Below are 54,974 nucleotides of genomic sequence, written 5' to 3'. Positions count from 1 at the left end.
GCGTACCAAACTGGCCACGGGAGAAGATGCCTGACATGATCGGTCGATTTTACTGAAACAAATAATTTCAGTAGTATTTTCCGAGCATCTTAATGAGACTTATGTGGTGGTTAGAAGTAGATAGTCGTAACTATGCGTTTTCCGCATAATCTTTTGTTTTCTTGCAACAGTTCTCAGAGGGCCTGGCGGATCGCATCGCGCGTGGACTGTGCTGCCTGGCCGGCAGCTTGTGCCCATTGCTCGTCGTTGCGTGCATACAAAATGGCGCGCGACGAGTTGATCATCATCCCCGTGCCCTGGGCAGTGCGCCCGGCACGTACGGTGGCCGGAATGTCGCCCCCCTGGGCGCCGATGCCCGGGATCAGCAGCGGCATGTCGCCCACCCGGCGGCGTACCTGGGCGATTTCATCCGGAAACGTGGCGCCCACCACCAGCGCGCATTGGCCCTGGGTGTTCCAGAACCGCGCGACTTGGTCGGCCACGTGCAGATACAGCGGCGTGCCGTTGGACAGGCGCATATCCTGCAAATCGGCCCCGCCCGGGTTGGATGTGCGGCACAAAATGATGACTCCGCGGTCGCCGTAATCAATGTACGGCTGGACGGAGTCGCGTCCCATGTATGGATTGACGGTAACGGCATCGGCCTGATAGCGCTCGAAGGCCTCGCGGGCGTATTGGGTGGCCGTGCTGCCGATATCGCCACGCTTGGCATCCAGCACCAGCACCCGGTCGGGGTACTGCGTGCGGATGTAGTCGCACAGGTCTTGCAACTGGTCTTCGGCCCTTAGGGCTGCAAAATAAGCGATCTGTGGCTTGAAGCCGCACACAAAGGGCGCCGTGGCATCGACAATCCCCTTGCAAAACATCAGCACGCCATCCGGGCGGTTGGCCAGATCGGCGGGAAACCGGCGCAGGTCGGGATCCAGCCCCACCATTAGTTGAGAATCCTGGTAGTGCCAGGCGCGGGCCAGCTTTTCAGTAAAGGGTAGGGTCATGGTTTTGAGAAGTCAGGAAGCTAGGTGGATACCCAGCGTGGGATCAGTACGCAGGCCCAGGTGGCGGCAGTAAGCAGCAGCATCAGCAGTACCGCTGCACTGCCAATGTCTTTGGCGCGGCCAAGCAAGGGATGGTGATCAGTGCTGATGGCATCGGCCAGGGCTTCGATGGCCGAGTTCAGCAGCTCGATGATCAGTACGCCCACTATCATGCCTGTCAGCAGCAGGCGCTCGAGGGGCGTATGGCCCCACCACAGGCCCAGCGGGATCAATATGGCTGCCAGTACGGCTTCCTGCCGAAACGCGGCCTCGTGGCGCCAGGCGGCCCCCAGGCCCTGCATGGAATACCGAAACGCCCGCACAATGCGCTGCAGCCCGCCCGTGCTTTTGTAGGGAGAAGGTGAGGTCATGGTGTGGTGGGTGTGGATGGTGGGTGCATTGTAGAGGATTGCTGGTCGGCGGCGCGATTGCTGTTGACGGGGTCGGGCAGGGTTTGCCGGGTCAGGAGCTCGACAAACCGGTTGGCCAGCATTGAAGGCGCCAGCGCCACCGAGCGCACCAATGTGACATCCACCGGAATGGCGGGGCGCAGTTCTCGCACGGCCAGTTGCCCGGCGAAGGTATTGGCCACAAAGGGGTTCACCACGCCCACCCCTACGCCGGCGGCCACCAGGGCACAGATGGTGAGTGAAGAGTTGGTTTCAACCAAGGTGTCTTCTTGCTGCTTGCCTGTGCGTAGCCGCGCACGCATGGCCACCATGATGTCATCGTTATCGTCCAGCAGCACCAGGCGGTGTGCTTGCAGGTGCTCGAGGCTGAGGCTGCGCTGTTTGGCCAGAGGATGCCCCGAAGGCAGCACGCACACGGCCTGGGTGCTGAGCAGGCGGGTGGAAGATACCTCGGCGTTTTCGATATGCCCGGTAGTGAGCACGAAATCGATCAGGCCCTGGCTGAGGTAGTCGCGCAACTGCGCCGTGCCGAATGTTTGCAGGCTGATGTAGACCTCGGGGTTTTGCCGGGTGAATTCAGCCATGACGTCAGGCAGCAGGCCCGCGGCCAGGGTGGGGGTGCTGCCAATACGCAAGACGCCGGTGCCTGATTTGCGCAGCACGTGTACCGCGGTTTCGATTTTTTCCAGGCCTTCGAAGTGACGCCGGACAGACTCATACAGCTGACGGCTTTCGCGGGTGGGCCGCAGCCGCCCGTTATAGATATCGAACAGCTCCAGGCCGGTGGCCAGGCGCAACTCGGACAGGCGGCGGCTGATGGACGGTTGCGTGGTGTTCAGCACCTGCGCGGCTCGCGTGGTGGTGCCGGTTTCCATCACCGCCTTGAAAGCCTGAATCTGCTGGAAATTCAGAGATCTAGCCATAGGAAAGGACTCGGATTATGTATATCAATATTGAATAGTATAGGCGAAAAATAGAATTATCCCGGATGGATGTCGATCCCTATAATCGTTTGAATCCGTGTTGCTTAAGGCCTCACGCTTCCTCTTTTTCTGACGATCCCGCCGACATGACGTTCCAATCTTCTTCTGCGCACTTCTGCTCTGTTCGCCGCCTTGGCGACGGATCCCTGCATCATTTTTTTGGCTATTACGACAAAACGGTGTGGGATAAGGCGGACCGTCTTGTGTTGGCCAACCAGGTGGAAATGATGACGGCGGATCTCACGCCGGATCTGCAGGCCGAGGTGGGCTATTTTGATACCGCGGATCAGGATCGCTACCATGTCTGTGGCCAGACCACGGCCTGGAACTGGCAGATGGGTTGCCAGCTGCAGTGGCTGGACGGTGCCGATGGCTTGCAGATGATCTACAACGTGCGCCGGGCGTCTGCCCAGGGCCCGTATCCAGGCTTTGGCTCGGCTATCCACCATATTGAAACCGGCTACACCCGTTACCTGGATTGCCCGATTTACGTGGCTGCGCCCAATAGCCGCTATGCGCTGAGTGTGGATTACAGCCGCCTGTATGTCACCCACGAAACTATCGGCTACAGCGAGCCCGCTGGCCGGCGTCAAGATTTGCCGCTGTATCCGGAAGACGACGGTATCCATTCGATTGACCTGGCCAGCGGCGAAACCACCTTGCTGGTCAGTTATGCCGATTTGCGCCGTTTTCATCATCGCCCGTCAATGGACAAAGCCCTGCATTGGGTGAGCCACATCGAGATCAATCCGGCCTCGTCGCGGATTCTCTTTCTGCACCGCTGGACAGAACGTGTCGAGGACGAAACCTGCTTCTTGCACCGCCTGATCACGATGGATCCGGATGGCGGCAATATGCGGTTGCTGGAGTGTTCGGATCATCCCTTGCCGCAACTGGCCGATGATTTTGACCCCAATGCGGTGGGTACCTACGATTACGAAAAGTCGGAATACCAGATCTCGCACCCCTTGTGGCGGGATGACCACCACATCATTGTCTGGGCACCCCACAATGGCAGCATTCATTATCATCTCTACGAGGATGCCGACCAGGGCCGCGTAGAGATCATCGGCAAGGGCATCCTCACCGAAAACGGCCACATGACGTTCTCACCGGTAAACCCCCGCTGGCTGCTGACCGATACCTATCCGGATCCCGACACCAACGAACGTATCCTGATTTTGTACGACTGCGACAAGCAGGTGCGTCATGATTTGGGCAGTTTTTATACAGACCCCGATTTGCGCAAGGAAAACCGCTGCGACCTGCACCCGCGGTGGAGCCGCGACGGGCGGCAGGTTTGTATTGATTCTGTGCATGAACATCAACGCCAGATGTATCTCATCGACGTGAGTGCGCTGCTTGATGCCGATTAATCCCCAACACGCCCAATAACACAACACCAGGAGACACACCATGAAACGCACTTTTTCACTCACGGAAGTTGCCCGCCAGGCGGCGGCTGCCTCGCTGATCGCGGGGTTCTTGCCCGGCTTGGCCCTGGCTGCCGATTTCACCGGCACGCTGGAAAAAATCAAGAACGATGAAACAGTGGTGGTGGGCTTTCGTGAAGCCTCGATCCCGTTCTCTTACTATGACGATGCCAAGCAACCCATCGGTTACTCCATCGACTTCACCAAACATGTGCTGGATAACCTGCGCACAACCCTGAACCTGCCCAACCTTAATGTGCGCTGGTTGCCGATTACCTCGCAAAACCGGATCTCGCTCCTGCAAAACGGCACCATCGATTTTGAGTGCACCACCACCACGCACAATGCCTCGCGCGAGAAGCAGGTGGCTTTCTCCAACAGCCTGTTCATCATCGGTACCCGTCTGCTGGCCAAGAAAGACTCCGGCATCAAAGACTTCAGCGACCTCAAGGGCCAAACCGTGGTGGTGGGCGCTGGCACGACATCCGAAATCATTTTGCGCAAGCTGAATGTGGATGAAAAAATGGACATGCGGATCATCAGTGCCAAAGACCACTCCGAGTCTTTCCTGACGCTGTCCACCGGGCGGGCCAAGGCGATGATGATGGATGATGCGCTGCTGGCCGGAGAACGCGCCAAAACGCGTAACCCGCAAGACTACGTCATCACCGGCACACCGCAGTCTTATGAAGCCTACGGTTGCATGGTTCGCAAGGGTGATACGCAAATGAAGCAGCTGGTGGATCAGACCATTGCCAAGGTTGAAACCTCGGGCCAGGGTGCGGAGATCTATAAAAAGTGGTTCATGACCCCAATCCCGCCCAAGCAGGTCAACCTGGATTTCCCGATGTCGGATGCCATGAAGCGTTTGTTTGCCCAGCCCAACGACAAGATCAACCCTGAGGCGAAATGAATTACCACTGGAACTGGGGTGTCCTGCTTGAGCCGGTAGCCACCGGCGAGGGCGGCACCTACCTGGGCTGGATCCTGCATGGTTTTTTGCTGACAACAGCACTGACCTTCTGTGCGTGGATTCTGGCCCTGGCGCTGGGCACCTTGTTTGGCGTGATGCGCACGCTGCCTGGGCGTACGCCCCGGGTGGCGAGTGTCACGTATGTGTCCATTTTTCGCAATATCCCGCTGATTGTGCAGTTTTTCATCTGGTACTTTGTGGTGCCCGAGCTGCTGCCGGTTTCTTTGGGCGATGCCATCAAAAGTGCGGCGCCCATGACCCAGTTTTTTGTCACGTCCGTGCTGGCACTGGGTGTATATACGGGTTCGCGTATCTGCGAGCAATTGCGGGCTGGGATCCAGGCGCTGGCGGTTGGCCAGGTAAAGGCGGGCCAGGCGATGGGCTTCACTTTGGTGCAAACCTATCGGCATATTATTTTGCCGCAGGTGTTTCGGCGCATCTTGCCGCCGCTTACCTCCGAGTTTCTGATCATCTCCAAAAACTCTGCAGTGGCCTCCACCATCGGGTTGCTCGAGCTCAGCGGCCAGGCGCGGCAACTGGTGGATTACACCGCGCAGCCCTACGAGTCCTTCATCCTCGTGACACTGGCGTATGTCGTCCTTAATTTCCTGATTATTCAGATCATGAGCCTGATCCGCCGCTGGACGGCGCGGCCAGGCCTGATGGGCGAATAGGAGCCAGCCATGCTGTATTTTGACTTTTCTTCATTGCTGGATGCGTGGCCCATTTTGGCGGCGGGTGCCTGGATCACTTTTAAAGTGACGCTGGTGGCCATTGCCTGCGGGATTGCCTTTGGCACCGTGCTGGCCATGGCAACCGTCTCCAAGGTGCGCAGCCTGCATGTCTGTGCGCAAGCCTACATCACCCTGTTTCGCTCGATTCCGCTGGTGATGCTGCTGCTGTGGTTTTTTCTGGTGGTGCCGCAGATCCTCAAGGCAGTGTTTGATCTCTCGCCCAGCATCGATATCCGCCTGGTATCGGCCATGGTGGCGTACTCGATGCTGGAGGCTGCCTTTTTTGCCGAGATCATCCGTGCCGGCATCCTGGGGCTTTCGGCTGGGCAGTTTCAGGCTGCCCGTGCCTTGGGCATGACGGCTTTACAGTCGTTTCGGCACATCATTTTGCCGCAGGCGTTTCGGGCGATGCTGCCCATCATGCTGACGCAATGCATCGTGATTTTCCAGGATACGTCTTTGGTGTATGTGATTGCCTTGGGCGATTTCTTCAGTAACTCGGTCCGTATCGGCGAGCGTGACGGCACAGTGGTGCAGATGCTGCTGTTTGCAGGCTTTGTGTATTGGGCGATCTGCGCCCTCCTTAGCGCACTGGTCAAGCTGGTGCAGCACCGCACGCGTCAGGCATAAGCCTCAAATTTTTGCCCGGAGAATTCCGAGATGATTGAACTCAATAATGTTTCAAAATGGTATGGCAAGTTTCAGGCCCTCAGCAACTGCAGTGTGTCTGTCAATGCTGGCGAAGTCGTCGTTTTTTGCGGGCCGTCGGGCTCTGGCAAATCCACCCTGATCAAACTGATCAATGGCCTGGAGGCGTTTCAGGAGGGGGATATCTTGTACAAGGGCCAGTCGATTCGCTCGGGCGATATCCGCCTGCCCAGCCTGCGCAAGCGTATCGGCATGGTGTTTCAGCACTTCGAGCTCTTTCCCCATCTGTCGGTCTTGCAAAACCTGACAATTGCACAAGAGAAGGTGCTGCGCCGGCCCTCGGCCGAGGCAAAGCGCAAGGCTTTGGCGTTGTTGGAGCGTGTGGGGCTGTCTGCCCAGGCGCAAAAGTATCCCTCCCAGCTCTCGGGTGGGCAGCAGCAACGCGTGGCCATCGCCCGCTCGCTGTGCATGGATCCGGAGGTGATGCTGTTTGACGAGCCCACCTCGGCGCTGGACCCCGAGATGATCAACGAGGTATTGGCGGTGATGGTGGAGTTGGCACAAGAGGGCATGACCATGCTGTGCGTGACGCACGAGATGGGATTTGCCCGCAAGGTGGCTGACAAAATCGTCTTTATGGATGCCGGGACAATCGTCGAAACCGACACGGTTGAGGCGTTTTTCAATGCGCCCCGATCCGATCGTGCCCGGGATTTTCTGGAGAAAATCATCCACTGATTCTTTTGGTGCTGTGGCAAAGCGCTGCGGCACAAGGTTGCGGCACAAAAACAAACCCCGCCGGGCATGCGCCTTGGCGGGGTTTGTTTTTAACCGGTAACAACCGGCACCGAAGTGCCGGCTGTGCAGGACGGGATGGCTTAGAAGCCGCCCATGCCGCCCATGCCACCCATACCGCCCATGTCGGGCATGGCGGGGGCCGGTTTGTCTTCCACGATTTCAGCCACAGCGGCTTCGGTGGTCAACAGCAGGCTGGCCACAGACGCAGCGTTTTGCAGCGCAGTGCGGGTCACCTTGGTGGGGTCGATCACGCCTTGTTCGACGAGGTCGCCGTACTGGCCGGTGGCAGCGTTGTAGCCGTAATTGCCTTCGCCTTGTTCAACGGCGTTGACGATCACGCTGGCTTCGTCGCCAGCGTTGCTGACGATGGTGCGCAGCGGGGCTTCGATGGCACGCAGTACCAGCTTGATGCCTGCTTCCTGGTCGACGTTGTCGCCTTTGACCTTGGCCACAGCAGCCTTGGCACGGATCAGTGCCACGCCGCCGCCCGGGACGATGCCTTCTTCGACGGCAGCGCGCGTGGCGTGCAGCGCGTCTTCGACACGGGCCTTCTTCTCTTTCATTTCGATTTCGGTGGCAGCACCGACACGGATCACGGCAACACCGCCGGCCAGCTTGGCCACGCGTTCTTGCAGTTTTTCACGGTCGTAGTCGGAGGTGGCTTCCTCGATCTGGGCACGGATCTGCTTGACGCGTGCTTCGATGTTGGTGGACTGGCCGGCACCGTCGATGATGGTGGTGTTTTCTTTAGCGACTTCGATGCGCTTGGCTTGGCCCAGCAGCTCGAGGGTGGCTTTTTCGAGGGACAAGCCGGTTTCTTCGGAGATCACCGTGCCGCCCGTGAGGATGGCGATGTCTTCGAGCATGGCTTTGCGACGATCGCCAAAGCCAGGCGCCTTGACGGCGGTGGTTTTGAGGATGCCACGGATGTTGTTGACCACCAGGGTGGCCAGGGCTTCGCCTTCGACGTCTTCAGCCACGATCAGCAGCGGACGGCTGGACTTGGCCACTTGCTCGAGTACCGGCAGCAGATCACGGATGTTGCTGATCTTCTTGTCGAAAATCAGGATGTACGGATCTTCCAGGACGGAAACTTGCTTGTCCGGGTTGTTGATGAAGTAGGGCGACAGGTAACCGCGGTCGAATTGCATGCCTTCGACGACGTCGAGTTCGTTGTCCAGCGACTTGCCGTCTTCGACGGTGATGACGCCTTCTTTACCCACTTTGTCCATCGCGTTGGCGATGATTTCACCCACGGAGGCGTCGCTGTTGGCGGAGATGGAACCCACCTGAGCGATGGCCTTGCTGGTGGTGCAGGGCTTGGACAGAGCATGCAGGCTGTCGACGGCGGCCAGAACGGCCTTGTCGATACCGCGCTTCAGATCCATCGGGCTGATGCCGGCGGCTACGTACTTGAGGCCTTCTTCGACGATGGCCTGGGCCAGCACGGTGGCCGTGGTGGTGCCATCACCGGCGTTGTCGGAGGTCTTGGAAGCAACTTCCTTGACCAATTGTGCGCCGATGTTTTCGAACTTGTCTTTCAGTTCGATTTCTTTGGCAACAGACACACCGTCCTTGGTGACGGTGGGGGCGCCAAACGAGCGATCGAGAACAACGTTGCGGCCTTTGGGGCCCATGGTGGTCTTGACGGCGTTGGCCAGGATGTTGACACCACGCACGATACGTGTGCGGGCATCATCACCGAAATAAACTTGCTTTGCAGCCATGTTGAAATTCCTTGGTATAGATGAGCAGTGTGGAGGCTTACAGGATCACGGCGAGGACTTCTTCCTCGCGGATGACGAGCACTTCTTCGCCATCAACCTTGACGGACTGGCCGGCATATTTGCCAAACAGAACCTTGTCGCCCACTTTCAGGTCGACGGGGATGACTTTTCCATCGTCGGTCTTTTTGCCGGGACCAACTGCCAGGACTTCACCCTGATCGGGTTTTTCAGCGGCGCTTTCAGGGATGACGATACCCGAGGCTGTGGTGCGCTCGTTGTCCAGACGCTTGACGATCACGCGATCGTGCAAAGGACGCAGTGCCATGGAGGAACTCCTGTTTGTAAAGAGAAATTGAAAAATGCGGGAGCTGGTGCATGGTGTTAGCACTCAACCCCATCGAGTGCTAATTATAGGGATGATTTCGGGGATTTCAAGAGGGAGGGGATGGCACGGTTACATTTGGTGAGGGATGTTGATGTCGAACGCTGTCGAACGCCCCTGAGTTTTGAACTTCCTTTACGGGGACTCTGTGATAAAACCTAGTTGTTACGGGAGCCGGTTTCGCTTCGCTCCATGAATAGCGCTTTCAACAAAGAATAGCGGGAGAATCCTCAGGATCAGAGTGATCTTTCGACCGTCTGCTTTGGGTCGAAACTAGCCGTTCATGCTGATCCATTCGGCAAGTTTGAAACTCAACGACCAGGTTGGTCGAGACTCAATGGTGGTTTCTCTGTAACTTGCTGATTTAAAAGAAGTGGTGATTCAGACCTCAGTGGCGTTCGACACCCAAAGGTTGCCGTGACGATCCGCTACGACAAGGCTGTGATCGACGCCTTCAAGGCTGGTGGTCCAGGCTGGTAGGCTCGGATGAATGAGGTTCTGAAGAAAGCTGTGTCCAGGAAGCACGCATAGGCAGCAAAACCAGCCTTATTGCTTGATGGCCTCGATTTGTATTTCCAGCCGGACAGAATCCGGGATGCCGGGTATCCCAAAGTTCATGCCCCACTGGCTGCGCTGGATCGTGGCCTCGAAGTCGCCGCCGCAGACGTCGCGCTGGAGGCGTTTGTTTGCATAGCAGTTGAAGTGGCTGGCTGTCAGTGCCACTGGCTGCTGAACACCCAATAGTGTCAGCGTGCCGCTCAGGCTGGTGACCCGATCTCCTTCAAAGGTGAAGGCAGAGCTTTCGAAACGGGCCGTTGGAAAGGCACTGGTATCGAAGAAGTCCTTGGTGCGCAGGTGCTCGTCGAAGCCGGTTGAGCCGCTGTTGATTGAGTTCATATCGATCACGATGCTGGCCTGCCCCTTTTGGGCGGCCTGATCCAGCTGGATGCTGCCGGTGACTGTATCGAAGCGCCCGCGGGTGGTGGATGTGCCGTTATGCACAACCGCGAAGGTGACAAAGCTGTGATCCGCTTCGACCACGTAGGTGGCATTCTGGGCCTGAACCTGAAAGGCCAATGTCGAGAGCCCCAGTAGGGTCGCAAAGAGACGTGTGCGCATGAGGAATCCCCTCTAAGAAGAACCGAACCGAGATGGCGATTGCTATCGATAAATCCGATTTTGTCAGTGTATAGGAACGTTTCGCTGGTGCCGCATGCTGAAGATGCTTTTGTTGATTGGGATCAAAGAGTTCTCAAATTGACAGGGTGCCGCTTGGCGGGGCCGCACAAAAAGATCCAGCCCACTAATGTTTGGTGTGGATCTGCGCGGGGTGATTGCCAAGGGATTTGGGTGGTAAGCCCGCATCGTGCAGGCAGCTCGCTGCGGCAATCGTCCCGACGAGATCGTCAAGATGGTTTGCCGCCGCGATCAAAGCCCGAAAATCGTTGCATAGCGCTCGGGCTTGAAACCCACTTCAATGCCGTGCGGTGTCGTCAGCACCGGGCGCTTGATCATCGTTGGCTCTGCGACCATCAGGTCGATCGCTCTGGCTTCATCCAGATCGTTGCGTACCGCTTCAGGCAGGGCACGGAACGTCCTGCTCGCCTTGTTCAGCACCTTGTCCAGGCCTGCTTCGGCAACCCATGCCGCGACTTCGGTGCGGGTGATGCCCACGACGCGATAATCGTGGAATTTGAAATCAACGCCCTGCGTATCAAGCCACGTGAAGGCCTTCTTCATCGTGTCGCAGTTCTTGATGCCGTAGATGGTAACTGTCATGTCGGATTGCTCATTCTTGAAGTGTGGATCTTTTCTTGGATGCTCATGGTGTGTGCTGTTGGCTCGGCTGTGGTTGTCAGCCAGGCGCGAGGAGACATCCCCACTTTGGCCGAGAAGGCGCGCGAGAGCGCCGAAGGGTTTGCATACCCGAGTTCTTCCGTCAGGGTCTTGATGGATTGCCCTTCGCGCAATCGATTCTGCGCAAGCGCCATGCGCCAGTCATTCAAGTAATCTGCCGGCGTCTGGCCTACGACTTCACGGAAGGTATTGGCAAAGGCCGTACGTGACATGCAGGCGCATTCGGCCATGCGTTCCACCGGCCACGGCTCGCCAGGTGCGTCGTGCATGGCAACCAGCGCACGCGCCAGACGCGGATCCGACAAGCCGGTAATGAAGCCGGGGCGTACCCCTGCTTCCTGCGGGTGGTCAAGCAGCCAGCGCATCAACTGGATCACAACTACCTCGAAGATCCGGTCGACTAGCAGCCGATGGCCGCAACGCACCCGGTCGGTTTCATCAAACAGCAATTCGAGCGCGAGATCCAGGCCCGACACTCGCGCGAGCGGCAGCGCAATCAAAGAGGGTAGTGCCCGGGCGAGAGGATTGCATGAGCCACCCTCGAAATTCAGTCGTGCGCAGGTGAAATCAGAGCCCTCCGCTGGAGGATTGTGGAAGCAATGGGTGAGGGGCCGTGGATACAGCAACAGGGTCGGCTCATCGAAATCCATCGACGCGGGCACATCTCGCGCGCCGGGATGGCTCACTTTCAGTTGGCCGCGGCGCAACACATGCAGATAACCATATCCATCGCAGGCGTCGAAGTGGTTGAGTCCGCACAATGCGCCGGAGTGGTGCAACTGGGCTTGCACACGGAACCGTTCGAGAATACCCGAGAGGCGGTCGATAGGAGGTAAGTCCTGTATTTGAACCATATGGTATGTTTTGTGAATTTATTGGATCAAATCGTATAGCAAGCCGAGCCATACTGTCCATACAGACCAAACCTTAAAAAGGACAGATCATGAAACTTTTGAATTTATCTCCTCTTCTCGCCGTGTTGTTGGCGGGCTTGGGTGGGCACGCATCGGCCCAAGACGTCGGCCATCCCCACGGCATTACCACCAAGGCGGACGCGGCCGTCGAAGCGTCGTTTGATATCGTCCGCACCAGGATAAGCAGCGAAGGCCGGACCGCTATTTTCCAAATGGCTGTTTCTGGCGAAGCTGGTGCCCTCCGGCCTGCACAATCCGGCAAACTCGCCGGCAGCAGTGTGTTCTCATATGTCTGGCCCACCAGCCTGGATCCTTCCGTGATCGGCTTTGAGGCGAAGGCCGGCATCCTCGCTTTTGCCGTTACCTCCCATCCCGACTTTGACGACACGCCGCTGTTTGACGAGAACGGCGACGGGAAGCTGGACAACGATGGTGATCTTTGGCACTCGCACTGGGTAGTCTTGCAGCCCGACGCGGCCTGCGGCAAAGATGCCCTGAAGGCTGTCGACATTCCCGAGGGCGCCAAGCCTCGTGTACCCAAGACCTGGCCTGGTCTTCCCATCCTGATAGACAGCCCGGGCTGGACGCCGGTTTTCAAGGACAAGACAGTCAACGTGCGGGTTCCGTTCGACGATATAAGCGCTGTTGAAGGAGGCTCTTTCGATGGTGTAACGGCCGCTCTGCGCGTCAATGCCAGCGTACACAGCCCATTGCTATGCGTCGCCAATGTCTTCAAGGTCGCATCGGGAGACTTGTCACTGCCTGGCAAGGTTAACAAGTAGGGCCGGGGCGTGTGAGCTACACAGCCGGCGGGTTTGCAGCTAAATTATTGTAAGTTGGAAGCTGCAGCCTTAAGCCATGAACATGACCAATGGCGTCGCTAAGACGCCATCAATACGAGGAGCGCCATGGATTTGAAGACAAAAAAGCCGCCAGTGCCGGCTGATACCCATGATGAGGTCGATCGCTGGATTGCAGGTGTCATGCCGGCCATGAATTCCGTCGTGTCAGCGCTGGATCATTTGATTCGGGATCATCTGAAGGATGCCCGATTCGCGATCAAATGGGGCAAGGCTTATTACGGCTGTCCGCAGTTTGGCTGGTGTATCGAACTTGCCGCGTATCACGTGTCGGTCAACGTCGTGTTTCTGAATGGCGACAAGCTGCACAAGCCGCCGGTGCTTGGAGACGCATCGCGGTATGTGAAGATCAAATCCCTGGAGGAGCTAGAATCCGCCCAGCTGCTTGCCTGGATCAAAGAATCATGTGGCATGCCGGGCTGGCGCGCTGATTGAGTGCTCATCGGGAAACGGCCATAAAGCCGTGCCCAATGAGGATTTACTATGCATGCAGTGGCAAACCGTTTGTTGTGCCGGCTTATCCGCCACCCATACTGGGCAGCAGCAGCGCGATCTGCGGGAAAATCACCACCAGCGCCAGCCCCACCAACCCCAAGCCGGCGTATGGCAAGGATCCAATCAGCACATCGCGGATGGTGTAATCCGGGCGCAGGGCCTTGACGACAAACAGGTTCATCCCCACCGGTGGGGTAACGGCGCCGATCTCCATGTTGATGACCAGAATCACGCCAAACCAGACCAGATCAATTTGCATCGCCACCAGGCCGGGCAGCAGGATGGGTACGGTAACCAGGATGGCGGCCGAGGCATCCATGAACATACCCAAAACCAGGTAAAGCAGGTTGATGGCAATCAGAAACTGCCAGGGTGCCAGCTGCAGGCCTTCCAGCCAGGTGGCAAAGTCTTGTGGTACGCGCAAGAGCGACAGCGTATTGCCAAACACGCCTGCGCCAGCAATCAGCATCAGGATCATGCAACTGGTGACAACGCTGTCGCGCACGGCGTCGATAAAGCGCTGCCAGGTCAGTGTGCGCTTGAAGAATGTCGTCAGGATGAAGGCGTAGATGACGCCCACGCCGGCGGCTTCGGTGGGTGTAAACCAGCCGGTGTAGATGCCGCCCAGGATCAGGGGGATCATGAACAGGCTGCCCCACATGCCCCAGGTAAAGGGCACGTGTTCGCGAGAAATCGAGACCTTGCCGCCGCTGCGCTGGTTTCTGCGCCAGGCCCAGTAAATGGAGTAGAGGCAAAACATGGCAGCCAGCATGATGCCGGGAAGCACACCGGCCATGAACAGCTTGCCAACGGAAGCGTTGGTGACCAGTGAATAAAGAATGAACGAGATGCTGGGCGGGATCAAAATCCCCAGGGTGCCGGCAACGGCCACGACACCGGCTGCCATGCGCTTGTCATAGCCACGGTCGCACATCTCGGGGACGCTGATTGAACCGATGGTGGCGGCGGTGGCGGTGGATGAGCCGGAGATTGCCGCAAAGATGGCGCTGGCCACGGTGGCGGCCACAGCCAGCCCGCCAGGCAGGCGGCCAACGATCCGCTGTGCAAAATCAAACAGATCGCGCCCGGATTCTCCTTTGAGCATGATCTGCCCCATCAGGATATAGAGCGGGATGGCGATGATGACAAAGGAGTTGAGGTCGGTATAGGCCAGTTGCGCCAGGGCAGTCATTCCGGGATCAAAGCCGATGGTCATCATGTAGCCCACCGTGCCGCTGATCAGCAGTGATACGGCAATGGGAACCCCGAGAATGAGCAATACGCCCAGCGAAACCAATGTGAGTGTAAAGACCATGTCAGCTCCGGGGGGTGGTCAGGCGGCGTACAAACAGGTGGGCTTCGAAGATCAGCCACAGCAGGGTGCCCACCGGTAAGGCCAGGTGTGGAATCCAGACAGGCCAGCTCATGACGTCCAGCGTGGTTTCGTGGGCCAGGAGGCTGTCGCTGAACTGTGTGTAGCCCGAAATGGTAAACACCACGAGGAATCCGGCGATGATGATGAAACGCAGGATGTGCATGATCCGGGCGCTGCGCGGATACATGTTTTCCAGCGCGATGCCCGAAGTAACGTGCTCTTCGCGCAGTGCGGTATATGACGCCCCCACGAAAGCCAGCCAGGACAGAGCAAACAGATCCACATCATATGTCCAGGAGTTATCGATGTGGGTGGTGCGCATCACGATGCCTAAAATGATGGATGCCGCCATCACGATCATGAAGACGGCTGAGAGATAGCCGACAGTGGTCCCCAGCTTTGTGACGGCGTGTTGTGCCGCTTGCACGCAGCGCCCCCCGCTGGGGGACCTTGCAGATGATTCAGTCATTATTGCCCCCTTGCTGTCCGGCTGTGGTTAGCCGGACAGTACAGTGGATGATTACGAGCAGTGTGCCCGGATCACTTCTTGTTGTTGAGTGCGGCGTCCACGTCGTCCAGTATCTGCTGGCCGCTGGCGCCTGTTTCCGCCACATAGTCCTTGCGTGCCTGCACGCCGGCGGTGGCCTTCCATTCTTTCAGCTCAGCATCCGTTGGCCGATAGACGTCGTTGCCATTCTTTTTTGCAATGGCGATATCGTCGTTGAATTCTTTCTCGATGTCGGCGACGGCCAGTTTCTCGGTACTGACGGCAGCTTTGCTGATGATGTCACGCTGCTCTTGCGTCAGGCCTTTCCACCACTTGGCGTTGACCTGGATGGGGTACACCAGCGGGACGTAATGGATAGCGGTGATGTAGTGGCCAACTTCGTACCACTTGCGCGAGATGATGCTCGACAATCCCGAGACGGCTGCGTCCAGGCTGCCGCTTTGCAAGGCCGTGTACACCTCGCTGGAATCCACGGCCACCGGCGTGGCCCCCTGGGCGGCCAGAAACTTGGCCGAGAGCTTGCCTTCAGAGCGGATTTTCAGGCCCTTGATGTCGGCAGGCGTCTTGATGACGTGCTTGGTATTGATATAGCTTTCTGCGTAGCCGTAAAAGCCCCAGCCAATCACTTCTACATTGTGTTTGTTCAGGCTGGCATTAACATCTTGGCCCAGCTTGCCGTGCAGGGTCTGGAGCAGCAAGCTGGCATCATCCACCAAAAAGGGGATGGTGTCCCATTCCAGCGATGGTTCGTACTTGGACCACCAGTGCATGCCAAAAATGGCCATATTGGTGGTGTTGTTGCTGAGCCCCTGCGCAATATTGGATTCCTTCAGCAGGGAGCCCGATGGGTAGGTTTCAACCTTGATGGATCCTTTGCTCAGATCCGTGATGGCCTTGGCAAAATTTTCTCCTTGATCGGCCGTCGCAGTATGCGGTGGCATGTACCAGGCCAGGCGTACGGTCAGGTCTGCCGCCTGCGTGGCTGACATCCCCAGCAGGCAGGCTGCGCCGATACTGGAGATGGCAAATAGCTTACGGATAGGGTGATTCATGGTGTGCTCCTTTGATAATGGAAGCGCTGGTCACCCGTGCCCGTTTGCTGTGGGTCTGATTACCCGGATGGCTGCGCACAACGGCCGCTTCTCTCGGTCTGAAAATAGCGGTTTCAGTCTACTGCGCGAAACCTGACAAGCAACTAAACCCCCTTATTGCACAGCTTTTGCGTAGCGTGCAGCGCCTTCGCCGGCAAGCTTGCCAAACACAGAACCGGACATCAGGCCGGTGCCGCCTGGGTAGTTTTCGTAGAACAGCCCGCCCACCAGCTCGCCGGCTGCAAACAGGCCGGGGATGGATCGGCCCATCGTGCCTTGAACCTCGGCATGGGCATTGATCTGCAGGCCGCCGAAGGTAAAGGTGATGCCGGTGGTTGTCACAAAGGCCACGTAAGGCGGTTTGTCCAGCGGCAGGGCCCAGTTGGACTTGGGCGGAGTGATGCCGGTGGTGCCTTTGCCGTCGAGTACGGCCGGGTTATAGGGTTGATCGCCGCATGCTGCGTTGTATTCGTTGACGGTCTGCTCCAGCGCGTCCGGATCCAGCCCAAGCTGATCGGCCAGCCCACGGATGGTGGGTGCTTCGGCCTTGGTAACCTGCTTGATGCGGTATTCGTCGCGCAGCATGCCCACGGTTTTCTGGTCGAATATCTGTGTGGCGGTGCGCTTGGGCTGCTTCATGATCTCGCGCCCAAATTTGGCGTAGGTCATGTTGCGGAAATCTTCGCCTTCGTCCACAAAGCGCTTGCACTCATTGTTGACGATGATGCCCAGTTGGTAAGAGTGCTTCTGGAAGTTGTCCAGTACCCAGCGGTCGCCATAGGGCGGTGCCGAGATGTCCCACTCGCAGGCGTGACAGCTGGACCAGTTGCCAAACGGGTTGGCGCCGGCTTTCAGCGCCATCTTGATGCCTTCGCCCAGGTTGTGGCGTGTCCCACGGACATGGCATAAATCCCAGCCTGGGCCCAGGTAGCGGGCACGCATTTCCGGGTTGGATTCGAAGCCGCCGCTTGCCAGGATAACGGCACGTGCCGTAATGGATTGGTAGCCGGCCGGTGTTTGTACCCGTACCCCGTGGATGGCGCCGCGATCGTCTTGCAGTAGATCGACGGCTGCCGTCTCGTAGCGGATCTCCGCGCCCAGTTTCTCTGCCAGAGCAATTTCCGATTCCACCAGGCCGGCGCCGCCGCCCACGGCTTCTATCGCCAGCCCGCCAAAGAAGTGCTGCTTGCCTTCCACCAGGAACGATTGGCGTCCGTACATGGGCAGAAAGCGCACCCCGTGGCTGCGCATCCAGGCCATCACGGGACGCGATTGGTCGATCAGGATCCAGGCCAGCTCTTCATTGGCCCGCCCGCCGGTGACATCCATAAGGAGGTCAAAAAACGTCTGGCGATCATGGGGCGGCAACACGATGTTGTCGCGTTCCTCCGGGGTCAGATCCACCAGAATGTCCTGGGCGATATCCTCCAGGCCGTTGTGCGCGAACCGGAATCCACCGGCCGTGAAGTAAGAATTGCCGCCGCGCTCTGACTCTGGTGCTCTTTCGAGCACCAGGGTTTTCATACCTTGTTCTCGTGCTGCGAGTGCAGCACACAGGGCGGCGTTTCCGGCGCCCACGACGATCACGTCGTATTGGTCATTGCTCATGTCATGTGTCTCCGTTGTCCGGCCGGGCCGCTGGCCAGGAGAAAAAAATAGGCTCATCTGCCTGTCTGCTTTTCACGATATGCCTGTGGAGTCGTGGTCGCTAGAGGGCATGCGCTCAATAGGTATTCACGAATCGTGAACTTTCGTGAGGGTGCGAGATAGAATCTCAGGGTGACGGCGTGTGTGTCGCCGCTGGATGCAGGATTTTTGGAGCCTTCCATTTGGAAATCCGTCAGTTCAGATATTTCGTTTGCGTTGTCCGGCAGGGCAGCCTGGGCAAGGCCGCCCGCGAGCTGGGCGTGGTGTCCTCGACGCTAAGCCAGCAGATCAGCCGGCTGGAGTCAGAGCTCTCCACCCGCCTGCTGCAACGCACCCATCAGGGCGTCATCCCCACCGATGCGGGCATTGCGTTCTTTCGCCAGGCGCAACTGGCCTTGCGTCATGTGGACGAAGCCGTGCGCTCGGCGCAAAGTGCGCGCCTGGCGGGCCACGTCAGTGTCGGGCTGGCGCCCACCACGGCATCGGTGGTGGCCTTGCCGTTGCTCATCGCGATGCGGCAGCAGTATCCAGATGTCCGGTTTCACCTGGTCGAGTCGCTTTCCGGGCACTTGGCGGCGATGCTGAAATCACGCCAGCTGGATTTGGCCATCCTGTTTGGCGATGAGCCTAACTGGGGCTGCTCGGTGATGCCGCTGTTTGAAGAATCGCTTTATGTCATGGCCAAGGTGGGATTTGCCGGGTTTCCTGAGGGCGACAGCGTGCCGCTTGCGCGCCTGGGTGATCTGCCCCTGGCCATGCCCACGCATATGCATGGGCTGCGCAGCGTGTTGTCCACAGCGGCCGACCGTCACGCGCTGGGCCTGAATATCGTCATGGAGATTGATTCGCTGGCCGTCCTGATGGACGCGGTGGCGGCAGGGCTTGTGGCCACCATTCAGCCCGACGCTGCCATCAGCCGCGCGGGGCGCACGCAGCTGCAAGCCGCCAGGATTTCCGACCAGTGGCTCAGCCGCCGCGGGTACCTGGTCAGCCTCTCGGATGATGAGCTCTCACCGGCGGCCCTGGCTGCGCGCGTAGTCATGCGCAACGTGGCTCGTGGGCTTGTCGCCCAAGGCGATTGGGTGGGCGTGAGTGATTTTTCGCGTACTGCCGAACCGTCTGCTGATGCGGAGGGGCTTTAGTGAAATCGTATGGCTTCGACCGCCTGAACCGACTCACGCAACCGGCTGTGTGATGGACGATGCGACCGAAAGCCTATGCTTTAACGAGCGCTGCAACCGCCGCTTGATACGCCGTGCGCGCTTGCAGAAACAGATCAAATGGAAAACGGATGGGCACACCTTCGAGCGCGGCCAGCAGCATCTCAAGATGGCCCTCGAAGCCTGCGCAGGCCTTGGCGATGTCTTCTTGTATGGGCACCTGCACGACAAGGGTAAGCACAGTGCCTTCGTCCACGGCTTCCAGCGACCATGACAGGGGCCGCTGAGGCTCGCTGCCGCTACTCCACGAATAGGCGAGCTGCCGCTCGAGTTCGAATGCCAGCACGGTGCTTTCTATCAAGGTGCCGCTGTCAGCGAAATTGATGTGTACGGCGCCACCCTTGCACAACTGGATGGAGCCGGGCGCCAGCCACTGCGCCAGACGATCCGGGGCAGTCAGCATCTGCCACACTTCAGCCGGGCGATGATCGATGCTGCGTTGTAGTCGCCCCTCGTAGACATCACCGAGACGGCGGATGACGCCAGGCTGAAATTCAAACTCACTCATGAAAAACTCCTCTAAGCACGACAGAAGAGTAGGACGAAACCCTCCGGGTTGTCACCATCAGCGGGTGCTGAAATATGGCATATGTCAATTGTTTGCGTGGAGCCAGTCAGCAGTCGATTACCTTATGCGCTTTAATCCAGCGCCATAGCGTGGTGCGGCTCACGCCCAATTGTTCTGCGGCCTTGTGGCGGTTGCCGTGGGCCAGGGCCAGGGCCGCTTTTACTGATCTGATATCCAGGCTGTTTGCGTGGCTGGTCGCCGGGCTGGCACCGGATGAAAATATCTCCGGCAGGTTTTGGCGGATCAAGCCGTAATCCAGATCTGCCGGGGTGGTGCATGCCACTGCAAAGCTGGCCAGGCGCTCTGCCACGTTTTCCAGCTCGCGTACATTGCCGGGCCAATCGTAGGCGATAAGTCTTGGCATCAGCGGTGCCAGGATCAGTTGGGCGCCAAGCGAGATTTGGGCCCGATTCAGAAACGATTGCAGCAGCCGGATGGCAAGCAGGGCGATGTCATCGTGCCGGTCTCTCAGGCTGGGCAAATGCAGGTGCAAAATGTTCAGGCGATAAAACAAGTCGCTGCGGAAAAGCCCTTGCTGGATCCGATCTTGCAGGATGTGGTGGGTGGCTGCAATGATGCGCACATCCACCGGGATGGGCTGAGCCCCACCCAGGCGAATAACTTCTTTTTCTTGCAGGATACGCAGCAGCCGCGTTTGCAAGGAAACCGGCATGTCACCGATTTCATCCAGAAACACGGTGCCCGTGTGTGCAACCTCTAGAAGGCCGGGCTTGCCGCCTTTGCGCGAGCCCGTGAAGGCCCCTTCTTCGTAGCCGAACAGCTCGCTTTCCAGCAATTGCTCTGGAAATGCTGCGCAATTGAGTGCAATAAAGGGGTTGCGGCTGCGGGCGCTGGCGTTATGGATGGCCTGTGCAAAAAGTTCTTTACCGGTACCGCTTTCACCGGTGATCAGCACCGTGGAGCTTGTGCGGGCATAACGTTTGGCGGTATTGCATGCCTGTACAAAGGGCTTGCTGCTGCCGGCGATTTGTTCAAAATGGTATTTCGCAACCGGGTGCCCCGGGCGCTTCTCGGTGCGCAGGTTGGTGTCTGCGTGCTGGATCGCACTGGCTGGCATCAGCGTCATCACCGCGCCTGCGATTACTCCCTGGGAATGAATAGGTACCTTGTTGGCAATATAGGTTTGATGGCCGATGTTCGTGACTGCCGCGTGCTCGCTGAAATCCTGGTCGATGGTGGACTTTAACGAGGCTTGCGCAGACAGGGCGCCCAGCTTGTGGCCAATAGCTTCCCGCCGAGTGACGCCCAGCACATGTTCCATGGCGGGATTGATTGCGGTGACCTGCTCGTGTTCATCCACAGCCACCACCGCTTCACTCAGGTGGCGCAGCACGCTATCGAGCTGCTCAAATTTGATGGCCTCCAGGCGGGCAGCGTAGGCCAGTTCGATGGCGTCTTCGATGGCCTGCCGCACCGCGCCGCGACTATATGCCAGGATGCCGCGTACGCCGTGTTGCTCGGCAAGATCCACCACAACGCTCGAGCCCACAATCACCGAAAACCCGGCAGAAATCAGGCTCATGCAGCAGTCTTTGGCTTCGTCCGCGCTGCGGTAGGCTCTTTGGTCGATTTTCAGTTTCAGCAAGGCCTTGATCGAATCCAGCTGTGCGTCTGTTTCGCCATAGGTGATCAGCCCGACGCGATCGGAGATATCGCCGGCTTTAAGCAAGGCAAGCAGGATGTCGTAGCCACTGACCTTGATTCTGGCCACCGGGCTGCTCAGGGTTGCCCGCAGGATGGAGGCATTGGCGCCGCCACTGATGAAGGCGTCGGCAAGTTTCTCTTGTTCGCGATAGCGGGCAGCCTTGAGCGCAGCATCAAAGACTTCATCGATCACTTCAATGTCTGCGCGAGTGCTGTACTCGTCGATGACGGAGTGCACCAGGTGGCTGAGTCGCTTGTAGCCGATGATGCAGATTCTGGGACGAGAAGGTGTAACCCGTGTGGCGCTTTTCATCAGCAACCCTATCAAAAAAGAACTGGTCTGTGATGTGTCTGACTCTATCACCAATCCGGGCGTGGATGAAACGCATGAAACGTATGAAACGTTTTCTGGAACATTTTTGGATGGCTGAAGATCAGCGTTTACCCGCGAGTTTTGCAGCTTAGGTAATCCCTTATGTTTTTAAATTCCTTATATATCAATTCATTAAATTGATTTTTTAGTAACTGGCATGGGTATTGCTGATAGATGATCAGACACCACTTTAAGACGAACAGTTATGAAACCTCTCGAAGGGATCACCATCATCGACCTGACCCATATGCTCTCGGGCCCCTATGGCACCATGCTTCTGGCCGATCTGGGCGCGCGCACCATCAAGGTTGAGCCGATCGGACATGGTGAAAATACCCGGGCATTGCTGGCTAACAGCGCAGACTATTCGCGTCAGGGCATGGGGGCGTATTTTCTGACCCTCAACCGGGGCAAGGAAAGTGTCTGCATTGATCTGAAATCACCAGAAGGTCTGGCGGTTTTTTACGATCTGGTCAAAGAGGCCGATGTGGTCTTCGACAACTTCAGCGCCGGTGTCACCCGTCGGTTGAAGATCGATCATGACACGCTGTCGTCGATCAACCCCCGCATCGTGACGTGCTCCGTCACCGGGTTTGGAGAAACAGGGCCGGCGCGTGATCGCCCGGCCTTTGATCAGGTGGTGCAGGGCATGGGCGGTGGCATGTCCATCACCGGGTTCAAGGATGGGCCGCCCGTCAGGGCGGGCATCCCGATCGGAGACCTGGGGGGGGGCGTGTTTGGCGCCATTGGTGTGCTCAGCAGTCTCGTCAAGCGGTCGGCCTCCGGCAAGGGCGAGCACGTGGATGTCTCCATGCTGGATGCGCAGGTGTCGATGCTCAACTACATGGCAACCATGTATCTGATGTCCGGCAATGTGCCGGGCCGCCTTGGAAACGGTCATTTCGTGCACGTGCCCTACAACACGTTCAAGACAACAGACGGCTACATCATCATTGCGTGTATCGGCGATACGTTTTTTCAGCGTTTGCTGGAAGTCATGCCCTTGCCCGGCTTGTGCAAACCAGAGTACCAGGAGCAACCCGGGCGCTTCGCCCACGAAGCAGAGATCAACCAGTTGATCCAGGCGCATACCGAGACAGCGTCCACGGCGCACTGGCTGGCGCTGTTGTCTGGGGCCCGAATTCCTTGCGCGCCTGTCAATGATTTCGAGCAGGCGCTGTCCGATCCGCAGATCCTGGCGCGGGACATGGTGGTGGATGTCACGCTGCAATCCGGTGAGACACTGAAGATGCCGGGAAACCCCGTCAAGGTGGGCAATACGGACGGCACCACTTTTACGCCGCCGCCGCTGCTGGGTCAAGACACAGACGAGGTGCTTTCTTCCGTACTGGGATATTCGGCGGAAGCCATCAGCGCATTACGGCGCAAGGAGATCATTCAATGATGCCGGATATTCTCATCAACGAGGTTGGGCCACGCGATGGTTTGCAAAGCCAACATGCCGCCATCAGCCTGGACGGCAAACTGACCCTGATCCGCGCCCTGATAGAGGCAGGGATCCGCTCGGTGGAAGCCGGCAGTTTTGTGTCTCCCAAAGCGGTTCCCCAGATGGCGGATGCCGATCAGCTGTACCCACGGCTGCCGGATGTGGGTCGTGTGCAGTATTCGGCCCTGGTACCCAATCTCAGGGGGCTCGAAAGAGCTCAGGCGGCCCACGTCCAGGAGATTGCGGTGGTGCTGTCGGCAACCAACACAATGAATAAACGCAATATCAATCTGGATCTCGCGCAGACGGTTGCCTCGTGTACGGCAACCGTCAAAGCGGCACGGCAGCTTTCGATGCGCGCCAAGGCGTATGTCGCGGTGGCTTTCGAGTGTCCCTACGAAGGGCGGGTATCCCCGGATACAGTTTTAATGCTTGCTGAACTCATGATGGACGCTGGCGCGCAGGAGGTCGTGATTGCCGACACCATTGGTGCAGCCAATCCGGCGCAGGTGGGGCCGTTGCTGGGTACCTGCATCAAACGCTATGGCGCAGATCGCGTCAGCGCACATTTTCATGACACCCGCGGATTTGCTTTGGCCAATGTCTGGGCATCCATAGAAGCCGGTGTACGGAAATTTGACACCAGCGTGGGTGGTTTGGGCGGGTGTCCTTTTGCTCCCGGTGCCGCCGGAAACGTGGCCACCGAGGATGTTGTGCTGATGGCAGAGCAGTGTGGCTTTCGTACTGGCGTTGATATTGCGCGCCTGCGCGAAGCAATCAAATCTGCCGAGTTGCTGGTTGGTTATTCACTAGGAGGGCGCACCACGCGTTGGCTCAACACACAGTTCCCGGCTGCCGGGGCCTGACGTTGTACTTGCTGCATATCAATAAGGAGACAATTCTCATGAAACCATTACCTATTTTGCGTTACCTGGCGGGCGGGGTGCTAGTGGCTGCGGGTACGCTTGCCCACGCTGAAACCCTGACGGTTACCCACTGGGGCAGCGGCATGTATGGCGCGCCCTTTGCCGTCGCCCTCGAAAAAGGATATTTCAAGGACGAGGGTCTCGATATCACGGGCTTTATTACCTCCAAGGGGGGTGGCACCACGGTGCGCAACGCCATGGCCTCAGAGATTCCTTATGGCGAGGTGGCCCTGTCTGCCGCCGTTGCGGCGGCCAAGTCGGGGGTAAAGCTCACCATCGTTCATGGCGGTGTGATCAGCCTGGCAGATCTCATCTGGGTGGCCAATAAAGGGTCGGCCATCAGCAAGATCGAAGACATGAAGGGCAAGAAGCTGGGGTACAGCAGCCCGAAGTCCGTTACCGATATGGTGTCGACCATTGCACTGAACAAAGCCGGGATTCTCGATTCGGTAGACCGCAAGGCGGTGGGTGGCTTGGGCTCTGCATTAACCGCCCTGCGCGAAAACGCGGTGGATGTGATCTACATGCTCGAGCCTGTCATGAGCAAAGAGGCCGATACGCTGAAGGTGGCGTTTACTTCCAGCGCCAGCATTCCGCACATGACGCAAACCGTCGGCATTGTGCAGACAGACTATCTGAAAGAACATCCTGACGTGATCAAGAAGATCATCGAGGCGCGGCGCAAGGGGGTTGAATTCATCGAGAAACACCCGGACGAAGCCGGTGATTTGCTGGCCAAGCAATACAGCCTGACGCCTGCGATTGCGCGCTCGGCCATCCATTCCATCATGAAAAGCGGCAGCCCCTACTGGAGCCAGGGTGCGCTTGATTACCAGGGGATGGATGTGATGCTGGACGGCCTGCGTCTGGTCAAAGCGCTGGATAACGAGGCCTTCAACTGGAGCACGCTGGTGGACGAAAGCCTTTTGCCCAAAGACTTGCGCAGCAAGTAATGGCAAGGGTGTTCCGGAGGCAGGGTTATGGTGGATAGCAGTATGACGCAGCAGGGGCATGTCGTTCTGGATGGCGTGACACGCGTGTATCCGGCGCGGGCAGCCCAGGCTGCTACCGCGGCATTGGGGCCGGTCAGCTTCGATCTCAGGCCAGGAGAGTTCTTTTCTGTGGTTGGCCCATCCGGGTGTGGCAAATCGACACTCCTGGATGTGATCGCGGGCTTGAGCGCCCCCACGGAAGGCAGCATTCACTTCGAGGGGCAACTGGTCTCGGGCTCGGTGCCCGACGGTGTGGCCGTTGTGTTTCAAGAGGATGCCTGCTTTCCGTGGATGACGGTTTTTGATAATGCCGCCTTTGGCGCAAAGCAGGCCGGCCTGCCTCAAAAGGAGATCCGGGATCGGGTGCAATACGCCCTGTCGTTTATGGGGCTGGCGGGGTTTGCCCATGCATACCCTTCCCAGTTGTCGGGCGGCATGCGTCAACGTGTCTGTATTGCCCGGGCCATGGTGATGCGCCCGCGCCTGATGTTGCTCGACGAGCCATTTGGCGCGCTCGATCAGCAGACACGGCTTCTCATGGGAGAAGAAATGCTCAAGCTTTGGCGTGAAACCAATTGCACGGTCATGCTGATTACCCACTCCATCGACGAAGCCGTGCTCTTGTCCGACCGCATCGGGGTGATGTCCACCCGGCCCGGCCGGTTTATCGAAATCGTCGAGACCGGCTGGGGGCGGGGGCGCGACAGCGAAACCGCCATGGATCCCCGGTTTGGGGCACTGCAATCCCGCATCTGGGGCGTGTTGCGCGAAGAGTCCATCAAAGCGTTGGGGGCTGCATAGTGTCCCGGCCGGCCCGCCTGCGCACCCTGCTGATCATTGCGGCCATTGCCTTGCTCGAACTCGCAAGCCGCCTGGCATGGATCAACCCGGTGTCCTTTATTCCGCCGTCTCAAATGGCGCTGGGCGCATGGGATATCTTGGCGTCGGGCGAATACCTGAAAGACATTGTCCTGACATTGATGTCGGCCGGTACAGCGGTACTGCTGTCGGTGTCGGTGGGTTTTCTGGGCGGCATCCTGCTTTTCCGCTACCCCCGGCTGCGGCGGGTAATCGATCCGCTGCTGTTGTCCTGGTATGCGGTTCCGATCTTCATTTTTTATCCGATGCTGATTGTGCTGTTTGGCCTGAATCGCTGGCCTCTGATCATGATCGGGTTTCTGTTCGCGTTGGCAGCCATGGTGGTTAACACCTTGAATGGTCTCGAGCGGGTGCCGGCCGTATTGCTTAAAACAGCCCGTACGCTGCGCATGAGCCGTTTTGATGAAGTACGCCTGATCGTCTTGCCGGCCAGCCTGCCATTTGTCTTTACCGGCATCAAGTTGTCGGTGGTCTATTCTTTTCTTGCGGTGATCGCCGGAGAATTTATCTTGTCGGGCGCAGGTTTTGGCTATCAGATTGCCTATGCCTATAACAACTTCGACAACCCTACGATGTATGGCTTGATGCTTCTTTTGCTGGTGTTTGTCGGGTTTATCAACCTGATGCTGCACGTGGCCGAGCAGCATCTGTACCAGCGCCGTGTACCAAGGGACGCCTGATGGCTGCGATGACACACCGATCTCCATCTCCCGCCTTGCAGGCCCGGCAAGGGCCCACCGATGCGGCCATTCTGGTGCTGGGCATGCTGCTGTGCTGGGTTGCCGGCAGCTGGCTGTTGGGTGACGCGGTATTGCCCACCCCCTGGCATACCTGGGCACAGCTGCAGGTAGAGGTGCACGCCCCGGATTTCACCAACCATCTGATGGCCACCCTTAAAGCCTTTGGGGTGGCCATGCTGATCGCAACAGTGTGCGGGATCCTGATTGGTTTGATCCTGGGCTCCCGCCGGCTGGCGGGGGATGTCATGGAGCCCGTATTGATCACGCTGTACTCGATTCCCAAGATTGCGCTGTATCCAATTATCCTGTTGATGTTTGGGCTGGATATCTCCGCCCGGATCGCCTTTGGCGTCATTCACGGCATTATCCCCATCATCATCTTCACCATGACGGCACTGCGTAACATCCCGGCGGTCTATGGCCGTACGGCGCGCGCCTACCGTTTGTCACCGCAACAAACCTCCTGGCACGTGCTGATTCCCGCCGCCATGCCGGAAATCGTCGCAGGCCTGCGCATTGGGTTCTCTTTGACTTTACTGGGTACCTTGCTGGGCGAGATGTTTGCGTCGCAATATGGGCTGGGGCATTTATTGATGCGCAGCATGGAGCGCAACGAAACCGCCAGCATCATGGCGCTTGCGCTGATGCTGTTTGTGTTTGCTACGGTGGCCAGCTATTTAATGCTGCAGCTGGATCGTTACCTGCGCCACTAAGGGTTGCAGATCCTGCGTGTTTTGCGGCTTAAGGATTGCGGGCAGTCATCCCGGCTTTCAGGTTGTACCAACCGCGTGCCAGGGTGTCCTTCAGGCTATCGGCTTCGCGCCGCAGGCGGTCGGGCAATGTGCGCCGCGTGCCTGCATCTGCCACATTGATGGAGGATTCGAAATCGTCGTCCTGCTGGATGCACGCTGGATCCAGGCCAGTGGCTGCAATACTGTGCTCAAAAAAGCGATCCATGGTGTTATCCACGGGATAAAGCCACTCGGCGGAGTAAGCCAACAGGGTCTTTGCCGCCAAGGGTGTCAGCAGATAGCCGGTTGTTCCTGAAAAGCCCTTTGTGTATTGGCGGATTGTAAAGGGGCCCAGGTTGCCGATTTTTCTGCCCGAGTGCTGGTCCTGCTTGCGGCTGGGCTGCAGCCAGATCAAACCATACTGTGTTGCCAGCTGCTCTGCGGCTTGATAGAAATCAGTAAAGGTAGGCTGGAGGATGGCGTCGTCTTCCAGCACGATGATCGCTTGCTCGTTCTCCAGGCAGCGCTGCCACAACAGATAATGGCTGGCAAAGCAGCCCAGTTGAGACAGCCGCAACGAAGACCCCGCCCCGCGGCGGCGCAGGCGCTTCTTGTCGTTGTACTTGCCAAATAGCGCGTGGTCTGGCGTGGTGGCGCCATGCACGCCATCCACAATGGTGTAAGGCAGGGCCAGCGCATCCAGCTGCTGGCGCATAAAAACCCGCCGCTCGTGTGCGGTGGCCAGGCTGATCACGTAGATGTGTGGCGGCATTAGGTGGATAACAAGAAATGTCTGATGCCTGATTTTAATGGAATCAGCTTAGCCGTGGCTGTGCCGGTGTATGGGGCAAGACAGCTGTGGTATACGTCTTTCTCAGCCGAAATAAATAGGGCGGAAAATGAGGAAGAGAGTGATGTTTCAGTGTGGGTGGCGTGTGACTGTTCAGTTGCCTTTATATGACTGAAAGGCAGTTGGCTTTTCTGCTGCGGGCGTTGGCACTGCTCATGGTGTTTGTCATGTCGCCAGCGGCGAATGCGCTTACGCTGCGGGTTGGTGTACCTGATTTCAGGCCGGATATCTATCTGCAGTCGGATGGCCGTCCAGGCGGGGTTCTCGGCGATGTGTTAAGTGAGATTGCCGCTGCCGAAAACTGGACACTCGACGCAAGAGACTGCTATTGGGATGACTGTCTGGCGCAGCTTAAGGCGGGTGCCATTGATCTGTTGCCTAATGTTCAATACACCCCGCAGCGTGCAAAGATATTCGGATTTCCAAGTGTGCCTGTGTTGTTGAGATCCTCACGACTCTATGCCCTGGATACGATGGGGCTGGACACATTAGAACAATTGGATGGCAAGCGGATTGCCGTGCTGGCGGGCTCTGCGCAGTTGGATACCTTGCAGTCGATGCTTGCGCAGATGCAGGTAGCTGCCACGCTGGTCTCCGTCGAGGATCTGGGCAGCGCTTTTGATCTGGTTAGCCGTCACGAGGCTGACGCCGCTATTGCTGACAGTGTGTTTGGTGCGCTGGCCGCGCCGCGCCACCATCTGAAGGCAACCCCTATCAAGTTCCCGGCCGATGAGGTCTTCTATGCCGCTCGCGCAGATATCCAACCGGCGGTGCTTACCGCGATTGATCGTCATCTGGATGCGTGGAAGGCAGATCCGAACTCGGTTTATTACAAAGTTCTTGATCGCTGGGGACAGACGATCCCGGAGCACCGACATCCCTGGGATTTGCATTGGGCGGTGCTGGTTCTTCTGGTGATTTTGTTGCTTGCGGTGGTGGGCTACGGCCTATATCACAAAAGACGAAAACCGGTGCCTTCCACGGTTGTGCGGCTGGACACTAAGGATGATCGTAACCTGGCGCGTGATCTTGCGGATGCGGTCAAAAACGAGCGCTTAACGCTCTACATACAACCGCAGTTTGCTGCGGATGGCCAGGCTGTGGGTGCAGAGCTGTTGGCCAGGTGGCAGCATCCGGTGCATGGCCCGATATCACCGGCAGAGTTTATTCCGATCGCCGAAGCGGCAGGGATGTTGACGTCTTTAACCTGCCAGTTCTTGATAAGTACTTGTAAAACGATACTGTCTCTACAGACACTCGGACATCAGTACCCTCTATCTCTAAACATTTCACCAAAAACGCTTCTGGATCCCGATTTCGTTCGGGTGGTTCGGGACACACTGGCGCAAACAGCGGCGCCGGCCGATTGCCTGATCCTGGAGATTACCGAGGAGATTGCGATTGAGAACCTGGCACTCGCCTTGCAACATATGTCCGAACTGACAGCGTGCGGTGTCCGTTTTTCCATTGATGATTTCGGGACGGGCTACGCGAATCTGGAAAATCTGACAAAACTTCCTCTTTACGAGCTGAAAATAGACAGGAGCCTGATCAGTGGTATTCCAGAAAGTGGAAGGAGCCAGATTGTCGTAGACATGATTTTATCTATGGCGGATCGGCTGGGGCTACAAACAATCGCCGAAGGTGTCGAGACGCGCTCACAGCTGGATTACCTATTGCTGCGGGGTTGCTTTGCTGTTCAGGGATACCTGTTGGCTCGGCCAATGCCAATCGACGATTGGCTGGCACAAGTAAAGAATAATACCTCTTGGTATAGCGCCTAGGCGTCAGCCGCTGCTGCCTTGTAGCCTCGGCACCTCGTTCGAGATTTCCATAAATTCAGATAGCTGGCTGCCGCAGTGAAGCTACCTCTTTCAGCGATGTATGCAAAGAGGATCAAATCATGGGCATAGAGATTTGGGACGTTCGTAAATACAGCGGCTGGCGATGCATTGTTCCAATTATGAAAATACCGTGTTTCATGACGTCTATTTATCGTCATGCTTTGGATCAATAGAATGAGCACATTGTCCGCTTGCCGGGTTGTTCTGGCAGGGCGGTTCTCAATTTCACTCTCATTCGTTCAGGAGTTCAGCATGGGTGTCAGGCTTGCCGTTATTTACTATTCCACCTACGGAACAAATCATCAGATGGCTACCGTAGCCACAGAGGCTGCGCGCGCCGCAGGAGCAGAAGTGCGCTTGCGCAAGGTGGCAGAAACCGCGTCTGATGAGGTGGTGGCCGGCGTTGAAGGCTGGAAAGCCCAGGCCGACCGCACGGCTGATGTGGCAGTCGCTACGGTGGATGACATGGAATGGGCAAATGCCTATCTGTTTGTTGCGCCCACGCGATTTGGTGTGATGGCCAGCCAGATGCGTGCGTTCATCGACACGCTGGGCGGGTTCTGGGCCAAGGGCGGGTTTGCCAACAAGGCAGTGTCGGCCATGTCTTCGGCGCAAAATACCCATGGTGGCCAGGAAGCCACGATCCTGTCCTTTTACACCTCGGTCATGCACTGGGGCGGCATCATCGTGGCCCCAGGCTACACAGATCAGTCGATTTTCAAATCAGGCGGCAATCCCTACGGCTACTCGCATACATACGGAACCGAATTCACCGAAGATCAACTCGATGCAATTCGTCATCAGGCCCGTCGGCTGGTAACGGTTAGCGGGAAACTCATCTGATTGATGTTTGCCGCGATAAAAGCGTCTGATATAAAACCCAGACCGGTGTTTATTCGCCAGTCTGGGTTTTAGCCAGAACTTACGTCATGCTCTCGTAAATTCCGGCTGGGTGTTGCCTGCAGTGATGGCACGGTGGCCTACTTGGTGGCACCGCCTGGGGCCGGGGCGGCCGGTGCGCCCAACGGAGAAGAAGGCGGCTGGGTTTGTTGTTGCTTCATCTTGGCGTTTTGCTGTGTCTGCTCGGTTTTCGCCTGCTTTTCCTCAAGGGTTACGTAGGCAGGGGCCTTTTCCAGAGCTTCCTTGCTCATGGCAACCACTGCGGTCTTGGTGCTGGGATTAAATTTCACTTCGTTTAAAGGTACACCTACTTCTTTGGTGCCGATCCCCAGAAAGCCACCTACACCAACCAATACGTTAACGGTTTTCTGTTCGCGGTTTAAAACCAGATCAGTAATCTTGCCAATATCCTGGGCATCATCGCCGGTGCCATTTTTAACTGGCATGCCTATGATATTGCTGGCCAGCATTTGTGTGGATTTCTGCTGATCTGCGGAGGTATCCGCAGATGCGCTGCTTGCTGCCGAAGTGGACGCCGAATCCGCCGGCGCTTGAGAATCTGATGTTTGTGCAAAAGCGGTACCAGCCATGCTCATGGTTATAACGGCTAATGCTGCAATAGTTTTCTGTGCACGCATGAGATTATCCTCCATGATTAATAAAATAAAACCTCGTAATAATCACGCTACGCTGTTGTCTTAATCAGGGTCAATAACCATTTGGCTGAAAGTGTTAAAAATTATGCATATCCAAATATGAGCCACTAGGGTAAAAATCCTCTCAAGACTGCCAGCCTGCTGGTGTGTGGAATGCGCGGATGCAAAAAAACACGGGTTTTTATTTTTGTCCGTATTAAGATCAGGCTACGATTCCGGCCACTCTGTTACAAGCCAGGCCAGAAGACGCATTGGGCCGACTACCCAGCGCTGTCGATAGTCTAAGACAATCGACACTATAAAAACTATCAATTTTACTTATCAATAGGGATTGCCTACACTGGGTCTGTCGCCAATCAGGCAATTCACCAAACCAAGGAGCCCTCTATGTCCCTGATCAACACAAAGATCAAACCGTTTAAAGCCACCGCCTATCACAACGGCAAGTTTGTTGATGTCAGCGAGCAATCCGTCGCGGGCAAGTGGTCTGTGTTTGTGTTTTATCCCGCCGACTTCACTTTTGTGTGCCCCACAGAACTCGAAGACCTGGCCGATCATTACGCCGAGTTCCAAAAACTGGGTGTTGAAGTCTACTCGGTGTCTACTGATACCCACTTTGCCCACAAAGCCTGGCACGACACGTCTGACGCCATCAGCAAGGTCACCTATCCCATGATCGGCGATCCCACCCATGTGCTGGCCAATAACTTCGAAGTCCTGATCCAGGAAGAAGGCGTGGCCCTGCGTGGCACGTTTGTGGTCAACCCCGAGGGCGAGATCAAGGTGCTTGAGATCCACGACAATGGAATTGGCCGTGACGCCTCCGAGCTGCTGCGCAAAGTAAAGGCTGCCCTGTATATCGCTGCTCACCCCGGTGAAGTCTGCCCCGCCAAGTGGGAAGAAGGCGCCAAGACCCTTACCCCGTCGCTCGACCTCGTGGGCAAGATCTAAGTCTTATCTGCGACACAAAAGGCCGTCGGTCGTCTTTGCCGGCCTTCTGATTTCACCGCTGCCTGTCTACGGGCAGGCAGCGGGTTTCTTTCATGTTCTGCACCCTGTCGGGGCACGCCCAATTGGCGTACTCTGGGGGCAGATTTTTTCCAAAAAGGTGTCAATATGCTGGATGCAAACCTCAAAGGACAATTAGGAACCTACCTCGAGCGGGTCAGTCAGCCCGTCGAGTTGCGGGCCGCCCTGGATGGCAGCGCCCAAGCCCAAGAACTGCGCGCCTTTCTGGAAGAAATCGGCAGCCTGTCCGATCTCATCACCGTGGTCGACGCCCCGGCGGGCGATCAACGTGTGCCCTCATTTGAGATCGCCCGTACGGGCACTGATATTGGCGTGCGCTTTGCCGGTATTCCGCTGGGGCACGAATTTACCTCGCTGGTGTTGGCGCTGTTGCAGGTCGGGGGCCATCCGCCCAAGCTGGATGATGCCGTCATCGAGCAGATCCGCGCCTTGCCGGGCGACTACCACTTCGAAACCTATTTCTCCCTGTCGTGCCAAAACTGCCCGGATGTCGTGCAGGCACTCAATGTGATGTCGGTCATCAACCCGCGCATCCATCACGTGGCTATCGATGGCGCCTTGTTCCAGGACGAAGTCCAGCGCCGCGAGATCCTCTCGGTGCCAGCGGTGTTCCTTAATGGCGAGCTCTTCCATCAGGGGCGTGCCGGGGTTGAAGAACTCCTGGCCATGCTGGATGTGGGCGACGATCAGGCCAAGGTAGATGCCTTGAACGCCCGTGGCGAATTCGATGTACTGGTGGTGGGCGGTGGCCCAGCCGGAGCAGCCGCGGCCGTGTATGCGGCACGCAAGGGTATTGCCACGGGTGTGGTGGCCGAGCGCTTCGGCGGCCAGGTGCTGGATACCATGGCCATCGAAAACTACCTCTCGGTACTGGAAACCGAAGGCCCCAAGTTCGGTGTCGCACTCGAGCAGCACGTCAAGGCCTACGAAGTAGACATCATGAACCTGCAGCGGGCCACCCGACTGGTGCCGGGCAAGTCGATTCAGGTCGAGCTGGCCAATGGTGCGGTGCTGAAGGCCAAGAATGTGATTCTCTCCACCGGCGCCCGCTGGCGGCATATCAACGTGCCCGGCGAAGACGAATACCGCAACCGCGGTGTGGCGTACTGCCCGCACTGTGATGGTCCGTTATTCAAGGGCAAGCGTGTGTCCGTCATCGGTGGCGGCAACTCGGGCGTAGAAGCTGCCATTGATCTCGCCGGCATTGTGGGTCATGTCACCCTGATCGAATACGGCGACGTCCTGCGGGCCGACGAAGTGCTGCAACGCAAGTTGCGCAGCATGGCCAACGTACGGGTTATCACGTCCGCACAAACCACCGAGATTCACGGTGACGGCAAGCGTGTCACAGGCTTGAGCTACAAAGACCGTAGCAGCGGTGAGCTGCATAAGGTCGAACTCGAAGGTGTATTTATCCAGATTGGTCTGGTGCCCAACACCGAATGGCTCAAGGGCGTGGTCGAACTCACCGCGCATGGCGAGATTGTGGTGGATGCCCGTAGCCAGACGTCTGTGCCCGGGGTATTTGCTGCCGGAGACGCCACCACGGTGCCGTACAAGCAGATCATCATCGCGGCAGGGGATGGTGCCAAGGCAGCGCTTTCGGCCTTCGATCACCTGATCCGCTCGTCGGTCGAGCCTGAGGCCGCTGTGGCCTGATCACCAGAGCCCCGCCATGCTGTCGCAATACGGTGTTCTGGACGTCTGGACATATATCGCCGGCACAATCTTTATTGTGCTGCTGCCCGGCCCCAACTCTTTGTTTGTCCTGGTTACCGGGGCAGGGCGGGGCGTGCGGGCGGGCTACCAGGCAGCGTTTGGGGTGTTTCTGGGTGATGCCATCCTGATGACGCTCACCGCAGCAGGCGCTGCTTCGGTGTTGCGTCTTTTGCCCGTGGTGTTTCTGGCACTCAAGGCCGTGGGCGCAATTTACCTTGCCTATCTGGGTGCACGCCTGCTGTGGTCGGCGTGGCACCCTGGGCAACCGTCTGCCACCACCACCGTGTCCAGTGCCGGTGGGCGCCCGTTCCAAAAGGCTTTGTTGCTCAGTTTGCTGAATCCCAAGGCCATTTTGTTTTTGCTGTCCTTCTTTGTGCAGTTTGTCGATCCGGCTTACGCACACCCCGCATTGTCGTTTCTGATCCTTGCCGCCATTTTGCAGCTGTGCAGCGTGCTGTATTTGTCGGCGCTGATCTTCGGCGGGGCGCGGCTGGCGGCTGCCTTTCGTCGCCGGCCGGGGGTGGCACGCACGGGCAGTGCGCTGGTGGGGGCCCTGTTTTTATGGTTTGCCGGGCGCATGGCACTGGACGCCGGGTGACATCATTCATCACGCTGCGTTAATATCCAACATTCACTCATCGTGATGAGTCAGCCGATATTGCCGGACAGGCCCGCGAGATGCGCCTGACACGCTCTTTGGTGCAGGCAATCTGGGTGTCCCTAGGGGTTTATCCCCTTTAGGCCCTTATAGGCATCCTGAGTAGAATTTTTCGAATCCCGGCTGTTTCACCTTGATTCGAACAGGACACTGCATGCCCCCGCGTCTGGCCTTGCGCCACATCACCAAGTCTTACCCAGCCGTACTGGCCAACGACAACATCGATCTCACCGTCGAACCCGGTCAGATCCACGCGGTGTTGGGTGAAAACGGTGCCGGCAAATCCACGCTGATGAAAATCATCTACGGGGTGGTACGCCCGGATGCCGGCACGGTGCAATGGGATGGCGACACCGTACAAATCGCCAGCCCCGCCGAGGCCCGCGCACTGGGCCTGGGGATGGTGTTTCAGCACTTCTCGCTGTTTGATACCTTAACCGTCACCGAAAACATTGCCTTGGGCCTGGCCCCGGACACCCCTTTGCAGGCATTGGCCCAGCGCATCTCCGAGACCGCCAGCCAGTATGGCCTGGATGTGCAGCCGCATCGCCATGTACACACCCTGTCGGTGGGCGAGCGCCAACGCGTCGAAATCGTGCGCGCTTTGCTGGGCAAACCCCGCTTGCTGATTCTCGACGAACCCACCTCCGTGCTCACGCCCCAGGCTGTGCTGCGGCTCTTCGAGGTATTGCGTCAACTGGCGGCCGAGGGCTGCAGCATTTTGTACATCAGCCACAAGCTCGACGAAATCCGCAGCCTGTGTCATTGCTGTACGGTCATGCGCGCCGGCCGGGTTACCGGCGTGTGTGATCCCCGCGAAGAAACCGAAGCTAGTCTGTCGCGCCTGATGATTGGCGCCGATCTGCCGGTACAGCACCGCCAGGCCCGCGAGCCCGGCCCCGTGGTGCTGCAGGTGCAGCAGCTCGATCTCCCGCAAGCACATCCGTTTGCCACACCCTTGTCGCAAGTGTCCTTCGATGTGCATGCCGGCGAGATCCTGGGTATTGCGGGGGTGTCGGGCAACGGGCAGCAAGAGCTCATGGGTGTGCTCTCGGGCGAAGACCGTCGCAGCAGCGCTGCCTCCATCCAGATGGATGGCGCGCCCATCGGCCATCAGCCCACGGCTTGGCGGCGTGCACAGGGTCTGGCCTTTGTGCCCGAAGAGCGCCTCGGGCGCGGTGCGGTGCCCGAAATCTCCCTCGCGCGCAACTTGCTGCTTTCGCACCAGGGGCCGCAAACCCTCAGCCACGGCTGGATCCGTACCGGGGTCGTGCAACGCATCACCACCGAGATCCTGCAGCGCTTCCGGGTAAAGGCTGCCGGCCCGCATGCACTGGCAGGCAGTCTGTCGGGCGGTAACCTGCAAAAATATATCGTGGGGCGCGAGGTCGTACGCAACCCGCGTCTGCTCATCATCGCCCAGCCCACGTGGGGGGTTGATGTCGGTGCTGCCGCGCAAATCCACGCCGAGCTCCTCGCCTTGCGCGATGCCGGCTGTGCCATTTTGCTTATTTCCGAAGAGCTCGACGAGCTCCTTGAGCTTTCGGATCGTGTGGTGGTGATGGCCAAGGGCCGGGTATCACCCGCCTTGGCCCGCGATCACGCCGATCGCGAACAGATCGGCCAGTGGATGAGCGGCCTTTGGCCGGGCGCCCAGTCAGATAACACCCCGGAGCCCGCTCATGCTTGAACTCGTTGCCCGTGCCGAACCCTCCCGCCGGATGGCATGGCTGTCGCCACTGCTGGCACTAGGCCTTACCGCTCTTTGCGGCGTGCTTATGTTTCTGGCGGTGGGCAAGTCGCCCCTGCAGGGCCTGGGGGTGTTCTTCATCGAGCCACTCAGCAGCTTGCGTGGCTGGTCCGAGATCGGCGTCAAGGTGGCCCCGCTTCTGCTGTGCGCGGTGGGCCTGGCGCTGTGTTTTCGCGCCAATATTTTCAATATCGGGGCCGAAGGCCAGCTGGTGCTGGGTGCCATTACCTCCGGCGCGTTCATTTTGCAGTTCGACGATGGCTCGGGTACGGGGGGCGGCCCCCTGATGATCACCTTGGCTTTGGTGGCCGGTGCCTTGGGCGGAGCATTCTGGGCTGGGCTGGTGGCCTGGCTCAAAGACCGCTATCACGCCAACGAGATCCTCGTGTCCCTGATGCTCGTTTATGTGGCGCAATTGCTGCTCAGCTATCTGGTGCATGGCGTCATGCGTGATCCCGACGGCTTTGGTTTCCCGCAGTCGCGTCTGTTTGATTTTGGTTTTTTGTTGCCGGTGTGGCCGGGCACCCGCCTGCATTTGGGGATTGTCCTGGCGTTGGTGGCAGCGTTGCTGGCATGGCTGCTGTTGGCACGCCTGTTTGCCGGCTATCGTCTAACCGTCGGCGGCCTGGCCCCTCTGGCTGCGCGTTATGCCGGGTTTTCGTCCCGGCGGGCGTTATGGGGCTGCATGCTGGGCTCGGGGGCGCTGGCTGGCGTGGCGGGCGCCTGCGAAATCATGGGGCCTATCGGCCAGCTCACGCCGTCGGTGTCGCCTGGCTATGGGTTTGCAGCCATCATTGTGGCGTTTGTCGGCCGGCTGCATCCCATCGGGGTGGTCTTTGCCAGTTTCATCATGGCCTTGTTCTACATCGGTGGCGAGCTCTCCCAAACACGTCTGGGCATGCCCAGCGCCATCACCGGCATTTTTCAGGGGATCTTGCTGTTCTCCCTGCTGGCCTGTGATGTTCTGATCTATCAACGTTTGCGCTGGAGGTCCTGATCATGGATGCCTTGGCCCCACTGATCGCCGCCGCCATGAACGCGGGCACGCCCCTGATGCTCGCGGCGCTGGGCTTATTGATCAACGAAAAATCCGGTGTCATCAATCTGGGCTCCGAAGGCATGATGCTGGTGGCTGCCGCCCTGGGGTTTGCGCTGGCCGTACAAACCGGTAGCCCAGCCGTGGGTTTTATCGGGGGTGCACTGGTTGGTGCCCTGATGGCCGGGCTTTTTGCCTGGCTGGTGGTGTGGCTGGGGGCCAATCAGGTGGCCTGCGGTCTGGCTCTGTCGCTTTTCGGGGTAGGGGTGTCGGCGTCCATCGGCTTGCCGTATGTGGGCGCCACCATCCAGATCTCTACCTGGTCGGTTCCGCTGCTGGGTGATATTCCCTTTGTGGGTCCGGCGCTGTTTCAGCATCATCCCATGGTATATGGCGCCCTGGCCATGGCCGTGTTGTTGTCGTGGTTCTTGTATCGCACCCGTGCCGGCCTGGTGTTGCGGGCTGTCGGTGAATCCCCCGAATCCGCCCACTCACTGGGGTACTCGGTGCGCCGCATCCGCCTGGCGGCCCTGCTGTTTGGCGGGGCGTGCTGTGGCCTGGCTGGGGCGTTCATGTCTTTGGTGTATACCCCGATGTGGGTCGAGAACATGGTGGCCGGGCGCGGCTGGATCGCTCTGGCGCTTACCCCCTTTGCCACCTGGCGGCCTTTGCGGGTGCTGATAGGGGCTTATCTGTTTGGTGGCATCACCATCCTTACGTTCCACATGCAGGCGTTGGGCGTGCCTATTGCCTCGCAGTTGCTGTCCATGCTGCCATACCTGGCCACCATCCTGGTGCTAGTGCTGATTTCCCGCAACGTCAACTGGATACGCATCAATATGCCAGCTTCGCTGGGGCGGGCCTTTAACCCCAACCATTAACCCCAAGGCTGTTGCGCTGCGGCGCCAGCTCCTGCTTAACCGGTAAGATTTCATTCACCGACTCGAACCACGGAGATTTCCGCCATGAATACAGCTTCGATTCTTAAAACCCTGGGGGTGGCCACCGCGGCCGCCTGCCTGTGGGCAGCAGGTCCGGCCTCGGCCCAAGAGCCCCTCAAAATCGGCTTTGTCTATGTCAGTCCAGTGGGCGAAGCCGGCTGGACGTGGCAGCAGGATCTGGGCCGCAAGTACATGGAAGAACAGCTAGGCGACAAAATCAAGACGCAAATTGTCGAAAACGTACCCGAGGGCGCTGATGCCGATCGTGTTATCCGCGATCTGGCCCAGCAAGGCAACAAGCTCATCTTCACCACGTCGTTTGGCTTCATGAACCCCACCATCAAGGTGGCGCGCCAGTTCCCGGACGTCAAGTTTGTGCACTCCACGGGCTACAAAACGGCGCCCAACGTGGCCACCACCAACGCCCGCTTTTACCAGGCCCGCTATGTGGCAGGTGTGCTGGCCGGCCATAAAACACAAACCGGTGTCGTCGGCTATGTGGGTGCGTATCCCATCCCCGAGGTTCTGCAGGGTATCAACGCCTTTACGCGCGGCTTGCGTAGCGTCAAACCCGATGCCACAGTGCGGGTGATCATGGTCAACAGTTGGTTTGATCCGGGTAAAGAGCGTGATGCTGCTTTGGCCTTGCTGGATCAGGGTGCTGATATTGTCACTCATCACACCGACTCCACTGCCACTGTGCAAGCGGCCGAAGAACGCGGCAAATTTGCCATTGCCTATCACTCCGACATGCTTAAGTTTGGCCCGCATGCCCAGCTGGCTGCCGTCACCCATCACTGGGGCCCGTACTTTACCCGTGAGGCCAAGGCTGTACTGGATGGCACCTGGAAACCCGACCAAGTCTGGGGTGGCTTCAAAGAGCATATGGTTGATCTCGAGGGCTTTGGCCCCGCTGTCGACGACGCCCTGAAGGCCGAGCTTAAAGTCAAAGAAGACGCCATTGCTGATGGCAGCCTCAATGTCTTTGCCGCACCGATCAAAACCAATCAGGGCAAGGTGGTGCTGGCCGAAGGTGCCCTGGATGATGCCGGGCTGAATGCCATGGATTATTACGTCGAAGGCGTTGTGGGCGAGCTCAGCAAAAACTAGCCTGCCTTGCGGGGTACCGACCACGTGCTCATAACCTGAGCCACGGGGTCGCCCCCGCTTTCGGGTAGCAGCAGTACCTCACCGGCCGTCATGCGGCCGGTTTTTAATATCCTGGCCTGTGCGATGATGCCGCCCGCGGGTGCTCCGCGCAAAAAGTGGATAGTGAGGCTGGCCGTAACGGCCTCTGGTACGCCAGTGGCGCTGACCACCGCCGCATACAGGGCCAGATCCGCCAGGCCCATCAGCATGGGGCCCGCCACAATGCCGCCCAAACGCTGATTGGATGGGTTGGGTGGCAGCCGTAATGTGGCCTGGCCATGGCGGATATCCTTGATCTCGATACCCAGTACGGCCGCAAAGGGGTGCAGACGTGCCAGCAGATCTTCAAACTCTTTGATGGTGATGCACGATGGCGGCAAGGTATCCGCCAGGGAAGAAACGCTTGTCATGGCGCAAAGGTCAAGGGAAAAGGCCATAGTACACTGGCAAGAACCTGTGCAGCATTACGCCACGGTGGCCCGCTGCACCTTCACTGATACAGGCCAGTCCATGAAACGCGTGTGTGCTTCTCTCGGGATGTTTTCTTTAAGTTTTTTCGCAGTTGCCAGTGTCTGGGCAGCGGCGCCAGCAGCCACTACCTCTGCGGCCCCAGCCGAGGTCACGGCCGCCAATTGCTGGATTCGTCAGTTGCCGTCTCCGGCCCCTTCAGGCGGGTTCTTGGTGTTTCATAATGCCGGCCAGCAGGCCCGTCAGCTCACGTCTGCCAGTTCACCCGATTACGGCCAGGTGATGATGCATCAAACCACCCAGGAAAGCGGCATGAGCAAAATGTCGATGGTGCATCAGGTGGCGGTGCCTGCCGGTGGCAGCCTGGCATTCAAGCCGGGCAGCTATCACCTGATGCTCGAGCAGCCCCGTGATGGCTTGAAGGTGGGCGATCACGTACAAGTCGAGTTTGTTCTTGATAACCAGCAGCAAGTGTCTGTGTCGTGCGAAGTCAAGGCGCCTAACGCCATGCCTGGCATGGGCAAGCACGGCATGAAGCATATGGCGCATTAAGCGCCTGGTGTGGGGCTGGTGCCTTACGTCACAAAATCCATCAGCGCCTTGTTAAACGCCCTGGGGTTGGCCAGGTTCATGCCGTGGGCAGCCAGGGCAATACGTACGCGCTGGGCGGCAGGCAGCCACTGTTGCAGGCGATCCTGACGGTTGCCATACTTGGCCGGGCTGTTGCTGCCACCCACCAGCAATATCGGGCAGTGCAATGCCGAGACATCAGCCACCCGCACGGCGCGGTTGGCTTCCTGTATCTGGGATATCAGCGTCAGCGCGTTATCGCGCGCCATCTCTTTGAACCATGCCACCATTCGGCGCCAGGTATCGAGGCCATTGACGGTATCGATAAAGGCCTGCAAGGCAGTATCGATGGCGCCCGCCTGCAGCTGCTGCACCGTGTCTGCATAAAACGGAGGAGTTTCGGGTTCGTCGTCAAACCGAAACGCTGGGTCGGCCAGGGTCAGCGACAGGCACAAATCAGGCGCCTGGCGGGCAAATTCAAATGCCACCTGCGCGCCACGCGAGTGCCCCAGTACATGAACACCGGCTTGCAAACCCAACTGGCGCACCAGGTGAACAAGATCGCCTGCGTGACGATCGGTGCGGTAAGCCGCCATCGGGTGCGGGCGGGTATCGGGCCAGCAGCCGCGCAAACTGGGCGCAATCACTTGGTGGGATTGGCTCAGGGCTTCAAATTGCCAGCGCCAGTAGCGATAGTCGCATAAAGAGCCATGGACCAGCAAAATAGGGCTGCCCTGCCGGCCCATGCGTGTGTAGTGCAGCACGTCGCTATCGGGCAGTGCCAGCGTGTGTGGCGGTAAAACAGGGGCAGCCGGCATTACAGCAGTTTCAGTTGGCTTTTGGCGGTTTCGGCTGCGTTGCTGCTGGGGTAGTCTTTGATGATGCGTTGCAAGGTGGCCTTGGCGCCTTTCATGTCGTTTAACTCGATCTGGTCGGTGGCCACTACCAGCAAGGCCTCTGGGGCGCGTGCATCATCGGCGTGTGCTTTTACCAGGGCTTGCATCGTCTGGATCGAGCCCTTGAAATCTTTGGCTGCGTATTGGCTGCTGCCTTGATAAAACTGCGCGTCGGCATTTAGGGTGCTGTCGGGATACGATTGCACAAACGTGGCAAAGCTGGTGGCGGCCTCTTTGTAGCGGCCATTGCGGTACTGATCTGCCGCTGCCTCGTAGGCGGCCCGTTGCTGGGGGTCATCCTGGGCCTGTGTGCCGGCACTGGGTGCATTGGTCGGGCCCTCAGGCGCCTGGGCTTGCCGGTTGAGTTGTCCGAGCTCTTCAAGACGGCCACGCATCAGGGCCATTTCCTGGTGCAGTTTGTCGATCTGATCGGCGAGTTGCAGGCGGGCCTGCTGATTTTGGTCTTTGATTTGCTGCAGCTGCGTGCGCAGATCCAGGATCGCACGACGCGCTTCGTCATCCGTAAAAGCATGTGCGGGTGCTGCTGCCAGCGTCAGGGCCATCAAGGTGGCCACAGAAAGCGTGTTTAGACGATGGGTCAGGGCGTGCATGGCATGTTTCCTTTGGGTCGAGAGGTCTGCATCAGAATAAAAAACGCCGTAGCGTCACCGCTACGGCGCTGCCTGCGTCAGGCGACGATCAATGTTGGTAATTGATGTCTGCGCGACGGTTCTCGGCGTAGTCGGCTTCGGTATTGCCTTGAGCTTTGGGACGCTCTTTACCGTAGCTGATGGCTTCGATCTGGTTGGCGTTTACACCCAGTAGTTTCATCATGCGTGCCACGGCATCCGAACGGCGCTGGCCCAAGGCCAGATTATATTCGGAGCTGCCACGGGCGTCGGTGTTGCCTTCGACGCGCACTTTCTGGCCCTGATGGCTGGTCAGATAGTTGGAGTGCATTTCGACAACGCTGCGGTATTGTTCAGGCACCGTGTAGCTGTCGAAGTCGAAGTAGACCGAGCGCTGTTGCGCCAGAGGGCTTTGCGGGTTGAATGGATCCATGATCTGCCCGGCCGACGCCGAATCCGAGCCGGCGCCGCCGGCACCGTTTTCGTCGAGCGGTACGGAGCTGCAAGCTGCCAGAGAGGCAGCGAACGCGGCAATGGTTAGGGTCCTGGTGATGCGCGAGCTCATTGAATGTCCTTTAGAAGAAAGAGTCACACGAAAAAATCAATTCGTGAAAGGGCCCCAGGCTGGTTCGCGAACCTTGCCATTGAGTACCGACAACGTCTGGCGGACACGCCCGTCGATCGAAGTTACTGCCAGTACGCTGCGCCCATTTTGGATGGAACTGTAAAGCACTTGCATGCCATTGGGCGCGTAGCTGGGCGATTGATCGTCCGGACCGTCTGTCAGAAGCTGCTCAGAACCCGAATTCAAGGCTTGGCTAGCTATCCTGAAAGCACCGTTTCTACGTGTAACGTACACCAGTTGCTGTCCATCCGGCGATACCCTAGGTGAGATATTGTAACTGCCGGAGAAGGTGACTCGTTGGGCGTCACCACCCGCCACGGGCACCTTGTAAATTTGAGGGCTTCCTCCCCGATCACTGGTGAAAATCAGGGATTGGCCATCGGGGGTGTAGTCGGGTTCGGTGTCGATCAGCGGAGAGCGCATGACGCGTCGCAAATTGGATCCATCCGCATTGATGGTGTATATCTGCGAGATGCCGTCCATAGACAGCACGATCGCCATGTGCGAGCCATCCGGAGACCACGACGGTGCGCTGTTATTACCCTTGTAATTGGACACCGGCTGGCGCTGTGCAGTGGCCAAGGTCTGGACGTAAATCACCGACTTTCCTGACTCGAAACTGACGTATGCCAGCTTGCTGCCGTCGGGAGACCACGTGGGTGAAATAATCGACTGCTTTGAACGCAACATTACCTGTGGATTTTGGCCGTCCGCGTCAGCAATTTGTAACTCATATCCGTTGCTTGTTTGCAACACATAAGCGATTCGAGTCGAGAAGACGCCGCGTACGCCAGTGATCTTTTCGTAGATTCGATCGGCAATCCGGTGCGCGATCCGACGCATTTCGGATTCGTTTCCGGTGAACACAGCGGAGTCGAGTTCGCTCTTGCGGACGTTGTCGACCAAGCGGTAGCTGACGGTGTATTGGCCACCGTTTTGCTCGACGCTGCCCAGCGCCAGGTAATCAGCACCGCGGGCTTGCCAGGTACCGTAATCCACCGTGCTTTTAAGCGGCAGACTGGCACCGCCGGCACTGATCAGTCGAAATTGACCCGAGCGGGTGAGGTCGGCCCGGATGACTTCCGGGGTGGAGGTGGTGCCGCTGCTGGCACCAGAGAAATCGGCAATGGCGATGGGATACTGGGTGGCGCCCACCCCTGAGATATCCACACGCAGTTGGGCATGGGCAGGGCCAGTGGCCAGGGCAGCCAGTGCCAGGCCCACGCCAGCGGCCGCCGTGCGCCGCCACAGGCGCCCGATAAAGCCGGTAGCTGTAAATACGGTCATGGTTACGATCTCCTTAGTCGTACATGCGGTAATCCACATCAATATACGATGGATACCGCCCGCTAGGCGGTTTGGGGAAGGGAGAGCACGCCAGGATACCTTTGCGTACGGCATCATCAAAACGTGTGTCTCCAGAGGAATGGGTGAGGTCAACACTTTCTACCCGGCCCGAAGAGGCCAACCGGGTACGGAAGCTGGCAGTTGGGTTGCGTGAGCCGCTTTGTGGCGGCACGTTATAGATCACGCCCGGCTGAACGCAGGCGCGCACCTTGGCGGCATAGCCATCGTTACCACCACCGCCCCGCTGATTACGGTCGGCGTTGCCACTGGGGATACCGGCTGCCTCCATGGCCGCGCCTCGCAATGCCGCCTTCAGGGCGTCGCGCTTGGCAGCGGCTTCTTTGGCAGCCTTTTCTTTAGCGGCTTTTTCAGCAGCCGCCTTGTCGGCGGCCTCTTTGGCAGCTTTGTCCTTGGCAGCCTTATCAGCAGCAGCTTTCTCTTTGGCTATTTTCTCGGCAGCCGCTTTTTCTGCAGTGGCCTTATCGGCAGCTGCTTTCTCGGCGGCGGCCTTATCGGCAGCAGCCTTATCAGCAGCAGCTTTCTCGGCGGCTTCCTTGGCAGCCTTTTCCTTGGCAGCCTTATCGGCAGCAGCCTTCTGCGCTGCCGCTTTTTCTGCAGCCGCTTTTTCCTGGGCTAGTTTCTCAGCTGCAGCCTTTGCGTCGGCTTCTTTTTTGGCTTGTTCTTCTGCCAGTCGCTTGGCTTCTTCTTGCGCCTGACGTTCTTTTTCCAAAGCAATCTCGGCTTCAGCCTGGGCCTTGGCAGCCGCGGCCGCGCGGGCCTGGGCTTCCGCTTGTTGCGCCGCTTCGGCTTCACGGGCAGCTTGTGCTTCGGCAGCTGCCTTGGCCTGTGCCGCCGCCTCGGCTTCAGCGGCTTTCTGGACGCTGTCGTCTGGTTTGGGAGGTTCTGGTTTGGGTTCGGGGGTGGGCGGGACGTCAGGCTTCTCAGGGGGCGGAGCGGCCTCTTCAGTGGGTTCCGGCGGAGCGGCCTCGGCCACCGTGCCTTGCGACCAGAGCTCTACCTGCACAGGGCCGGCGTTATCCGGGGCAGAGGAGAAACCCACCACCATCAGCAATACGAGCAGCCCGTGCGCAGCCAGTGATGCGGCCAGGCCAATACGGTCGTCGCGTTTGTCAGAGGACGTATCAGTGTGAAGGAGTCGATCCAGCCAAGTCATGAAACCTTAACCTTGCTTGCGTGAACGGTCACTGATGGCTGCCGGCAGCATTCTGGTTGACGATCAGCCCCAGCTTGGAGACACCGCCGCTGCGTAGCTGGTCCATGACCTGCATGACGGTTTCGTAGGGCACCTTGCCATCGGCCGAGATCACCACCGGGGTATCCGGTGTGGCGGCGGCGCTTACCTCGGCCAGCAGATTGGCCTTGTCGACAGGCCGAAAAGACGCGCCACCCTCGCGCAGTCGCATGGAGAGTTCGCCTTTTTCGTCGATCTGTACTTCGATGGGTTGCAGCGGAACCTCGGAGGCCGTGCCAACAGAAGGCAGCTCGATCTGGCCTGGGGTAATCATGGGCGCCGTCACCATGAAGATCACCAGCAGTACCAGCATCACGTCGATGTAGGGGACGACGTTGATGTCGTTTTTCATCCGGCGGGTGCGGCGGTTGCCAAGTGAGGTCATCTCAGTGCACCTGACGTTGGAGAATATTGAGGAATTCGTCGATAAAGCTTTCGAAACGAATCGACAGACGATCGATTTCGTTGGTGTAGCGGTTGTACGCCAGCACCGCCGGGATCGCCGCAAACAGGCCGATGGCCGTGGCGATCAGCGCCTCGGCAATACCGGGGGCCACTGCCGCCAGCGTGGCCTGCTGCATGGTGGATAGCCCCATGAATGCGTGCATGATGCCCCAGACGGTACCCAGGAGACCAATATAGGGGCTGACAGAGCCAGTGGAGGCGAGGAAGTTGAGGTGGGATTCCAGGCTGTCCATCTCGCGCTGAAAAGCCGCCTTCATGGCGCGCCGAGGGGCGTCCAGCATGGTATCGCCGCGCGTGGACGAGCGTCGTGCCTTGATGAATTCGGTCATGCCGGCATCAAAGATGCGGGCCAGGGCACCGTGCTCGTTGCGACGGCTGGCCACTGCCTGCTGCAGCACGGTCAGATCGCCGCCCGCCCAAAAATCGTCTTCGAAACGGCGGGTTTGCTCGTCTGTGCGCTTCAGGGCGGCGCGTTTGCTGAAAATGTATGTCCAGGACAGCACGGATGCGCCCAGCAGAATCAGCATGACGATCTGTACGGGGATGCTGGCATTGCCAATCAGGGAGAGCAGCGACAAATCGCTCGAGGCTTGCATGGTTAGTGAAGGGCCTTGTTCAAGAGATCCCGAAGGGAAGTAGATAAACGGATAGGTTTGAAGCTGACGGCGTGAACCACACACACTTGGACGGTTGCAGTGGACAGAAGTTCGGTGCCGCGCCAGGCTTGCTGGGAAAACACCAGTGTCGAGGCCCGGATGTCGGTGACGTCTGTGTGGATGCGGATCTGGTCGTCGAGGTGGGCGGCCTGCCGATAGGCAATCTCCGCATGTCTCACCACAAACATCATTTGTTCCTGCACCGCCAGTGTATGTTGATCGACCCCGAGCGCCCGCAGCCATTCGGTGCGGCCACGCTCGAAAAACTTCAGGTAGTTGGCGTAGTACACCACGCCACCTGTATCAGTGTCTTCGTAATATACGCGAATGGTCAGGTCGCCGGAAGTGTTGCTGGAATCTGTCGTCATTTTTTGGTTAAGCCGTGTGACAGGCCACAGAATCCGTATGCCGGTGGTCTGTGGCCTGAATGGCAGGCATCAAAGGGATTGCAGCGTCTCAATCACCCGGGCAGCCGCATCCTGGGGCGCCAGCTTTTGCACCTCGGTATCGCGACGTGCCTGGATCTCGACGATGCCTTCCTTCAGGCTGCGATCGCCAAGGGTAACGCGCACTGGCACGCCGATGAGTTCCCAGTCGGCAAACATGATGCCGGGGCGCACATCGCGATCGTCCAAGATGACATCGATGCCTGCGTCCTTGAGGGATTGGTACAGCGAGAGCGCAGCGTTGCGAACGGTTTCACTTTTCGCCATACCAATGGGGCACAGCACCACTTCGAAGGGAGCCAGCGCCCGGGGCCAGATCATGCCGCGATCATCATGGTTTTGCTCGATGGCAGCGGCGGCGATCCGGCTGATGCCGATGCCATAACAGCCCATCTGCAATACCGCTGGCTTGCCGTCAGTACCCAGATAGGTGGCATTCAGGGCCTTGGAGTATTTGTCTCCCAGGAAAAACACATGCCCCACCTCGATGCCACGCTGAATGGCCAGCTGGCCACCTGCGGGATCCGGGTCGCCGGCCACGACGTTGCGCAAATCGGCCACCAGATGTGGTTCTGGAAGATCACGCCCCCAGTTCACGCCCGTGTAGTGGTAACCCGGCTGGTTGGCACCGCAGACAAAATCGCCCATCTTGGCCACGGTGCGATCTGCGATGATGGTGATGGCATCAGTTGCCAGGCCCACCGGGCCCAGATAGCCGGGCGTGCAATGAAACACGCTGTCGATCTCGGCTTCGGTTGCCAGACGATAGCCGTCTTTCAAACCGGGCAGTTTGCCTACCTTGATCTCGTTGGTTTCGTGGTCGCCACGAATCAGCAGCAACCACAAACGCGCCGGGCCCTTTTCGGGGTCTGTGGCCAGCACCACGGCCTTTACCGTTTTGGATAGTGGCAGTCCCAGTTGTTCAGCCACAATCTCGCACTTGGGGGCCTCGGGGGTGGCTTGTTGCGTAAGGGGTTGCTGTGCTGCCTCACGCGTGGCAATCAGGCAGGGGGCGTCAGCCAGTTCTATATTGGCGGCGTAATCCGAGTCGGGGTTGTAGACGATCAGGTCTTCTCCTGTGTCGGCAATCACCTGAAACTCGTGGCTGCGCGAGCCGCCGATCGAGCCCGTGTCGGCAGCCACCGCCCGAAAGCTCAGGCCCAGACGCGAAAAAATCTGCTGATAGGCCGCGTACATGATGTCATAGCTGGCCAGCGCCGCTTGCTCGTCGCGATCAAAGGAGTAGGCGTCCTTCATGGTGAATTCGCGCCCGCGCATCAGGCCGAATCGCGGTCGGCGCTCGTCGCGAAACTTGGTCTGGATGTGATAGAAGTTGAGGGGCAACTGGCGCCAGCTGTGTATTTCGTTGCGGGCGATGTCAGTGATCACTTCCTCTGAGGTAGGTTGCAGCACAAAGTCGCGTTGATGGCGATCCTTGATGCGCAGCAGCTCGGCACCGTATTGCTCCCAGCGTCCGGATTCCTGCCAGAGCTCGGCCGGCTGCACCACGGGCATCAGCAGCTCGATGGCACCGGCGTTGTTCATTTCTTCGCGGACGATGTTTTCAATTTTGCGCAGTACCTTCAGGCCCATAGGCATGTAGGTGTAGATGCCACCCGCAATCTTGCGGATCATGCCGGCCCGTGTCATTAGCTGGTGGCTAACAACCTCGGCTTCGGCAGGGGCTTCTTTGAGTGTATTCAGGTGGTACTTGCTGGCGTACATGGTAGGGATTCCGCTGGGTACGTATAATCGACAGTAATTGTATTGAATTCACAACCGAGGTGGCCCCATGTTGGATCGCGAAGGCTACCGCCCCAATGTCGGCATCATTCTTGTGAACCAGAAAAACGAGGTTTTCTGGGGCAAACGCATCCGAGAGCACGCTTGGCAGTTTCCGCAGGGCGGCATCAAGCACGGAGAAACCCCCGTGCAGGCGATGTACCGAGAACTCCACGAGGAAACCGGCCTGCGTGCAGAACATGTCCGCATTTTGGGGCGTACACGAGACTGGCTGCGGTATACCGTGCCCGATCATTACGTTCGCCGCGAACTCCGCGGCCATTACAAAGGCCAGAAGCAAATCTGGTTTTTGCTGCGCATGGTGGGCCGGGATACCGATGTTTCCTTGCGGGCTACCGATATGCCCGAATTCGATGCCTGGCGCTGGAACGCCTACTGGGTGCCCCTAGAGGCTGTCATCGAATTCAAACGCGAAGTCTACACCCTGGCGCTCAACGAGCTCTCCAGTTTATTGTTTCGCCGGGGTCGCGAAAATCGCTATTTGCGTCATCGCGGGTCGCGCGGTACCGTACAGGCCAGCCATTCCCCGGCGGTGCCGGGATCGCATTCGTCCCAGACCACCTCCTGAACCAGGATATCCGCATGCTCGAAGATCTAGACGCCTTGTCACGACGCATCCAGAAGGTTGTGCAACTGGCCCAAGGCCTGCAGGCCGAACGCCAAACCCTGCGGGCCCGCATCCACCAGCTCGAGGCCGAGTGCCAGACGCTTAAAACCCAGCAGGCACAAGAGCGCGACGCTTTTTCCCAGATGTCCCAACGAGCCGCCCAGCACGATCACGAGCTTCAGGCCGTGCGTGCCGAAACCGAACAGGCCCGCAGTGCCCTCGAAACCCGGGTTCGCGACCAGCAACAACATGCCGATGCCTTGCAACGGCGTCTGGATGCCACCCAGGAAGACTACGGCCGGCTCAGTGCGGTGGCTGTGGATGCCCAAAAACAGATCGAACTGATCCTTGAGCGCCTTCCCGGCGCGGAGGCCTGACCATGGAACGCGTAGATGTTTCCATCCTGGGTCGCGATTATTCGCTGGCCTGCCCCCCTCAAGAAAAAGACGCCTTGCTGGCGGCCGTCAGACAGGTCGACCAAAGGATGCTCGCCATCAAGGGTTCGGGCAAGGTGGTCAGCAACGAACGCATCGCCGTTATGGCTGCCATCCAGATCGCCAACGAGCTCCTTACCCTGCGCGCACCCGACGGTCCGCTCAGTCAACTTGCCTTGGGTGATTTCAGGAGTAAAATTGACGGCATGAACGGCATGCTTGATGAAATTCTCGGGGATGCCGCTTAAGCAGATTTTCGGATGCCATTTTCTTGCGCATCCAAACTTCTAAGTCCCTGCCGTGTACGTGACTTGGCCATACATTCCTTGAACCAATGCTAATTGGCATCGGTTGCCGGATTGACAGATGGGAGAGCTACCTTCACTGGATAGCCCAAAGCCTGACTGATGGCGACCACCGTGAACCTCAGGTTCCGGGATGCCGGCCTAGACGGCACAAGCGGGGCGTTTACAAATGGTCCACCGTGGTAACACGGTGGGCTTTTGTTTGTCTGGCCTCTCCGGGTATCCTGCGGTATTGGCCGCCAGTCAGATGGCGGTATTCACAGAGGTATTCATGACACCATCCATTTCCTTATCCCGTTTTGCCCTTGTTGGCACCATGGCTCTAGGGCTGGCCGCCTATGGTTCTCTGGCATCTGCCGCACCCCACCACCAAGCCAAGTGGAGTGGTCCTCACGGCCCGACGGCCACGCTGTCAGCGCAAGCCAGTGCCGATGTCTCCCAGGATACGGTTCAGGTTACTCTGGCGGCAGAGCTTTCCGCCGATAGCCAAGCCAAGGTCTCCGAGCAGCTTAACCAGCGGCTGGATACGGTGATGAAACAGGCCAAGGGCCACGAGGGCATCGAAGTCCACAGCGGCAACTATCGTATCTGGCCCACCACCAACCGGGATGGCCAGATCTCCGAATGGCGTGGGCGCGCCGAAATCATCCTGACATCACAAGATTTTTCTGCTGCCTCCAAACTGGCTGGGCAGTTGTCCGGGGATATGCCGATTTCCGGCATGGATTTCTCAGTTTCGCGCGAGCGCCGTCTGGCCCAAGAACAGGCGCTCACTGCTCAGGCCGTCAAGGCGTTTCGCGCCAGGGCGCAGGCGCTTACAGAAGCCCTGGGGTTTGATTCTTATCGCCTGTCTACCATCGACGTCGGCGGCAGTGGCGAAATGCCGCCTTCCCCCGCGCCGCGCATGATGATGGCAATGATGTCAGCCGACAAGGTGGCTGCGCCCATCGAGGGCGGCCAGCAAACCCTTACGGTGTCGGTCAGCGGGACGATTCTTTTGCGGCCCGTAAAAAAAGCCAAAGACCAATAAGCACCATCGGGACAGACAAAATCTGTCCCATGGACAAGCCCCCCATCAGCAGCCCCAGAAACGCGTCGGGTTCCCGGGTGAATTCCACCAGAAACCGAAACGTGCCGTAGCCCATCAAAAACACGGCACTGATCTGGCCCATGGGGCGAGGCTTGCGGGCAAACCACCACACCAGCGCAAACAGGGCAAAGCCTTCCAGGCCCATTTCGTACAGTTGCGAAGGATGGCGGGCGATCCCATCCCCGGAACCCGGGAACACCATGCCCCAGGGCAGGTCGGTTGGCCGGCCCCATAGTTCGCCGTTAATGAAATTGCCCAGGCGGCCGGCGGCCAGGCCCAGCGGAATCAGCGGCGCAATGAAGTCGCCAATGGCCAATAGCGGCTGGCCACGCTTACGGGCAAAAATCAGCATGGCCACAATCACGCCCAGCAAGCCGCCGTGAAACGACATGCCGCCTTGCCAGACATAAAAGATTGACAAGGGGTGGGCCAGGTAGTCGTCAAATTTGTAAAACACCACATAACCGAGGCGCCCGCCCAGCACCACGCCCAGCACGCCGTAGAAAATAATGTCTTCGAGATCCCGCAAATTGAGCTCACCCGGATGATGCTGGATACGCCAACGCCCCAACAACCAGGCCAGGGCAAATCCGGCCAGATACATCAGGCCATACCAATGGATGGCCACGGGCCCTAATTGCAGGGCAATCGGGTTGATATGAGGGAAAGGCATGGACAGGCACCCCGAGGAAACACAATCATGGATAATAACCGTAACGCAGGTTTAACCAGAGGATCGCTTTGATGGCAGTGCGGGTGGCGCAAACACATCTCGGGATGCGGCAAATGCTGCTGTTATTGGCCCTGGGCCTCTTTCCCTGGGGGTCGTCCGCCTGGGCGGATGTTCCCGCAGGCCGGGCACTGGCTGCCCAGCGGCAATGTCTGGGATGCCATCAAGTCGATGCCCGCCGCGTGGGGCCGCCCTTTACAGCCATTGCCCAGCGTTTTCAGGGCCGTGTGGATGCCGCACCCTATCTGGCGCAGCAAATCCGCCAGGGCAGCAGAGGCCAGTGGGGTGCCATTCCCATGCCGGCACAAACCCGGGTGTCCAAAACCGATGCCATCCGGCTGGCTCGCTGGATTCTGTCGTTGGCAAACACGGCGCCTCATTGATCAGGAGTTTCTTATGCAACAGGCAATTTTTGGTGGCGGCTGCTTCTGGTGCCAAGAGCCCGTGTTCCGTGCCCTGGATGGTGTGCTGGATGTACTGCCCGGCTATTGTGGCGGCAGCGTGCCTTCTCCCACCTACCAGCAGGTTTGTCAGCAGGATACCGGTCACATCGAGGTCAACCAGATTCAGTTCGATCCTGCCCGCATCAGCTATCGCACCTTGCTGGAAGTCTTTTTTGGCACCCACGATCCCACCACACCCAATCGGCAAGGCCATGATGTCGGACCTCAATATGCCTCGGTCGTTTTTTACCAGGACGACGCCCAGCACGCAGAGGCTAAGGCAGTGATGGCGGAAGTCCAGGCCCTTCTGTCAGATCCGGTGTGTACGCAGCTTCGTGCGGCGCAGCCGTTTTGGCCTGCCGAGTCCTACCATCAGCAGTATTATCAGCAGCACCCCGAGCAAGGCTATTGCCAGGTGGTGATTGCGCCCAAGATGGCGAAGTTCAGGCAGCGCTACGCCAACCTGCTCAAGCAGGCCTGATACCGTCTTTTCTGGCCAGGTATTGGCCCCACCGGGTGTGTGGTTGTGTCAGGGCAGCCAGTGCGGCCAGTACCATCAGCGTCAGCAGGCCGCGCAGCACCAAAATCACCCACACATTGGCCCCCAGTGCCATAATAAGCAGCGTGTCTTCTATCAGGGCGTGACACAAGGACAGCCACGAGAGTGCCAGCAGGCGCGTGCGCGCACTAAAGTTCTCACGTTCGGCGGCATCGATGATCAACGCTCCCCCATAGGCCAAGCCCAGCAAAACTCCTACGGTGGTCAGCGGTGCAGCACGTTCTTCCAAGCCTGAGAGCTTCAGAACCGGAGTCAGCGCGCGTGTAATCAGGCGCGTGATCTTCAGCCGCTCCAGCAGATCCAGCAAAATCACCATGCCGATGATGACCAGCAGCACCAGCAGCAGGGATTGCACCGTGGAAAGCAGCCAGGTCAGGACATCGGGCGGGCCCTGGGTAAGCCCTGTATCCTGCCCCATCCAGGCAAACGACACCGGATCCTGAAGCCAGCCGGCCGCCTGGCACGTCCAGGTAACGGCTGCACCATACACAATGCCCACGACAATGCGCAGCGTACCGGTTATCCAGGCGCTTGCGCCGGCACGACGCACCACCGACTGTTCTGTGGGTACATTATGCGCAAACAGCATCATGGCACCCAGTGCACTGATCTGGGCTACGTTCATGTCGAGGGTGTCCGACAGTGCGGCCATCGAAGCCATGCCGCCGTAGATATTGGTAATGACGGTTGTGGCCCAGATCAGCCCGGCTTGCGGCGGAAGCCCCAGAAATGCCATGGCGGGTGCCAGAAACTCGCCCACCTGCTGCACCAGGCCCATGCGGTCGGCCGCGTAGACAATCACCATCACGGGCACCATGATGCGCGCAATGGTCATAAACATGCGTGTGCTGCGTTGCCGGATAGTGTTCAGATAAAGAAGGACGTTCATGACAATGGAGGCAGGCCCAGAGTGGCGCAAGGCGCCGATGTGGGCGACTGTACACCAGAAGCGCAGGCTCAATACCCCTGCTGGGGTGGTTACGGATTGCCAGCGCTGGCAGGCCACCTTATCCTGAACGTTTATTGCTGTTCTATCAAAATAGGTTTTACATGACGCCTGCCGAGGATCTCGACCAGACCGATCAACTTATCCTGATGCATCTGCAGCAAGATGGCCGCATCAGCAATCAAGAGCTCGCCCAGCGGGTGGCGCTTTCCCCCAGCCCCTGTCTGCGTCGCGTCAAGCGCCTCGAAGACCACGGCTACATCCAACGCTATGTGGCACTGGCCAGTCCCGAGAAACTTGGTTTGGGTTTGCTTGCCTATATCTCGGTAAGGCTGGATAAATCTTCTCGTGCCGAGCACCAGGGCATCACCGGCTTCGCCCAGGATGTTCAGGGTTGGCCCGAGGTCATCCAGTGTTACGCCATGTCCGGCGATATGGATTATCTGCTGCGTGTCCAGGTCGAAGACCTTGCCGCTTTCTCCCGTTTTGCCATGGATACCCTGATGCGCCATCCCTCCGTGGTAGACATCCGCAGCAGCTTTGCCCTGCAGTCCATCAAAGAAACCACAGAGCTTCCGGTACGCAGTTTGCGCACAACAAAAAAAGCGTGCTATAGTTCGGTCTCTTCGCCGCCGGGCAGTCAGGGTTAACCCCGACAACACAGGGTAAAACCAGTGGTTTGGCAAGCCGAAGCGCAGTCATTTGAAGGCAATGGTCTCGATGGTTGTGCGGGGGTAAAAGGGCGAGGCGCCGGTTTCGGC

Annotated in this window: 60 protein-coding genes, 1 other RNA gene and 1 pseudogene (1 of these 62 running past the window's edge); 33 read left to right on the top strand and 29 right to left on the bottom strand. The window is 58.4% G+C overall.

Annotated elements, in window-relative coordinates:
- The 4 genes from WA928_RS10315 to WA928_RS10300 form a co-directional block, all read right to left on the bottom strand.
- Nucleotides 1-37, bottom strand: partial view of a diguanylate cyclase gene (locus WA928_RS10315; protein ID WP_424303047.1) — the 5' end (the start) only. The gene continues 1,430 nt to the left of window position 1, outside the view; the window shows 37 of its 1,467 coding nt (coding positions 1-37); its start codon is at nt 35-37; its stop codon lies off the left edge, out of view.
- A gap of 136 nt (nt 38-173) precedes the next feature.
- The gene (gene pyrF, locus WA928_RS10310) at nt 174-995 is read right to left on the bottom strand and encodes an orotidine-5'-phosphate decarboxylase (protein WP_424303044.1); all 822 of its coding nucleotides are present in this window, start codon (nt 993-995) and stop codon (nt 174-176) included.
- A 20-nt stretch (nt 996-1,015) separates the two neighbouring features.
- The gene (locus WA928_RS10305) at nt 1,016-1,405 is read right to left on the bottom strand and encodes a diacylglycerol kinase (RefSeq protein WP_424303041.1); all 390 of its coding nucleotides are present in this window, start codon (nt 1,403-1,405) and stop codon (nt 1,016-1,018) included.
- The gene (locus WA928_RS10300; protein WP_424303038.1) at nt 1,402-2,367 is read right to left on the bottom strand and encodes a LysR family transcriptional regulator; all 966 of its coding nucleotides are present in this window, start codon (nt 2,365-2,367) and stop codon (nt 1,402-1,404) included. The genes WA928_RS10305 and WA928_RS10300 overlap by 4 nt, the downstream gene beginning before the upstream one ends.
- Nucleotides 2,368-2,513: 146 nt before the next feature.
- On the opposite strand from WA928_RS10300, the gene WA928_RS10295 reads away from it, so the two are divergent.
- Genes WA928_RS10295 through WA928_RS10275 form a run of 5 tightly spaced genes read left to right on the top strand, consistent with a single transcriptional unit; the run spans nt 2,514 to nt 6,953 of the window.
- A complete protein-coding gene (locus WA928_RS10295) occupies nt 2,514-3,803 on the top strand; it encodes a hypothetical protein (protein WP_424303035.1) in 1,290 nt (429 codons plus the stop codon).
- Nucleotides 3,804-3,843: 40 nt separating this feature from the next.
- A complete protein-coding gene (locus WA928_RS10290; RefSeq protein ID WP_424303032.1) occupies nt 3,844-4,773 on the top strand; it encodes a glutamate/aspartate ABC transporter substrate-binding protein in 930 nt (309 codons plus the stop codon).
- On the top strand, nt 4,770-5,507 hold the full coding sequence (locus WA928_RS10285; protein WP_424303028.1) for an amino acid ABC transporter permease: 738 nt from the start codon (nt 4,770-4,772) through the stop codon (nt 5,505-5,507). The genes WA928_RS10290 and WA928_RS10285 overlap by 4 nt, the downstream gene beginning before the upstream one ends.
- Nucleotides 5,508-5,516: 9 nt before the next feature.
- Nucleotides 5,517-6,197, top strand: a complete 681-nt coding sequence (locus tag WA928_RS10280; RefSeq protein WP_417252708.1) for an ABC transporter permease subunit — start codon at nt 5,517-5,519, stop codon at nt 6,195-6,197.
- A gap of 30 nt (nt 6,198-6,227) precedes the next feature.
- Entirely contained in the window at nt 6,228-6,953 is a 726-nt protein-coding gene (locus WA928_RS10275; protein WP_424303025.1) for an amino acid ABC transporter ATP-binding protein, read from the top strand.
- 140 nt (nt 6,954-7,093) lie between these two features.
- Here WA928_RS10275 and groL read toward each other — a convergent pair whose 3' ends face one another.
- Nucleotides 7,094-8,740 carry a chaperonin GroEL gene (gene groL, locus WA928_RS10270; protein ID WP_424303022.1) on the bottom strand — a complete coding sequence of 549 codons (1,647 nt, stop codon included), beginning with the start codon at nt 8,738-8,740 and terminating at the stop codon, nt 7,094-7,096.
- Between the two features lie 37 nt (nt 8,741-8,777).
- Complete coding sequence (locus WA928_RS10265) at nt 8,778-9,065, bottom strand: co-chaperone GroES (protein ID WP_424303019.1); 288 nt, start codon at nt 9,063-9,065, stop codon at nt 8,778-8,780.
- 468 nt (nt 9,066-9,533) lie between these two features.
- On the opposite strand from WA928_RS10265, the pseudogene WA928_RS10260 reads away from it, so the two are divergent.
- Nucleotides 9,534-9,602, top strand: a pseudogene (locus WA928_RS10260) (BrnA antitoxin family protein); the annotation flags it as partial.
- Between the two features lie 66 nt (nt 9,603-9,668).
- Here the strand turns inward: WA928_RS10260 and WA928_RS10255 are convergent.
- From WA928_RS10255 to WA928_RS10245, 3 genes are all read right to left on the bottom strand, one after another.
- Nucleotides 9,669-10,241, bottom strand: coding sequence for a YceI family protein (locus tag WA928_RS10255; protein ID WP_424303016.1), 573 nt, complete (start codon nt 10,239-10,241; stop codon nt 9,669-9,671).
- Nucleotides 10,242-10,550: 309 nt separating this feature from the next.
- Nucleotides 10,551-10,901: an arsenate reductase gene (locus tag WA928_RS10250; RefSeq protein WP_424303013.1), complete on the bottom strand. Its 351-nt coding sequence runs from the start codon at nt 10,899-10,901 to the stop codon at nt 10,551-10,553.
- Nucleotides 10,898-11,833, bottom strand: coding sequence for a cupin domain-containing protein (locus tag WA928_RS10245; protein ID WP_424303010.1), 936 nt, complete (start codon nt 11,831-11,833; stop codon nt 10,898-10,900). The genes WA928_RS10250 and WA928_RS10245 overlap by 4 nt, the downstream gene beginning before the upstream one ends.
- A gap of 89 nt (nt 11,834-11,922) precedes the next feature.
- Between WA928_RS10245 and WA928_RS10240 the strand changes: the two genes are divergently transcribed.
- Both WA928_RS10240 and WA928_RS10235 read left to right on the top strand, forming a co-directional pair.
- The gene (locus tag WA928_RS10240) at nt 11,923-12,675 is read left to right on the top strand and encodes a hypothetical protein (protein WP_424303007.1); all 753 of its coding nucleotides are present in this window, start codon (nt 11,923-11,925) and stop codon (nt 12,673-12,675) included.
- A 126-nt stretch (nt 12,676-12,801) separates the two neighbouring features.
- On the top strand, nt 12,802-13,188 hold the full coding sequence (locus tag WA928_RS10235) for a DUF1801 domain-containing protein (RefSeq protein ID WP_424303004.1): 387 nt from the start codon (nt 12,802-12,804) through the stop codon (nt 13,186-13,188).
- 82 nt (nt 13,189-13,270) lie between these two features.
- Here the strand turns inward: WA928_RS10235 and WA928_RS10230 are convergent, their stop codons facing one another.
- The 4 genes from WA928_RS10230 to tcuA form a co-directional block, all read right to left on the bottom strand.
- On the bottom strand, nt 13,271-14,563 hold the full coding sequence (locus tag WA928_RS10230) for a TRAP transporter large permease (protein WP_417252702.1): 1,293 nt from the start codon (nt 14,561-14,563) through the stop codon (nt 13,271-13,273).
- A 1-nt stretch (nt 14,564) separates the two neighbouring features.
- A complete protein-coding gene (locus tag WA928_RS10225) occupies nt 14,565-15,092 on the bottom strand; it encodes a TRAP transporter small permease (RefSeq protein ID WP_424303000.1) in 528 nt (175 codons plus the stop codon).
- A 71-nt stretch (nt 15,093-15,163) separates the two neighbouring features.
- On the bottom strand, nt 15,164-16,183 hold the full coding sequence (locus WA928_RS10220; RefSeq protein WP_424302997.1) for a TRAP transporter substrate-binding protein: 1,020 nt from the start codon (nt 16,181-16,183) through the stop codon (nt 15,164-15,166).
- Between the two features lie 153 nt (nt 16,184-16,336).
- Nucleotides 16,337-17,830, bottom strand: a complete 1,494-nt coding sequence (tcuA, locus tag WA928_RS10215) for an FAD-dependent tricarballylate dehydrogenase TcuA (protein ID WP_424302993.1) — start codon at nt 17,828-17,830, stop codon at nt 16,337-16,339.
- Between the two features lie 221 nt (nt 17,831-18,051).
- Here tcuA and WA928_RS10210 point away from each other — a divergent pair, with 221 nt between their 5' ends.
- Nucleotides 18,052-19,011: a LysR substrate-binding domain-containing protein gene (locus WA928_RS10210; protein WP_424302986.1), complete on the top strand. Its 960-nt coding sequence runs from the start codon at nt 18,052-18,054 to the stop codon at nt 19,009-19,011.
- A gap of 73 nt (nt 19,012-19,084) precedes the next feature.
- Here the strand turns inward: WA928_RS10210 and WA928_RS10205 are convergent, their stop codons facing one another.
- Both WA928_RS10205 and prpR read right to left on the bottom strand, forming a co-directional pair.
- Entirely contained in the window at nt 19,085-19,597 is a 513-nt protein-coding gene (locus tag WA928_RS10205) for an SRPBCC family protein (protein ID WP_424302983.1), read from the bottom strand.
- 106 nt (nt 19,598-19,703) lie between these two features.
- Complete coding sequence (prpR, locus tag WA928_RS10200; RefSeq protein WP_424302980.1) at nt 19,704-21,635, bottom strand: propionate catabolism operon regulatory protein PrpR; 1,932 nt, start codon at nt 21,633-21,635, stop codon at nt 19,704-19,706.
- Between the two features lie 265 nt (nt 21,636-21,900).
- Between prpR and WA928_RS10195 the strand changes: the two genes are divergently transcribed.
- Genes WA928_RS10195 through WA928_RS10170 form a run of 6 tightly spaced genes read left to right on the top strand, consistent with a single transcriptional unit; the run spans nt 21,901 to nt 27,392 of the window.
- Entirely contained in the window at nt 21,901-23,100 is a 1,200-nt protein-coding gene (locus tag WA928_RS10195; RefSeq protein WP_424302977.1) for a CaiB/BaiF CoA transferase family protein, read from the top strand.
- Nucleotides 23,097-24,008, top strand: a complete 912-nt coding sequence (locus tag WA928_RS10190; RefSeq protein WP_424302974.1) for a hydroxymethylglutaryl-CoA lyase — start codon at nt 23,097-23,099, stop codon at nt 24,006-24,008. Before WA928_RS10195 ends, WA928_RS10190 begins: the two co-directional genes overlap by 4 nt.
- Nucleotides 24,009-24,046: 38 nt before the next feature.
- Entirely contained in the window at nt 24,047-25,021 is a 975-nt protein-coding gene (locus WA928_RS10185) for an ABC transporter substrate-binding protein (protein WP_424302971.1), read from the top strand.
- Between the two features lie 27 nt (nt 25,022-25,048).
- Nucleotides 25,049-25,861, top strand: coding sequence for an ABC transporter ATP-binding protein (locus tag WA928_RS10180; protein ID WP_424302968.1), 813 nt, complete (start codon nt 25,049-25,051; stop codon nt 25,859-25,861).
- The gene (locus WA928_RS10175) at nt 25,861-26,619 is read left to right on the top strand and encodes an ABC transporter permease (RefSeq protein WP_424302965.1); all 759 of its coding nucleotides are present in this window, start codon (nt 25,861-25,863) and stop codon (nt 26,617-26,619) included. Before WA928_RS10180 ends, WA928_RS10175 begins: the two co-directional genes overlap by 1 nt.
- Before the next feature lie 8 nt (nt 26,620-26,627).
- The gene (locus WA928_RS10170; protein WP_424302962.1) at nt 26,628-27,392 is read left to right on the top strand and encodes an ABC transporter permease; all 765 of its coding nucleotides are present in this window, start codon (nt 26,628-26,630) and stop codon (nt 27,390-27,392) included.
- 28 nt (nt 27,393-27,420) lie between these two features.
- Here the strand turns inward: WA928_RS10170 and WA928_RS10165 are convergent, their stop codons facing one another.
- Nucleotides 27,421-28,182 carry a glycosyltransferase family 25 protein gene (locus WA928_RS10165; protein WP_424302959.1) on the bottom strand — a complete coding sequence of 254 codons (762 nt, stop codon included), beginning with the start codon at nt 28,180-28,182 and terminating at the stop codon, nt 27,421-27,423.
- Between the two features lie 200 nt (nt 28,183-28,382).
- Between WA928_RS10165 and WA928_RS10160 the strand changes: the two genes are divergently transcribed.
- Nucleotides 28,383-30,044 carry an EAL domain-containing protein gene (locus tag WA928_RS10160; protein ID WP_424302956.1) on the top strand — a complete coding sequence of 554 codons (1,662 nt, stop codon included), beginning with the start codon at nt 28,383-28,385 and terminating at the stop codon, nt 30,042-30,044.
- Between the two features lie 234 nt (nt 30,045-30,278).
- On the top strand, nt 30,279-30,947 hold the full coding sequence (gene wrbA, locus WA928_RS10155) for an NAD(P)H:quinone oxidoreductase (RefSeq protein WP_424302954.1): 669 nt from the start codon (nt 30,279-30,281) through the stop codon (nt 30,945-30,947).
- A gap of 137 nt (nt 30,948-31,084) precedes the next feature.
- Here the strand turns inward: wrbA and WA928_RS10150 are convergent, their stop codons facing one another.
- A complete protein-coding gene (locus WA928_RS10150) occupies nt 31,085-31,642 on the bottom strand; it encodes a PRC-barrel domain-containing protein (protein ID WP_424302951.1) in 558 nt (185 codons plus the stop codon).
- Between the two features lie 405 nt (nt 31,643-32,047).
- Here WA928_RS10150 and ahpC point away from each other — a divergent pair, with 405 nt between their 5' ends.
- The 7 genes from ahpC to WA928_RS10115 all read left to right on the top strand — a co-directional run bounded on the left by ahpC (nt 32,048) and on the right by WA928_RS10115 (nt 39,903).
- On the top strand, nt 32,048-32,611 hold the full coding sequence (gene ahpC / locus WA928_RS10145) for an alkyl hydroperoxide reductase subunit C (RefSeq protein WP_350383876.1): 564 nt from the start codon (nt 32,048-32,050) through the stop codon (nt 32,609-32,611).
- A 165-nt stretch (nt 32,612-32,776) separates the two neighbouring features.
- Nucleotides 32,777-34,348 carry an alkyl hydroperoxide reductase subunit F gene (gene ahpF / locus WA928_RS10140; protein WP_424302948.1) on the top strand — a complete coding sequence of 524 codons (1,572 nt, stop codon included), beginning with the start codon at nt 32,777-32,779 and terminating at the stop codon, nt 34,346-34,348.
- A 16-nt stretch (nt 34,349-34,364) separates the two neighbouring features.
- A complete protein-coding gene (gene leuE, locus WA928_RS10135; RefSeq protein WP_424302945.1) occupies nt 34,365-35,006 on the top strand; it encodes a leucine efflux protein LeuE in 642 nt (213 codons plus the stop codon).
- A 214-nt stretch (nt 35,007-35,220) separates the two neighbouring features.
- Nucleotides 35,221-36,756, top strand: a complete 1,536-nt coding sequence (locus WA928_RS10130) for an ABC transporter ATP-binding protein (RefSeq protein ID WP_424302942.1) — start codon at nt 35,221-35,223, stop codon at nt 36,754-36,756.
- Nucleotides 36,749-37,813 (top strand): ABC transporter permease, encoded by a 1,065-nt coding sequence (locus WA928_RS10125; protein ID WP_424302939.1) that lies wholly within the window; start codon nt 36,749-36,751, stop codon nt 37,811-37,813. Before WA928_RS10130 ends, WA928_RS10125 begins: the two co-directional genes overlap by 8 nt.
- A gap of 2 nt (nt 37,814-37,815) precedes the next feature.
- Complete coding sequence (locus tag WA928_RS10120) at nt 37,816-38,733, top strand: ABC transporter permease (protein ID WP_424302934.1); 918 nt, start codon at nt 37,816-37,818, stop codon at nt 38,731-38,733.
- Nucleotides 38,734-38,817: 84 nt separating this feature from the next.
- Nucleotides 38,818-39,903: a BMP family ABC transporter substrate-binding protein gene (locus WA928_RS10115; RefSeq protein WP_350383884.1), complete on the top strand. Its 1,086-nt coding sequence runs from the start codon at nt 38,818-38,820 to the stop codon at nt 39,901-39,903.
- On the opposite strand, the gene WA928_RS10110 is transcribed toward WA928_RS10115, so the two are convergent.
- Complete coding sequence (locus WA928_RS10110) at nt 39,900-40,352, bottom strand: PaaI family thioesterase (RefSeq protein WP_424302931.1); 453 nt, start codon at nt 40,350-40,352, stop codon at nt 39,900-39,902. The two genes, WA928_RS10115 and WA928_RS10110, sit on opposite strands and share 4 nt — an antisense overlap.
- A 100-nt stretch (nt 40,353-40,452) precedes the next feature.
- Between WA928_RS10110 and WA928_RS10105 the strand changes: the two genes are divergently transcribed.
- The gene (locus WA928_RS10105) at nt 40,453-40,962 is read left to right on the top strand and encodes a copper chaperone PCu(A)C (RefSeq protein WP_424302928.1); all 510 of its coding nucleotides are present in this window, start codon (nt 40,453-40,455) and stop codon (nt 40,960-40,962) included.
- A gap of 23 nt (nt 40,963-40,985) precedes the next feature.
- Here WA928_RS10105 and WA928_RS10100 read toward each other — a convergent pair whose 3' ends face one another.
- From WA928_RS10100 to WA928_RS10060, 9 genes are all read right to left on the bottom strand, one after another.
- Complete coding sequence (locus WA928_RS10100; RefSeq protein WP_424302925.1) at nt 40,986-41,798, bottom strand: alpha/beta fold hydrolase; 813 nt, start codon at nt 41,796-41,798, stop codon at nt 40,986-40,988.
- A complete protein-coding gene (ybgF, locus tag WA928_RS10095) occupies nt 41,798-42,487 on the bottom strand; it encodes a tol-pal system protein YbgF (RefSeq protein ID WP_424302922.1) in 690 nt (229 codons plus the stop codon). The genes WA928_RS10100 and ybgF overlap by 1 nt, the downstream gene beginning before the upstream one ends.
- Nucleotides 42,488-42,575: 88 nt before the next feature.
- Complete coding sequence (pal, locus tag WA928_RS10090; protein ID WP_350383890.1) at nt 42,576-43,070, bottom strand: peptidoglycan-associated lipoprotein Pal; 495 nt, start codon at nt 43,068-43,070, stop codon at nt 42,576-42,578.
- Nucleotides 43,071-43,106: 36 nt separating this feature from the next.
- Nucleotides 43,107-44,417 (bottom strand): Tol-Pal system beta propeller repeat protein TolB, encoded by a 1,311-nt coding sequence (gene tolB / locus WA928_RS10085; protein WP_424302919.1) that lies wholly within the window; start codon nt 44,415-44,417, stop codon nt 43,107-43,109.
- 13 nt (nt 44,418-44,430) lie between these two features.
- Nucleotides 44,431-45,651, bottom strand: coding sequence for a cell envelope integrity protein TolA (gene tolA, locus WA928_RS10080; RefSeq protein WP_424302916.1), 1,221 nt, complete (start codon nt 45,649-45,651; stop codon nt 44,431-44,433).
- A gap of 28 nt (nt 45,652-45,679) precedes the next feature.
- Nucleotides 45,680-46,114 carry a protein TolR gene (gene tolR, locus WA928_RS10075; RefSeq protein WP_424302913.1) on the bottom strand — a complete coding sequence of 145 codons (435 nt, stop codon included), beginning with the start codon at nt 46,112-46,114 and terminating at the stop codon, nt 45,680-45,682.
- Between the two features lies 1 nt (nt 46,115).
- Nucleotides 46,116-46,790, bottom strand: coding sequence for a protein TolQ (gene tolQ / locus WA928_RS10070; protein ID WP_350383895.1), 675 nt, complete (start codon nt 46,788-46,790; stop codon nt 46,116-46,118).
- A gap of 2 nt (nt 46,791-46,792) precedes the next feature.
- Entirely contained in the window at nt 46,793-47,218 is a 426-nt protein-coding gene (ybgC, locus tag WA928_RS10065) for a tol-pal system-associated acyl-CoA thioesterase (protein ID WP_350383897.1), read from the bottom strand.
- 69 nt (nt 47,219-47,287) lie between these two features.
- The gene (locus tag WA928_RS10060) at nt 47,288-49,021 is read right to left on the bottom strand and encodes a proline--tRNA ligase (RefSeq protein ID WP_424302909.1); all 1,734 of its coding nucleotides are present in this window, start codon (nt 49,019-49,021) and stop codon (nt 47,288-47,290) included.
- Between the two features lie 67 nt (nt 49,022-49,088).
- Between WA928_RS10060 and WA928_RS10055 the strand changes: the two genes are divergently transcribed.
- The 5 genes from WA928_RS10055 (at nt 49,089) to WA928_RS10035 (ending at nt 51,475) form a co-directional block, all read left to right on the top strand.
- Nucleotides 49,089-49,667, top strand: coding sequence for an RNA pyrophosphohydrolase (locus tag WA928_RS10055; protein ID WP_424302906.1), 579 nt, complete (start codon nt 49,089-49,091; stop codon nt 49,665-49,667).
- Between the two features lie 14 nt (nt 49,668-49,681).
- Nucleotides 49,682-50,083, top strand: a complete 402-nt coding sequence (locus WA928_RS10050) for a hypothetical protein (RefSeq protein WP_424302903.1) — start codon at nt 49,682-49,684, stop codon at nt 50,081-50,083.
- A gap of 2 nt (nt 50,084-50,085) precedes the next feature.
- On the top strand, nt 50,086-50,388 hold the full coding sequence (locus WA928_RS10045) for a cell division protein ZapA (RefSeq protein WP_424302900.1): 303 nt from the start codon (nt 50,086-50,088) through the stop codon (nt 50,386-50,388).
- A 41-nt stretch (nt 50,389-50,429) separates the two neighbouring features.
- A non-coding RNA gene (gene ssrS, locus WA928_RS10040) (6S RNA) lies at nt 50,430-50,610 on the top strand.
- A 106-nt stretch (nt 50,611-50,716) separates the two neighbouring features.
- Entirely contained in the window at nt 50,717-51,475 is a 759-nt protein-coding gene (locus tag WA928_RS10035) for an SIMPL domain-containing protein (RefSeq protein ID WP_424302897.1), read from the top strand.
- Here the strand turns inward: WA928_RS10035 and lgt are convergent.
- Nucleotides 51,426-52,208, bottom strand: a complete 783-nt coding sequence (gene lgt, locus WA928_RS10030; RefSeq protein WP_424302894.1) for a prolipoprotein diacylglyceryl transferase — start codon at nt 52,206-52,208, stop codon at nt 51,426-51,428. The two genes, WA928_RS10035 and lgt, sit on opposite strands and share 50 nt — an antisense overlap.
- A 104-nt stretch (nt 52,209-52,312) precedes the next feature.
- Between lgt and WA928_RS10025 the strand changes: the two genes are divergently transcribed.
- Nucleotides 52,313-52,648 carry a c-type cytochrome gene (locus WA928_RS10025; protein WP_424303101.1) on the top strand — a complete coding sequence of 112 codons (336 nt, stop codon included), beginning with the start codon at nt 52,313-52,315 and terminating at the stop codon, nt 52,646-52,648.
- 13 nt (nt 52,649-52,661) lie between these two features.
- Complete coding sequence (gene msrA, locus WA928_RS10020; protein WP_424302891.1) at nt 52,662-53,189, top strand: peptide-methionine (S)-S-oxide reductase MsrA; 528 nt, start codon at nt 52,662-52,664, stop codon at nt 53,187-53,189.
- Here msrA and WA928_RS10015 read toward each other — a convergent pair.
- Nucleotides 53,176-54,156, bottom strand: coding sequence for a hypothetical protein (locus WA928_RS10015; RefSeq protein ID WP_424302888.1), 981 nt, complete (start codon nt 54,154-54,156; stop codon nt 53,176-53,178). The genes msrA and WA928_RS10015 overlap by 14 nt on opposite strands.
- A 161-nt stretch (nt 54,157-54,317) precedes the next feature.
- Between WA928_RS10015 and WA928_RS10010 the strand changes: the two genes are divergently transcribed.
- On the top strand, nt 54,318-54,863 hold the full coding sequence (locus WA928_RS10010; protein ID WP_424302885.1) for an Lrp/AsnC family transcriptional regulator: 546 nt from the start codon (nt 54,318-54,320) through the stop codon (nt 54,861-54,863).
- The last annotated feature ends 111 nt before the right edge of the window (nt 54,864-54,974 follow it).

The sequence above is a fragment of the Castellaniella sp. genome (assembly GCF_049651205.1).
GTDB lineage: Bacteria > Pseudomonadota > Gammaproteobacteria > Burkholderiales > Burkholderiaceae_B > Castellaniella.
This window is presented reverse-complemented; position numbering and strand designations above follow the sequence as displayed.

Coding starts and splice junctions, on each gene's coding strand:
- pyrF (WP_424303044.1), bottom strand. CDS start 995: ATGACCCTACCCTTTACTGAAAAGCTGGCCCGCGCCTGGCACTACCAG.
- WA928_RS10305 (WP_424303041.1), bottom strand. CDS start 1,405: ATGACCTCACCTTCTCCCTACAAAAGCACGGGCGGGCTGCAGCGCATT.
- WA928_RS10300 (WP_424303038.1), bottom strand. CDS start 2,367: ATGGCTAGATCTCTGAATTTCCAGCAGATTCAGGCTTTCAAGGCGGTG.
- WA928_RS10295 (WP_424303035.1), top strand. CDS start 2,514: ATGACGTTCCAATCTTCTTCTGCGCACTTCTGCTCTGTTCGCCGCCTT.
- WA928_RS10290 (WP_424303032.1), top strand. CDS start 3,844: ATGAAACGCACTTTTTCACTCACGGAAGTTGCCCGCCAGGCGGCGGCT.
- WA928_RS10285 (WP_424303028.1), top strand. CDS start 4,770: ATGAATTACCACTGGAACTGGGGTGTCCTGCTTGAGCCGGTAGCCACC.
- WA928_RS10280 (WP_417252708.1), top strand. CDS start 5,517: ATGCTGTATTTTGACTTTTCTTCATTGCTGGATGCGTGGCCCATTTTG.
- WA928_RS10275 (WP_424303025.1), top strand. CDS start 6,228: ATGATTGAACTCAATAATGTTTCAAAATGGTATGGCAAGTTTCAGGCC.
- groL (WP_424303022.1), bottom strand. CDS start 8,740: ATGGCTGCAAAGCAAGTTTATTTCGGTGATGATGCCCGCACACGTATC.
- WA928_RS10265 (WP_424303019.1), bottom strand. CDS start 9,065: ATGGCACTGCGTCCTTTGCACGATCGCGTGATCGTCAAGCGTCTGGAC.
- WA928_RS10255 (WP_424303016.1), bottom strand. CDS start 10,241: ATGCGCACACGTCTCTTTGCGACCCTACTGGGGCTCTCGACATTGGCC.
- WA928_RS10250 (WP_424303013.1), bottom strand. CDS start 10,901: ATGACAGTTACCATCTACGGCATCAAGAACTGCGACACGATGAAGAAG.
- WA928_RS10245 (WP_424303010.1), bottom strand. CDS start 11,833: ATGGTTCAAATACAGGACTTACCTCCTATCGACCGCCTCTCGGGTATT.
- WA928_RS10240 (WP_424303007.1), top strand. CDS start 11,923: ATGAAACTTTTGAATTTATCTCCTCTTCTCGCCGTGTTGTTGGCGGGC.
- WA928_RS10235 (WP_424303004.1), top strand. CDS start 12,802: ATGGATTTGAAGACAAAAAAGCCGCCAGTGCCGGCTGATACCCATGAT.
- WA928_RS10230 (WP_417252702.1), bottom strand. CDS start 14,563: ATGGTCTTTACACTCACATTGGTTTCGCTGGGCGTATTGCTCATTCTC.
- WA928_RS10225 (WP_424303000.1), bottom strand. CDS start 15,092: ATGACTGAATCATCTGCAAGGTCCCCCAGCGGGGGGCGCTGCGTGCAA.
- WA928_RS10220 (WP_424302997.1), bottom strand. CDS start 16,183: ATGAATCACCCTATCCGTAAGCTATTTGCCATCTCCAGTATCGGCGCA.
- tcuA (WP_424302993.1), bottom strand. CDS start 17,830: ATGAGCAATGACCAATACGACGTGATCGTCGTGGGCGCCGGAAACGCC.
- WA928_RS10205 (WP_424302983.1), bottom strand. CDS start 19,597: ATGAGTGAGTTTGAATTTCAGCCTGGCGTCATCCGCCGTCTCGGTGAT.
- prpR (WP_424302980.1), bottom strand. CDS start 21,635: ATGAAAAGCGCCACACGGGTTACACCTTCTCGTCCCAGAATCTGCATC.
- WA928_RS10195 (WP_424302977.1), top strand. CDS start 21,901: ATGAAACCTCTCGAAGGGATCACCATCATCGACCTGACCCATATGCTC.
- WA928_RS10190 (WP_424302974.1), top strand. CDS start 23,097: ATGATGCCGGATATTCTCATCAACGAGGTTGGGCCACGCGATGGTTTG.
- WA928_RS10185 (WP_424302971.1), top strand. CDS start 24,047: ATGAAACCATTACCTATTTTGCGTTACCTGGCGGGCGGGGTGCTAGTG.
- WA928_RS10180 (WP_424302968.1), top strand. CDS start 25,049: ATGGTGGATAGCAGTATGACGCAGCAGGGGCATGTCGTTCTGGATGGC.
- WA928_RS10170 (WP_424302962.1), top strand. CDS start 26,628: ATGACACACCGATCTCCATCTCCCGCCTTGCAGGCCCGGCAAGGGCCC.
- WA928_RS10165 (WP_424302959.1), bottom strand. CDS start 28,182: ATGCCGCCACACATCTACGTGATCAGCCTGGCCACCGCACACGAGCGG.
- wrbA (WP_424302954.1), top strand. CDS start 30,279: ATGAGCACATTGTCCGCTTGCCGGGTTGTTCTGGCAGGGCGGTTCTCA.
- WA928_RS10150 (WP_424302951.1), bottom strand. CDS start 31,642: ATGCGTGCACAGAAAACTATTGCAGCATTAGCCGTTATAACCATGAGC.
- ahpC (WP_350383876.1), top strand. CDS start 32,048: ATGTCCCTGATCAACACAAAGATCAAACCGTTTAAAGCCACCGCCTAT.
- ahpF (WP_424302948.1), top strand. CDS start 32,777: ATGCTGGATGCAAACCTCAAAGGACAATTAGGAACCTACCTCGAGCGG.
- leuE (WP_424302945.1), top strand. CDS start 34,365: ATGCTGTCGCAATACGGTGTTCTGGACGTCTGGACATATATCGCCGGC.
- WA928_RS10130 (WP_424302942.1), top strand. CDS start 35,221: ATGCCCCCGCGTCTGGCCTTGCGCCACATCACCAAGTCTTACCCAGCC.
- WA928_RS10125 (WP_424302939.1), top strand. CDS start 36,749: ATGCTTGAACTCGTTGCCCGTGCCGAACCCTCCCGCCGGATGGCATGG.
- WA928_RS10120 (WP_424302934.1), top strand. CDS start 37,816: ATGGATGCCTTGGCCCCACTGATCGCCGCCGCCATGAACGCGGGCACG.
- WA928_RS10115 (WP_350383884.1), top strand. CDS start 38,818: ATGAATACAGCTTCGATTCTTAAAACCCTGGGGGTGGCCACCGCGGCC.
- WA928_RS10110 (WP_424302931.1), bottom strand. CDS start 40,352: ATGACAAGCGTTTCTTCCCTGGCGGATACCTTGCCGCCATCGTGCATC.
- WA928_RS10105 (WP_424302928.1), top strand. CDS start 40,453: ATGAAACGCGTGTGTGCTTCTCTCGGGATGTTTTCTTTAAGTTTTTTC.
- WA928_RS10100 (WP_424302925.1), bottom strand. CDS start 41,798: ATGCCGGCTGCCCCTGTTTTACCGCCACACACGCTGGCACTGCCCGAT.
- ybgF (WP_424302922.1), bottom strand. CDS start 42,487: ATGCACGCCCTGACCCATCGTCTAAACACGCTTTCTGTGGCCACCTTG.
- pal (WP_350383890.1), bottom strand. CDS start 43,070: ATGAGCTCGCGCATCACCAGGACCCTAACCATTGCCGCGTTCGCTGCC.
- tolB (WP_424302919.1), bottom strand. CDS start 44,417: ATGACCGTATTTACAGCTACCGGCTTTATCGGGCGCCTGTGGCGGCGC.
- tolA (WP_424302916.1), bottom strand. CDS start 45,651: ATGACTTGGCTGGATCGACTCCTTCACACTGATACGTCCTCTGACAAA.
- tolR (WP_424302913.1), bottom strand. CDS start 46,114: ATGACCTCACTTGGCAACCGCCGCACCCGCCGGATGAAAAACGACATC.
- tolQ (WP_350383895.1), bottom strand. CDS start 46,790: ATGCAAGCCTCGAGCGATTTGTCGCTGCTCTCCCTGATTGGCAATGCC.
- ybgC (WP_350383897.1), bottom strand. CDS start 47,218: ATGACGACAGATTCCAGCAACACTTCCGGCGACCTGACCATTCGCGTA.
- WA928_RS10060 (WP_424302909.1), bottom strand. CDS start 49,021: ATGTACGCCAGCAAGTACCACCTGAATACACTCAAAGAAGCCCCTGCC.
- WA928_RS10055 (WP_424302906.1), top strand. CDS start 49,089: ATGTTGGATCGCGAAGGCTACCGCCCCAATGTCGGCATCATTCTTGTG.
- WA928_RS10050 (WP_424302903.1), top strand. CDS start 49,682: ATGCTCGAAGATCTAGACGCCTTGTCACGACGCATCCAGAAGGTTGTG.
- WA928_RS10045 (WP_424302900.1), top strand. CDS start 50,086: ATGGAACGCGTAGATGTTTCCATCCTGGGTCGCGATTATTCGCTGGCC.
- WA928_RS10035 (WP_424302897.1), top strand. CDS start 50,717: ATGACACCATCCATTTCCTTATCCCGTTTTGCCCTTGTTGGCACCATG.
- lgt (WP_424302894.1), bottom strand. CDS start 52,208: ATGCCTTTCCCTCATATCAACCCGATTGCCCTGCAATTAGGGCCCGTG.
- WA928_RS10025 (WP_424303101.1), top strand. CDS start 52,313: ATGCGGCAAATGCTGCTGTTATTGGCCCTGGGCCTCTTTCCCTGGGGG.
- msrA (WP_424302891.1), top strand. CDS start 52,662: ATGCAACAGGCAATTTTTGGTGGCGGCTGCTTCTGGTGCCAAGAGCCC.
- WA928_RS10015 (WP_424302888.1), bottom strand. CDS start 54,156: ATGAACGTCCTTCTTTATCTGAACACTATCCGGCAACGCAGCACACGC.
- WA928_RS10010 (WP_424302885.1), top strand. CDS start 54,318: ATGACGCCTGCCGAGGATCTCGACCAGACCGATCAACTTATCCTGATG.